This window comes from Candidatus Villigracilis saccharophilus (assembly GCF_016711665.1).
This window is the reverse complement of the sequence record NZ_JADJSO010000066.1, coordinates 1-57,671: the sequence shown is the minus strand read 5'-3', so window position 1 is coordinate 57,671 and position 57,671 is coordinate 1. Positions and strand designations below refer to the sequence as shown.

At 50.7% G+C, this 57,671-nt stretch carries 57 protein-coding genes and 1 riboswitch (1 of these 58 running past the window's edge); of the genes, 16 read left to right on the top strand and 41 right to left on the bottom strand.

The window, feature by feature from the left end:
* Positions 1-431, top strand: the end of a protein-coding gene (locus tag IPL17_RS21175; RefSeq protein ID WP_345309078.1) for a diguanylate cyclase. The gene continues 475 nt to the left of window position 1, outside the view; only the last 431 of its 906 coding nucleotides appear in the window; its start codon lies off the left edge, out of view; it ends in the stop codon at positions 429-431.
* A gap of 4 nt (positions 432-435) precedes the next feature.
* Here the strand turns inward: IPL17_RS21175 and IPL17_RS21170 are convergent, their stop codons facing one another.
* The 3 genes from IPL17_RS21170 to IPL17_RS21160 all read right to left on the bottom strand — a co-directional run bounded on the left by IPL17_RS21170 (position 436) and on the right by IPL17_RS21160 (position 3,697).
* A complete protein-coding gene (locus IPL17_RS21170; RefSeq protein WP_345309077.1) occupies positions 436-747 on the bottom strand; it encodes an AzlD domain-containing protein in 312 nt (103 codons plus the stop codon).
* Positions 744-1,445: an AzlC family ABC transporter permease gene (locus IPL17_RS21165; protein WP_345309076.1), complete on the bottom strand. Its 702-nt coding sequence runs from the start codon at positions 1,443-1,445 to the stop codon at positions 744-746. The genes IPL17_RS21170 and IPL17_RS21165 overlap by 4 nt, the downstream gene beginning before the upstream one ends.
* Positions 1,446-1,546: 101 nt before the next feature.
* Positions 1,547-3,697: a bi-domain-containing oxidoreductase gene (locus IPL17_RS21160; protein WP_345309075.1), complete on the bottom strand. Its 2,151-nt coding sequence runs from the start codon at positions 3,695-3,697 to the stop codon at positions 1,547-1,549.
* Positions 3,698-3,922: 225 nt separating this feature from the next.
* Here IPL17_RS21160 and IPL17_RS21155 point away from each other — a divergent pair, with 225 nt between their 5' ends.
* The gene (locus IPL17_RS21155; protein ID WP_345309074.1) at positions 3,923-5,749 is read left to right on the top strand and encodes an aldehyde ferredoxin oxidoreductase family protein; all 1,827 of its coding nucleotides are present in this window, start codon (positions 3,923-3,925) and stop codon (positions 5,747-5,749) included.
* 151 nt (positions 5,750-5,900) lie between these two features.
* On the opposite strand, the gene IPL17_RS21150 is transcribed toward IPL17_RS21155, so the two are convergent.
* The 3 genes from IPL17_RS21150 to IPL17_RS21140 form a co-directional block, all read right to left on the bottom strand.
* The gene (locus tag IPL17_RS21150; protein ID WP_345309073.1) at positions 5,901-6,158 is read right to left on the bottom strand and encodes a DUF1952 domain-containing protein; all 258 of its coding nucleotides are present in this window, start codon (positions 6,156-6,158) and stop codon (positions 5,901-5,903) included.
* A 3-nt stretch (positions 6,159-6,161) separates the two neighbouring features.
* The gene (locus tag IPL17_RS21145; protein ID WP_345309072.1) at positions 6,162-6,440 is read right to left on the bottom strand and encodes a ubiquitin-like small modifier protein 1; all 279 of its coding nucleotides are present in this window, start codon (positions 6,438-6,440) and stop codon (positions 6,162-6,164) included.
* A 251-nt stretch (positions 6,441-6,691) separates the two neighbouring features.
* Positions 6,692-7,960 (bottom strand): radical SAM protein, encoded by a 1,269-nt coding sequence (locus IPL17_RS21140; RefSeq protein ID WP_345309071.1) that lies wholly within the window; start codon positions 7,958-7,960, stop codon positions 6,692-6,694.
* Positions 7,961-8,113: 153 nt separating this feature from the next.
* Here IPL17_RS21140 and IPL17_RS21135 point away from each other — a divergent pair, with 153 nt between their 5' ends.
* Positions 8,114-9,232: an aminopeptidase gene (locus IPL17_RS21135; protein WP_345309070.1), complete on the top strand. Its 1,119-nt coding sequence runs from the start codon at positions 8,114-8,116 to the stop codon at positions 9,230-9,232.
* A gap of 40 nt (positions 9,233-9,272) precedes the next feature.
* Here IPL17_RS21135 and IPL17_RS21130 read toward each other — a convergent pair whose 3' ends face one another.
* Positions 9,273-10,382 (bottom strand): ATP-dependent 6-phosphofructokinase, encoded by a 1,110-nt coding sequence (locus tag IPL17_RS21130; RefSeq protein WP_345309069.1) that lies wholly within the window; start codon positions 10,380-10,382, stop codon positions 9,273-9,275.
* Positions 10,383-10,490: 108 nt separating this feature from the next.
* Here IPL17_RS21130 and IPL17_RS21125 point away from each other — a divergent pair, with 108 nt between their 5' ends.
* Genes IPL17_RS21125 through IPL17_RS21115 form a run of 3 tightly spaced genes read left to right on the top strand, consistent with a single transcriptional unit; the run spans position 10,491 to position 12,124 of the window.
* Positions 10,491-11,330, top strand: a complete 840-nt coding sequence (locus IPL17_RS21125; protein WP_345309068.1) for a DUF2085 domain-containing protein — start codon at positions 10,491-10,493, stop codon at positions 11,328-11,330.
* A gap of 19 nt (positions 11,331-11,349) precedes the next feature.
* Positions 11,350-11,925: a DUF4126 domain-containing protein gene (locus tag IPL17_RS21120; protein ID WP_345309067.1), complete on the top strand. Its 576-nt coding sequence runs from the start codon at positions 11,350-11,352 to the stop codon at positions 11,923-11,925.
* A gap of 43 nt (positions 11,926-11,968) precedes the next feature.
* The gene (locus tag IPL17_RS21115; RefSeq protein ID WP_345309066.1) at positions 11,969-12,124 is read left to right on the top strand and encodes a hypothetical protein; all 156 of its coding nucleotides are present in this window, start codon (positions 11,969-11,971) and stop codon (positions 12,122-12,124) included.
* 24 nt (positions 12,125-12,148) lie between these two features.
* Here IPL17_RS21115 and IPL17_RS21110 read toward each other — a convergent pair whose 3' ends face one another.
* The 24 genes from IPL17_RS21110 to IPL17_RS20995 form a co-directional block, all read right to left on the bottom strand.
* Entirely contained in the window at positions 12,149-12,598 is a 450-nt protein-coding gene (locus tag IPL17_RS21110; protein WP_345309065.1) for a DUF402 domain-containing protein, read from the bottom strand.
* Positions 12,595-13,620, bottom strand: coding sequence for an ABC transporter ATP-binding protein (locus IPL17_RS21105; RefSeq protein WP_345309064.1), 1,026 nt, complete (start codon positions 13,618-13,620; stop codon positions 12,595-12,597). Before IPL17_RS21105 ends, IPL17_RS21110 begins: the two co-directional genes overlap by 4 nt.
* A 1-nt stretch (position 13,621) precedes the next feature.
* On the bottom strand, positions 13,622-15,331 hold the full coding sequence (locus IPL17_RS21100; protein WP_345309063.1) for an iron ABC transporter permease: 1,710 nt from the start codon (positions 15,329-15,331) through the stop codon (positions 13,622-13,624).
* Positions 15,332-15,339: 8 nt separating this feature from the next.
* The gene (locus IPL17_RS21095; RefSeq protein ID WP_345309081.1) at positions 15,340-16,422 is read right to left on the bottom strand and encodes a thiamine ABC transporter substrate-binding protein; all 1,083 of its coding nucleotides are present in this window, start codon (positions 16,420-16,422) and stop codon (positions 15,340-15,342) included.
* Positions 16,394-17,068 (bottom strand): thiamine diphosphokinase, encoded by a 675-nt coding sequence (locus IPL17_RS21090; protein ID WP_345309062.1) that lies wholly within the window; start codon positions 17,066-17,068, stop codon positions 16,394-16,396. Before IPL17_RS21090 ends, IPL17_RS21095 begins: the two co-directional genes overlap by 29 nt.
* Positions 17,069-17,094: 26 nt before the next feature.
* A riboswitch (TPP riboswitch) is annotated at positions 17,095-17,202 on the bottom strand.
* A gap of 81 nt (positions 17,203-17,283) precedes the next feature.
* A complete protein-coding gene (locus IPL17_RS21085) occupies positions 17,284-18,072 on the bottom strand; it encodes an alpha/beta hydrolase (protein ID WP_345309061.1) in 789 nt (262 codons plus the stop codon).
* A 6-nt stretch (positions 18,073-18,078) separates the two neighbouring features.
* Positions 18,079-18,453, bottom strand: a complete 375-nt coding sequence (locus IPL17_RS21080) for a response regulator (protein WP_345309060.1) — start codon at positions 18,451-18,453, stop codon at positions 18,079-18,081.
* Positions 18,454-18,463: 10 nt separating this feature from the next.
* Positions 18,464-25,873: a GAF domain-containing protein gene (locus tag IPL17_RS21075; RefSeq protein WP_345309059.1), complete on the bottom strand. Its 7,410-nt coding sequence runs from the start codon at positions 25,871-25,873 to the stop codon at positions 18,464-18,466.
* A gap of 17 nt (positions 25,874-25,890) precedes the next feature.
* Complete coding sequence (locus IPL17_RS21070; protein WP_345309058.1) at positions 25,891-26,796, bottom strand: response regulator; 906 nt, start codon at positions 26,794-26,796, stop codon at positions 25,891-25,893.
* Positions 26,797-26,807: 11 nt separating this feature from the next.
* Positions 26,808-27,896, bottom strand: coding sequence for a KR domain-containing protein (locus tag IPL17_RS21065; protein WP_345309057.1), 1,089 nt, complete (start codon positions 27,894-27,896; stop codon positions 26,808-26,810).
* Positions 27,897-27,923: 27 nt separating this feature from the next.
* Positions 27,924-29,201: a DapH/DapD/GlmU-related protein gene (locus IPL17_RS21060; protein ID WP_345309056.1), complete on the bottom strand. Its 1,278-nt coding sequence runs from the start codon at positions 29,199-29,201 to the stop codon at positions 27,924-27,926.
* A gap of 126 nt (positions 29,202-29,327) precedes the next feature.
* Entirely contained in the window at positions 29,328-29,951 is a 624-nt protein-coding gene (locus IPL17_RS21055) for a V4R domain-containing protein (protein WP_345309055.1), read from the bottom strand.
* Entirely contained in the window at positions 29,948-30,745 is a 798-nt protein-coding gene (locus IPL17_RS21050) for an alpha/beta hydrolase (RefSeq protein ID WP_345309054.1), read from the bottom strand. The genes IPL17_RS21055 and IPL17_RS21050 overlap by 4 nt, the downstream gene beginning before the upstream one ends.
* 21 nt (positions 30,746-30,766) lie before the next feature.
* Entirely contained in the window at positions 30,767-31,306 is a 540-nt protein-coding gene (locus IPL17_RS21045; protein ID WP_345309053.1) for an ATP/GTP-binding protein, read from the bottom strand.
* A 25-nt stretch (positions 31,307-31,331) separates the two neighbouring features.
* Positions 31,332-32,138: a DUF4388 domain-containing protein gene (locus IPL17_RS21040; protein ID WP_345309052.1), complete on the bottom strand. Its 807-nt coding sequence runs from the start codon at positions 32,136-32,138 to the stop codon at positions 31,332-31,334.
* A gap of 134 nt (positions 32,139-32,272) precedes the next feature.
* The gene (locus IPL17_RS21035) at positions 32,273-33,535 is read right to left on the bottom strand and encodes an MFS transporter (RefSeq protein WP_345309051.1); all 1,263 of its coding nucleotides are present in this window, start codon (positions 33,533-33,535) and stop codon (positions 32,273-32,275) included.
* 38 nt (positions 33,536-33,573) lie between these two features.
* Positions 33,574-34,182, bottom strand: a complete 609-nt coding sequence (locus tag IPL17_RS21030) for an HAD family phosphatase (RefSeq protein ID WP_345309050.1) — start codon at positions 34,180-34,182, stop codon at positions 33,574-33,576.
* 76 nt (positions 34,183-34,258) lie between these two features.
* Entirely contained in the window at positions 34,259-34,645 is a 387-nt protein-coding gene (locus IPL17_RS21025; RefSeq protein ID WP_345309049.1) for a hypothetical protein, read from the bottom strand.
* A gap of 71 nt (positions 34,646-34,716) precedes the next feature.
* Complete coding sequence (locus tag IPL17_RS21020; protein WP_345309048.1) at positions 34,717-35,697, bottom strand: GNAT family N-acetyltransferase; 981 nt, start codon at positions 35,695-35,697, stop codon at positions 34,717-34,719.
* Positions 35,698-35,704: 7 nt separating this feature from the next.
* Entirely contained in the window at positions 35,705-36,607 is a 903-nt protein-coding gene (locus tag IPL17_RS21015) for a GNAT family N-acetyltransferase (RefSeq protein WP_345309047.1), read from the bottom strand.
* 92 nt (positions 36,608-36,699) lie between these two features.
* Positions 36,700-37,260: a GNAT family protein gene (locus IPL17_RS21010; protein WP_345309046.1), complete on the bottom strand. Its 561-nt coding sequence runs from the start codon at positions 37,258-37,260 to the stop codon at positions 36,700-36,702.
* Entirely contained in the window at positions 37,257-37,817 is a 561-nt protein-coding gene (locus IPL17_RS21005) for a GNAT family protein (RefSeq protein WP_345309045.1), read from the bottom strand. The genes IPL17_RS21010 and IPL17_RS21005 overlap by 4 nt, the downstream gene beginning before the upstream one ends.
* Before the next feature lie 9 nt (positions 37,818-37,826).
* Positions 37,827-38,405, bottom strand: a complete 579-nt coding sequence (locus IPL17_RS21000; protein WP_345309044.1) for a GNAT family protein — start codon at positions 38,403-38,405, stop codon at positions 37,827-37,829.
* A gap of 283 nt (positions 38,406-38,688) precedes the next feature.
* Complete coding sequence (locus IPL17_RS20995; RefSeq protein WP_345309043.1) at positions 38,689-39,708, bottom strand: hypothetical protein; 1,020 nt, start codon at positions 39,706-39,708, stop codon at positions 38,689-38,691.
* Between the two features lie 136 nt (positions 39,709-39,844).
* On the opposite strand from IPL17_RS20995, the gene IPL17_RS20990 reads away from it, so the two are divergent.
* Positions 39,845-40,342 (top strand): hypothetical protein, encoded by a 498-nt coding sequence (locus IPL17_RS20990; RefSeq protein WP_345309042.1) that lies wholly within the window; start codon positions 39,845-39,847, stop codon positions 40,340-40,342.
* An 89-nt stretch (positions 40,343-40,431) separates the two neighbouring features.
* On the opposite strand, the gene IPL17_RS20985 is transcribed toward IPL17_RS20990, so the two are convergent.
* Positions 40,432-43,398, bottom strand: coding sequence for a S8 family serine peptidase (locus tag IPL17_RS20985; protein WP_345309041.1), 2,967 nt, complete (start codon positions 43,396-43,398; stop codon positions 40,432-40,434).
* Positions 43,399-43,642: 244 nt separating this feature from the next.
* Between IPL17_RS20985 and IPL17_RS20980 the strand changes: the two genes are divergently transcribed.
* The 5 genes from IPL17_RS20980 (at position 43,643) to IPL17_RS20960 (ending at position 46,817) form a co-directional block, all read left to right on the top strand.
* Positions 43,643-44,338 carry a hypothetical protein gene (locus IPL17_RS20980; RefSeq protein ID WP_345309040.1) on the top strand — a complete coding sequence of 232 codons (696 nt, stop codon included), beginning with the start codon at positions 43,643-43,645 and terminating at the stop codon, positions 44,336-44,338.
* Positions 44,339-44,382: 44 nt separating this feature from the next.
* Positions 44,383-44,961, top strand: coding sequence for an SDR family NAD(P)-dependent oxidoreductase (locus IPL17_RS20975; protein ID WP_345309039.1), 579 nt, complete (start codon positions 44,383-44,385; stop codon positions 44,959-44,961).
* Positions 44,958-45,428, top strand: a complete 471-nt coding sequence (locus IPL17_RS20970) for a DinB family protein (RefSeq protein ID WP_345309038.1) — start codon at positions 44,958-44,960, stop codon at positions 45,426-45,428. The genes IPL17_RS20975 and IPL17_RS20970 overlap by 4 nt, the downstream gene beginning before the upstream one ends.
* Before the next feature lie 40 nt (positions 45,429-45,468).
* Positions 45,469-46,128, top strand: coding sequence for a response regulator transcription factor (locus IPL17_RS20965; RefSeq protein ID WP_345309037.1), 660 nt, complete (start codon positions 45,469-45,471; stop codon positions 46,126-46,128).
* A gap of 119 nt (positions 46,129-46,247) precedes the next feature.
* On the top strand, positions 46,248-46,817 hold the full coding sequence (locus IPL17_RS20960) for a GNAT family protein (protein ID WP_345309036.1): 570 nt from the start codon (positions 46,248-46,250) through the stop codon (positions 46,815-46,817).
* 79 nt (positions 46,818-46,896) lie between these two features.
* Here the strand turns inward: IPL17_RS20960 and IPL17_RS20955 are convergent, their stop codons facing one another.
* Positions 46,897-47,286, bottom strand: coding sequence for a bacteriohemerythrin (locus IPL17_RS20955; RefSeq protein WP_345309035.1), 390 nt, complete (start codon positions 47,284-47,286; stop codon positions 46,897-46,899).
* Between the two features lie 171 nt (positions 47,287-47,457).
* Here IPL17_RS20955 and IPL17_RS20950 point away from each other — a divergent pair, with 171 nt between their 5' ends.
* From IPL17_RS20950 to IPL17_RS20940, 3 genes are read left to right on the top strand one after another with little or no spacing between them, the layout of a single operon-like run.
* Positions 47,458-48,324, top strand: a complete 867-nt coding sequence (locus tag IPL17_RS20950) for a PrsW family glutamic-type intramembrane protease (protein ID WP_345309034.1) — start codon at positions 47,458-47,460, stop codon at positions 48,322-48,324.
* 9 nt (positions 48,325-48,333) lie between these two features.
* Entirely contained in the window at positions 48,334-48,906 is a 573-nt protein-coding gene (locus IPL17_RS20945) for a hypothetical protein (RefSeq protein ID WP_345309033.1), read from the top strand.
* An 11-nt stretch (positions 48,907-48,917) separates the two neighbouring features.
* The gene (locus IPL17_RS20940) at positions 48,918-50,576 is read left to right on the top strand and encodes a trypsin-like peptidase domain-containing protein (protein WP_345309032.1); all 1,659 of its coding nucleotides are present in this window, start codon (positions 48,918-48,920) and stop codon (positions 50,574-50,576) included.
* A gap of 59 nt (positions 50,577-50,635) precedes the next feature.
* Here IPL17_RS20940 and IPL17_RS20935 read toward each other — a convergent pair whose 3' ends face one another.
* The 7 genes from IPL17_RS20935 to IPL17_RS20905 all read right to left on the bottom strand — a co-directional run bounded on the left by IPL17_RS20935 (position 50,636) and on the right by IPL17_RS20905 (position 55,643).
* Positions 50,636-51,499: a TIM barrel protein gene (locus IPL17_RS20935; protein ID WP_345309031.1), complete on the bottom strand. Its 864-nt coding sequence runs from the start codon at positions 51,497-51,499 to the stop codon at positions 50,636-50,638.
* Between the two features lie 21 nt (positions 51,500-51,520).
* Complete coding sequence (locus IPL17_RS20930) at positions 51,521-51,895, bottom strand: diacylglycerol kinase family protein (protein WP_345309030.1); 375 nt, start codon at positions 51,893-51,895, stop codon at positions 51,521-51,523.
* Positions 51,895-52,344, bottom strand: coding sequence for an rRNA maturation RNase YbeY (ybeY, locus tag IPL17_RS20925; RefSeq protein ID WP_345309029.1), 450 nt, complete (start codon positions 52,342-52,344; stop codon positions 51,895-51,897). The genes IPL17_RS20930 and ybeY overlap by 1 nt, the downstream gene beginning before the upstream one ends.
* A gap of 1 nt (position 52,345) precedes the next feature.
* The gene (locus IPL17_RS20920; protein WP_345309028.1) at positions 52,346-54,454 is read right to left on the bottom strand and encodes an HDIG domain-containing metalloprotein; all 2,109 of its coding nucleotides are present in this window, start codon (positions 54,452-54,454) and stop codon (positions 52,346-52,348) included.
* Positions 54,455-54,498: 44 nt separating this feature from the next.
* A complete protein-coding gene (locus IPL17_RS20915) occupies positions 54,499-54,945 on the bottom strand; it encodes a GatB/YqeY domain-containing protein (RefSeq protein WP_345309027.1) in 447 nt (148 codons plus the stop codon).
* A 69-nt stretch (positions 54,946-55,014) separates the two neighbouring features.
* Positions 55,015-55,272: a hypothetical protein gene (locus IPL17_RS20910; RefSeq protein ID WP_345309026.1), complete on the bottom strand. Its 258-nt coding sequence runs from the start codon at positions 55,270-55,272 to the stop codon at positions 55,015-55,017.
* Complete coding sequence (locus tag IPL17_RS20905; RefSeq protein WP_345309025.1) at positions 55,269-55,643, bottom strand: hypothetical protein; 375 nt, start codon at positions 55,641-55,643, stop codon at positions 55,269-55,271. The genes IPL17_RS20910 and IPL17_RS20905 overlap by 4 nt, the downstream gene beginning before the upstream one ends.
* Before the next feature lie 46 nt (positions 55,644-55,689).
* Here IPL17_RS20905 and IPL17_RS20900 point away from each other — a divergent pair, with 46 nt between their 5' ends.
* Positions 55,690-56,232: a cob(I)yrinic acid a,c-diamide adenosyltransferase gene (locus tag IPL17_RS20900; protein ID WP_345309024.1), complete on the top strand. Its 543-nt coding sequence runs from the start codon at positions 55,690-55,692 to the stop codon at positions 56,230-56,232.
* 1,167 nt (positions 56,233-57,399) lie between these two features.
* Here IPL17_RS20900 and IPL17_RS20895 read toward each other — a convergent pair.
* On the bottom strand, positions 57,400-57,671 hold a 272-nt coding region (locus IPL17_RS20895), incomplete at its 5' end, for a hypothetical protein (protein WP_345309023.1).

Below are 57,671 nucleotides of genomic sequence, written 5' to 3'. Positions count from 1 at the left end.
GTGCGCGGCGCGAATCGGAGCCGTTGAGTTTGATCGCATTTGATGTAGATAACTTCAAGATCATTAACGACTCCTTTGGAGTCGCGACCGGTGATGAAGTCCTGCGCGTTGTTGCGCAAGTCATCCGCGAGAAAAGCCGCCCTTATGATTGCATTGGCCGCTGGATGGGCGATGAGTTTGTGATCTTGCTTTCCGGCGTGATCGGCGCAGACGCGGAGAAAATTGCAGAGAGGGTCATTGCCGGAGTACGCGGCACCATGATCGAGGTAAAAAATGAGGCGCCGCTAATGGTCAAGATCAGCGCGGGCATCGCATCAGCTTCCCGCATTACAGCATCCACTGAGATCGAACCGCTGATCCAACAGGCGCGGCAGGCTATGGCGCATGCAAAACAAGCCGGGGGAAATCAGGTATTTTTGGTCTTCGTTTAATATTTTATATTAACTGAAGGATCACCAAGGCCGCCATCCCAGCCAGGATGGTAAGTAATGTATTCTTTGTGTACCATGCCACCAAGACCGCAACGACTCCAGCTAGCATACGTGTATTGCCCAAACCTAAATCAAAATTACCCGACGAATAAAGTAACTCAGGAAAGATGATGGCAGATAGCACTGCGGGCGGAACATAATGCAGCGCTTTGCGCATCGTTTCCGGGACCTCGAACCTGCCGAACAAATAAATGAGAGAGAATCTCATCCCGAAGGTAAGCAACCCACCGATCAGCATAACCAGCCAGATATTCACAGCGCCCTCCTTGGGGATTTGGCATTCTCCAAAACAGTCCCGACAATGATCCCTGTTAGAGCGGCGAAAATGATACCCAATTTATAAGGCAGACCAAAAGTCAGTAATGCGACTACACCCGCTGAAACTGCCGCAGCAACCATAGGCCGATTCTTAAGAATGGGGACAACCATGGCTATAAATGTGAGTGGCAGCGCAAAATCAAGCGGCCATTCTTTTGGAATTGCCGCGCCAAGAAAGATCCCAAGCGCAGTACTGATCTGCCAGATAAACCATAATGAAAATCCCGCGCCTAATAAAAACCAATGGCCCACAGGTGTAATGCCTTCTTTTTCATAATTGAGAATGCTCGGCGCGTACGCTTCATCTGTAAGCAGATATGAAAGTAGTGCTTTCCACTTGAGTGAAAGGTTTTTCAAATACGGCGCAAGCGATGCACTGTATAACATGTGACGCAGATTCACAACTGCAATGGTCAGGATGATCACGAAACCGGGGGCGCTGTCATGCACAAGCTGCGCCGTGACAAACTGGGCTGACCCCGCAAAAACAATGGATGACATCAATTGGGATGCCAGAGTTGACAACCCCGCGTCAAGTGCGAGCGCGCCGTAGATCATACCAAAAGGAAATACGCTGATCAAAAGCGGCAATTCAGCGCGGACTCCATTTAAAAATGCTTTTCGTGATTCACTCATAAGATCTCCGTGATATTTTCGGCCTATTGTACTGCTTACATAAATAAAAAGAGCGAACCGTGATCGAATTCGCTCTTTTTGCACATTGATTTTGCTTGAGATTAAATTTCAATCAACTTAGTGTTTTGGATTGATTCGACTGCCGCAAATGTGGATTGGGTCACGCCCATGATTTGGTCATACGGAATGGGAGGAGCCCCCCCCTCGCGGATCGCGCGCGCGAAAGCCTGCATCTCGTTTCTCCAGCCTTTATCCTGCGCTGATAATTTTTCCACACTCCGCTTACCGTCTTTTACGATCGTCAACGACCTGTAATCATCCAGCACAGCGATCTGTCCTGCGCAGAAAACTTCCACACGTTCTTTCTGGAAGGATTTATCTCCGCTGGCAAGATAATCCACCACGCCAATTGAGCCATCGGGAAATGTAAAAGTCATGGATACATTATCCATGCGATATTTGCCATTATCGGGCAGAGCGTGCGCGGTCACTGAGACTGGCGCAGCGCCAACAAGGAATGTGATCAGGTCAATGAAATGACAGCCTTCACCAATGATCCGCCCGCCACCAAGATTTGCATCTTGTGTCCAATGATTAAGAGGAATATAACCCGCATTGACACGATAGTGAGCATGAAGAGGTTCGCTGCGATGTGAAAGGGAGGCAAAAAGTTTTAGTGCGAGAGGAGAGAAGCGACGATTGAAACCCACCGTTAATAGTGATTGGCTGTTAGCTTTTAGCTGTTTGTTAATTGCCAAAAGCTGGACGCTATTAATTGCCAATGGCTTCTCAACAAAGACATGTTTACCCGCTTTGAGCGCTTTGATGACCAGATCCGCATGTGTGTCGTGGCGGGTGAGGATCGCAACTGTATTGACGTTCGGGTCGTTGATGATCTCATCGTCACTGGAGGTGGCATATTGAAAGCCGTATTTCTTTCCCGAATGCTGGGCGTGAAGTCCGCCTGATGAGGCGATACCTATTAATTCGAAATCTTTATTGTTCTTGATAACAGGAAGCAAAGTTGAGTTGGCATATAGACCCGCGCCCAATACGCCAAGTTTTACATTATTTGAAGGATTGAAGGTTTGAGCGTTAAACCTGACGACCTTTGAACTTTCCAATTTTTCAACTGTTTCTGAATATGTAAGCAAAACTCCGAGGAAGGTTTCTTTCTTCTTTCCTGTGATCACATCATATGCTGTCGCGGCTTGTTCAATGGGGAAACGATGTGAAATAAGCGGAGCCACTTTCAACTTACCGCCTGCCATCAAATCCACTACAGATTGCAGGTTTCTGCCTTCCGTCCAGCGGACATAGCCAATGGGATAATCATTTCCATTTTCTTCGTAACTGGGGTCATAACGGCCAGGTCCATAGGAACGGGAATTGATCAATGAGATTTCTTTTTCGAAATAGATTTTTCTTGGAATGGTTAACCCGACCGCACCAGTGGCAACAACTTTAGCGCGGTCTCTGGCAATGACGCCCGCTAGTTCGATCGGGTCATTGGAGGATGTATCCGCGCAAATGATGATCGAGTCAAAGCCGCGATTGGCAGTGAATGCAACAGATGCTGATTCTGCATTTTGGCGTGTAACAGCTTCAAATCCAAGCGATGAAGCGAGCTTGATCCTCTTTGGGTCAAGGTCAATGCCGAGGACGTTGCATCCAGCCGCTGCCGCCAATTGAATCGTCAATAATCCCAACAGACCCAAGCCGATGATAGCTACATTTTCGCCAAGCTGAGGCTCTGCCAGACGAAATCCCTGCATTGCGATCGCACCCAAGGTTGTGAATGCGGCGGACTCAAAATCCACATTCTTTGGCAGCGGCGTGATCAGATTGCGCGGCACGATATTGTATTCTGCATGGACAGCATAGCCCGCACCCGCACACGCCACACGCTGACCAACTTTGAAGCCTTGCATATTTTTGCCAAGCGCAACAATGGTTCCCGCAGATGAATAGCCAAGGGTCATTGGTTGATCGAGGCGATTAAACGCAGCCTGCAACGTGGGCACAATCCCCTCACGGCGGGCTTTGTCAATAACCTGCTTGACAAGGTCCGGACGCGAGCGCGCCTTGCCGACCAAATTCTTTTCAGCGAATTCAACGATCATGCGTTCAGTGCCTGCGGAGACCAGAGAGGCCGCTATTTTAACGAGGGCCATACCTTCACGCGGTGTCGGCATGGGTACTTCTTCGATAGTTGTATTTCCGTTTTTAACGTTTTGGAGGAGTTGTTTCATTATGATGTACGACCTTCAAGCATGCTTAGTGCATGCTTTGGATTTTTTGATTGAGAAAGTATAACCCATATCAAGTATCGGGTTGAAAATAAAAGCAGGATGATAAAAGTCACCTTTACGGTTAAGTTTTTCCTTAATTATTGACTTCAAGAACTCCAAATGCTATTCTGAGTTACTGAAACAGCGTGTGGCTGTTTATTTTCGTTTGCAAAAAGGAGAAACATCATGGAACTTGGCGGTTATGCAAATCGGATCGGCTGGGTTGACCTCAGCGCAGGCAATGTGGAAGTAAAGCCTATCGCAGAGAGCGATGCCCGAAAATATATTGGTGGACGTGGGTTGGGTGTTAAATATGTTTACGACAATGGCCCCAAGGTAGACCCGCTCTCCCCCGAAAATATCCTCTGCTTTATGAACGGTCCGCTGACTGGCTCTGAAGCCAACATGAGCGGACGCATGGCGGTTGTAACCAAATCGCCTCTGACTGGAACGGTAACTGATTCTCACCATGGTGGCTGGTCTGCCGCCCGATTACGCTGGTCTGGCTTTGACGGACTCGTTTTTAAAGGCAAAGCCGCAAAACCGACCTATGCCTACATCCATGATGACAAGATCGAATTGATGGACGCCTCCGAAGTTTGGGGAAAGAACGTCCACGACACCATTAAACATTTCAAGGAAAAATACGGCGAGAAAGACCTCACCGTCATCACCATCGGCACCGCAGGCGAGAACCTCGTCAAGTTTGCGTGCTGGATGAACGAAAATGACCGCGCCTCTGGCCGCGGCGGTACCGGCGCAGTTGGCGGCTCCAAGAATCTCAAGGCTATTGTCATCAAGGCTGAGAAGAAGATCGTCAAAGCCGCGAACCGTGAAGAGTGGAAACCCGCTCACGACCGCGCTCTCAAGAACATCATGGCCGAAGAGAACATCACCAGCCCGCGTAAGGGTGGTCTCTCGGTCTATGGCACCAACGTTTTGATGAACATCACCAACAGCATTGGCGCCTTGCCCACCAAGAACAGTATGGTCACATCCTACGGCGAAAATGCCGAAAAGATCAGCGGTGAATACATCAACGCGAACCTGCTCGTTGACAACCCCACCTGTCACGCCTGCCCTGTGGCTTGCAAGAAGGAAGTGGAAGTCAAAGACGGCCCATACAAGGGTCTGCGCATGGAATCGGTGGAATACGAACCGGCTTGGTCAGTCGGCGCGAACGTCGGCAATAACGACGCCCGTCTCGTCGCCAAGATGATCGACCTCGCCAACGACTTCGGCTTTGATGCCATCGAAATCGGTCACCCGCTTTCGATCTGGATGGAAGCCAGCGAAAAGGGTTACACCAACGGCGACGGCAAACTCGCTTGGGGCGACCCCGATGGCATGACCAAAGCCGCTGAAATGATCGCCAAGCGCGAAGGCCTCGGCAACGTTATGGCTGATGGCGCAGAAGCTACCGCCAAACATTTCGGTCACCCCGAACTCGCCATGACCGTCAAGGGTCAGGGCATCCCCGCCTACGATCCGCGCGGTATGAAGGGCATGGGCCTCGGCTATGCCACATCCAACCGTGGCGCCTGCCATCTGCGCGCCTACGTTGCCGCCGCTGAATTGGGCGTTATGCCTTTCGGCTCACTCAAGGTCGATCCGCTGGCTTGGAAAGATAAGGGCGGACTCGTGAAAGTCTTCCAGGACATTCACGCCTTCTCCGACAGCATGGATCTGTGCAAATTCAGCGCCTTCGCCATGGGCACCGATGAATACGCCCAGCAATACTCTGCCATGGTCGGCGTGCCCTTCACTTCTGACGATGTCTTGAAGACTGGCGAGCGCATCTACAACCTCGAACGCCATTACAACAACCTCGCTGGTTTCGGCGCAGGCTCCGATATTCTTCCTGATCGCTTCACCAAGGAAGCCTCCACACAACCCGGCTCAGTCGGCCACGTTTGCGAGTTGGATGACATGCTCAAAGAGTACTACACCGCCCGCGGTTGGGATAACGGTGTCGTCAGCGAAGCCAAGCTGAAGGAATTGGAAATCGCGTAAGTTTGGTGATTGGTAATTAGTAATTGGTAAATAAAAGCGACGTGTCCAATTGGGCGCGTCGCTTTTGATTTAATTTCCGCTTCTCTCTTAATCTCGAAACTGATTCTATTTTCTCAAGCATTCCCCCGCCTCTGCCTTCCGCTTTCTGCACTTACCCTCCCGCCCTTAGAGTCTTTTTCGTGAACCGCTCCAGAAAATCATCAGCGACACGCTCTTCCAACTCCATCGTCAAACGAGATTGGCCGACAGATAATGAAAACAGGCGAAACGGTTCCATTTTTTCGATCTTCACACTCCAGCCATCCCCCTGGATCAAATCCTCGCCATGCAGGGTACCGCCAAGTTCCTGCAAGTATTCCTTGAGCAAATAATAAGGAATCCCTCGCATCTCGTGGATAATGGTCCGCATGGACTAACCGCCGCCCACAGGCGGGAAGATATCCACCTTGTCATCGGGTTGAATGATGGTGTCGAATTTATCAGGCAGGTACACCGCCTCACGCCCATTGATAAAAAACTTCATGTGCGGAAAGAATTGATCGTTCTCATCCAGCAATTCCTTGCGCATGGCCGGGTAATCCTTCACGAACATCAGCACCAGTTGAATGGCAGTCGTGTTCGGCGGGAGTTTCAACTCCACAGTCTTCTGTCCCACGATCGGGCGCAACGTAGCATAGAAATTAACTTTCATGATCGTCTCTTCCATCTTCTACACCTCCAATCCTCTAAAGAAATCCTTTGGCTCATATATTTTACCTTTAAGGTCATTCTTTAGAAGCTATTTCGTCAACTTACCTTACGCAATTTTTTTTCTACAAGGTAGGGGCGACCCGCCCAGCGAGAGCAATGTATCTTGACAAACCTTGAAGGGTCGCCCCTACTATGTAAATTAAAACAAAAAGCTCGGATCGTCAAATCCGAGCTTTTAAAACACAAACTATTTCATGGGCATTGAATAATGCCCTGCGCCCACAGACATCCGCCGCAGACAGGGGCGATGTCATTGCCGAGGCAATCCTCCACATTGGTTTCGGAGAGGTCGCATCCTCCGCAGAAAGTGCAGGGGGCGAAGCCGAAGTTGTGAAGGCGTTCGCGATATGCCAGGTAATCGGGATCAAGCCACAGGTCAGAAAGGAGGCGTTGGTTTACATTCCCAATGATGTGCTTTTGAGAGAGTCGCGGTTTGTTGTGCAGGTAGCTCATGTGGGTGTGCATCAACGGCCAGCACGGACTGACATCCCCCGTCCACGCAACGGACATGGTGCCGTTCTCCACGAAGTTGCAAACATCATTTGCGCCACCCCAGTTATTGCCTGCGTAGCTGATATTCAGTCCGCTATTGAAAACTTCAAAGAGCGCGTCTTTTGTGGTTTCGTCAAAATCCATTTTGGGCAGGCTGAGGCTTGGAAGATGCGGCGCCTGCAAATATGCGATGTCGCGCGTGGTGCGGTTATACAGGCGGTCGGCTTGCATATCTTCGGTGGCAGGTTGAAGATTGCTGACGGAGAAATATTTGGCACGCAGGGATTTTCCAATTTTGATGACTTGGGGCAGATCTGAAATATTGCGCTTCATCGCCACAAATGCAATGCCGATCTCCGGCGAGGGATAATGACCGGCGGCGCGCATTTTCACAAAACGCTCAAGGTTTTTGATAATGGTGGGAAGTTCCGCGCCGAGGCGTACATCCGCGTAGGTTTCTGGTGTTGCGCCATCGAGAGAAACCCAGAGCACATCCAGTCCTGTGTCAATTAATTCACGTGATTTCTTTTCAGTGAGGATCGTGCCATTGGTGATGAGTTCAACTTTTACACCGAGTTGTTTGATGCGTCGAATCCATTCGATGGTTTTGGGATGAAAGAGCGGCTCGCCAATTCCGCCGAAATATACATTGGGGATCGGATCCATTTGCTTGAGGCCGTTGAAGATGTTTTCGAAGGTTTCATCGCTCATGCGTCCCATGGGTTGATCCCATGCGTTGCGGAAACAGGTAATGCAATCGAGGTTGCAATCCACGGTCGGCTCGATATAGACCTTTGTGAGATGAGTGACCGGGCGGTGCATGCGGACAAAGTTGTGGCCTTCGTCGAGGCGCACCTTCGAGCCAGGATTCAGCCCATATTGGCGGGCAACTTCGGGCGGAAGAATGAGGCGCCCCTGTTCATCCACTTCCGCCCAGGCTGTTGTCGGTTTTTGAGATAAGACTTCCATGCATACTCCTTGCTTTTTCCATCAACAAATAATACTTATCATATCCACATTCCCTGATAAAGGATATGACAAAAGTTACATTTCCAAGCGGACAAAAAGCCCCAAAGCGATGGTGATATAATTTTTTAAAATTATCTTTTAAGGAGTTTTGCAGTGGCTGATTCTCGTATTTCTAAATTTGCCGATATTTTGGTACAACATTCCGCCCGCGTAGTCCCCGGTGACCGAGTTTTGATCGAAGCGACAACCGCAGCAGAACCGCTTGTGCGCGAACTCTATATCAAGATATTGGAAAAAGGCGGCAACCCCGTTCCTTTACTTCAATTGCCAGATACGTTTTTTCCCGGACATGAAGACCTGCTCGTTATGAAGGGCAGTGATGCGCAATTGGATTTTGTGCCGCCCTTCCAGAAGCTGGCGTACGATAATTTCGAATCGCGCATTCGTATTCACTCCTCGACCAATACCCGCTCGCAAACTAAAATGGATTCATCACGTTCACAGCGGCGCGGAAAAGCCACCAGCGTGATCACGGCCGCGCAGATGCAGCGCGGAGCAACAGGCGCATTCAAATGGGTCACGACCCTCTACCCCACCGAAGCATACGCGCAGGAAGCCGGTATGAGTTTGCAGCAATACGAGGATTTCGTTTTCAACTCAGTTCACGCCCATGAAGAAGACCCGATCAAATTCTGGAAGCAGGTGGAACAGGATCAACAAAAAGCCGTGGATTTCATGAAAGGAAAGAATCAGGTCATCCTGCGCGGGCCGAATGTTGACCTGACTTTATCGGTCAAAGGCCGCACCTTCATGAATTCGTTTGGAACATTCAACATGCCCGACGGCGAAATTTACACCGGTCCCGTTGAAGACTCTGTGAACGGCTGGGTGAAATTCACCTATCCCGCCATTTATGGCAGCGTCGCGGTCGAAGGCGCCGAGTTGACCTTCAGCAACGGGCGCGTGGAACAAGCCAAGGCTGACAAGAATCAAGACTACCTGCTCAAGATGCTTGAATCAGATGCCGGGTCACGCTATCTGGGTGAGTTCGCCATCGGCACGAACTTCGATATTGACACATTCAGTGGTCAAATTTTATTCGATGAAAAGATCGGCGGTTCCTTCCACATGGCGCTCGGAGCGGGCTACCCGGAAACTGGTTCTAAAAACAAGAGTGCGATCCACTGGGATATGATCTGCGACATGCGCAAAGATTCCGAGATCCTTGTTGATGGAGAATTGCTGTATAAGAACGGAAAGTTTGTGATCTAAATCGTTTAAGGTTGACAAGTTTAAAAGTTGGAAGGTTGGGCTAAAACTCAACCTTCTTTTTTGCCTTTGACTCATCGCCGAAAGAAATACCAATATTCCGCGCGGTGATGACAGCATCATCATCCATTTTCACACGTTTGGGAATTGAAGTAGCTTCCTCAAGAGGGATATCGGCAATTCTTCCACATCGCAAAGCAACCATGCGGTCAAACCCACCCTGCGCCGCAAGGCGGACAGCCGCCGCACCATACCGAGTTGCGAGTGAGCGATCAAACGAGGTCGGTGTTCCGCCTCTCTGCAGATGCCCCAAAACGGTCACGCGTGATTCGAAACCTTGATTCTCAATATATTCCCCAACCACCTGCCCGATCCCGCCCAGACGCGGCACGTATATTTCATCCCCTTTGCGGGAAAAGACCTGCCTACCTTCCAGCGATTTTGCGCCTTCTGATACTGCGAGGATGCTGAACTTGCGTCCCATCTCTGCACGCGCGCGGATCTTGTTCATGATGCTCTCAAATTTAAAGGGAATCTCCGGGATAAGAATCACATCCGCCCCGCCGGAGAGACCGGCCTGCAAAGCGATAAAGCCTGCATCACGTCCCATCAATTCAAGCACCATCGCGCGGTGATGCGACTCGGCCGTAGTATGCAAACGATCCAATGCCTCGGTGGCAATATTGAGCGCGGTATCAAAACCAAAGGTGACCTCCGTGCCGCCGATGTCATTGTCGATCGTCTTCGGGACACCGATCACAGGTGCTCCTTTTTGCCAAAGTTCATGCGCAATGCGCAGGGTTCCATCACCGCCGAGAACGAGCAAGGCATCCAGCTTTAATTTCTCGATCCCTTTTACGATCTCATTCGAAACATCAATGGTCACTTCCAGCCCATCCCGCATCACCTTACGCGCATACGGGTTGCCGCGATTGGCGGAACCAAGGATTGTTCCACCGCGCGGCAATATTCCGCGCACTTCTTCCAACCCCAAAGGCACAATACCGTCTGCATCGAGGAAGCCGTCGTAGCCGTTCCTGATGCCAAAAACTTCGCAATCGTACACACTGATAGCAGTCTTAACCGCTGCACGGATCACTGCATTCAACCCGGGCGCATCGCCTCCGCCTGTCAGGATCCCAAGTCGCTTCATCACGCACCTCCTGTGTATGGATTCATGTTTATGATACTCCATTCTCTTAACCAAAACATAATCCTACCTTTCTTGCAATTCAGACTCATCCCCCATATAATGTTAGCGATGAATACAAATCAGACATCGCATTTTCAGTTCATTATTAAATGGTTCGTACCCATTGCCGCGATCATTGCCTTTGCCGCATGGATGTATATTTCACCAGAAGGCGCGCTCGGCAAACTGGATGCGGTCGGTTACGCAGTCTGTCACCGCATTGATGAACGCTCCTTTCAAATTGGAGACCGCCAGCTTCCCTTGTGCGCGCGCTGCACAGGCGAATTCTACGCGGCGGGACTGGCACTCCTCTTTCAGGGGTTCGTCAGCGGGAAACGCAGTAAATTACCATCACGAGGCATCATCGCAGTCTTTGTACTATTCTTGCTCGCCTTTGGCATTGACGGCAGCAACTCCTATCTATATCTGCTCAAACAAACATCCCCCGGCAGACTGGATCAAATTCCCAATCTTTATATACCCAACCATATCTTGCGTCTTTTTACCGGCAGCGGAATGGGCATCGCGCTGGCGGCCGTGTTATATCCGATCGTCAACCAGACCCTATGGAAAGTACAGGATGACCGCCCTGCACTCGAATGGAAATCTTTCGGCATCCTGACCATCCTGATTGTCTGTATTAATCTATTAATCCTTGCAGATAGTCACATCGTTTTATATCCGATCGCTTATCTCAGCGCATTGGGGACCCTATCCCTGCTTGCGATCGTCTTTTCCATTTTGTGGATCATGATCATGCGGCAGGATAATACATTCGAATATCCAAAGCAACTTTGGCTTCCCCTTCTGGCTGGTTTTACTTTGGCGATGCTGATGATCCTCAGCATCGACCTGCTCCGCCTGCAGTTCACAGGAACGTGGAGCGGTTTCCCCGGATTAACTGGATAAAATAGTAAAGGAGAAAAAAATGGATTTGTTACTCGGCGTATTTTCTGCATTTGGTCTATCCGCCAGCGCAGGATTAAATGCTTATATCCCATTACTGGTCGTGGGAGTGATCGGGCATTACTTCCCTGATACCCTCACGCTCAATCAACCCTGGGACCTGATCGCCAATCCGTGGATACTCATCTTGCTTGGCGTATTAGTCATCATTGAAATGCTTGCAGATAAAGTGCCCGCGGTCAATCACATCAATGACCTCATCCAAACGATCATCCGCCCAGTGGCTGGGGCGATCGCATTCGCGGCAAGCGCGAAAGTGGTCACCGATATAAACCCTGTGTTTGCCCTTGCCTGTGGGCTGCTTGTGGCAGGCAGCGTACACGCCGTCAAGTCTGTGGCAGTACGCCCAATGGTCACAGCCACTACAGGCGGCGCGGGCAATATCCCTGTCAGCATCGCAGAAGATGTCGCCGCAACCGGCGTCTCGATCCTCGCCTTGATGCTGCCAATCATCATGGCCGTTTTACTGGTCATCTTTTTTATACTATTGGCGTGGTGGCTCGCGCAACGCGCGCGCCGCGCAAAACGAACTGCCTGATATAATCAGGAATTAATTTCAAAATTCACAAGGAGAAGAAATCATGAACGAAATGCCTGTAACCCCGGAAGCCCCGAAAAAGAATAACACCGCCCTTATCATTGGCATTGTTGTTGCAGTATTGCTCTGCTGTTGCTGCGTTTTTGTTGCGGGCGGCTGGTTCTTCGGCGACCAGATCATGCAGTCACTAAATTTCTAATTGACCCAACAAAAAATCCTCCAATCAACATGGAGGATTTTTTGTTTTAAGGAATATCTGCAATTCCTTCAAGCCATCATAAACTCTTCGTTTTAGTTCATCGTCTAGATTTAACTCGTCCAATTCATCTTCATCCAAAACAGTTTGGGTTCCATCCGCAGAAACCCAAAGATCCAGAGCAAGATCAACATACGAAACAAAGTCATCTTCAATGATGGCGGGCTTGCCGATATTGCAATACCAGCCTTTGAAATGATCATCGTCGCGGTCGTAAATTTCAAAGATGTTATACCAGCGGTCTGAATAAAATGTTTCCACGAAGCGGTCATTGCGTTTCAGCGTGATGTCCATAAACGGCATATCATCACGATTGAACAAGGCTTCCAATGTAATGGCATTTTCTTCGCGGCTCAAAACCACGCCTTCATATTGCCATGTCACTTCATCTGCAAGATTTTTCTTCAAAACTTTCATGCCAGACATTCTACCTTAATCTTTACTTTGACAATCTCACCAACCTTCGGTGCATTCTTCATGTGGATGACAAGCCCGCTTCCCGTCTTAACTTGAAACTGGTCCCGATCAAAGAGCACATCCTCAACTTTGAGTTGAATCTCGTCATCGCCATCTTCTGATTGTTTCAGTAGCAAAGAAATTGATTCTCCCATTGAGTGTCTGTGCTTGCAATTCAAAGTAAATATGCCAACCTCTGTTTTGACTTTATGCACCGAAGCAAATACGCCTTCGATGACATTGCCCATGCCCAACATCCGCGCCGCCTGAACAGAGTTTGGGCTGTTCCACACTTCATCAGGCGCGCCATCGCGGATGATCTCACCGTCGTGCAAAAGCAAAATGCGGTCTGCGACGGTGAAGGCTTCATCCTGGTCGTGGGTGACATAGATGGCAGGGATTTTTGTCTTATGCAAAATGGCGCGTATTTGATTCAGCAGATCTTCCTTCAAAGATTTATCCAATGCGCCGAGGGGTTCATCAAACATCAACAGGCGCGGACTCGGCGCAAGGGCGCGGGCGAGTGCAACACGCTGCTGCTCGCCGCCTGAGAGGTCGGTCACTTTGCGGTTTTCGAAGCCTGTCAAATTGACTAAGTCCAGCATTTCAGCCACACGACTCTGAAGTCCGACAGCTTGCTGTCGGGATATGCCAAACAGCGAGCTGTTTGATTCCAGAATTTTCATCTTCAACCCGAACGCCACGTTGTCAAAAATGTTCAGGTGAGGAAAAAGCCCATAGTCTTGAAAGACCAAGCCAAAGTCGCGGAGGTGAGGCGGTGTTTGGGCAAGGTCAATCTGATTAAACAGGATCTGCCCGCTTTCAGGAAACTCCAGACCAGCAATCATCCGCAAGAGAGTGGACTTTCCGCTGCCCGATGCGCCAAGCAAGCAAATGGTTTCGCCCTGCGCCACGGAAAATGAAATGCCGCGCAGGAGCGGTTTGCCTTCGTAGGCTTTGACGATGTTTCGAACTTCGAGCATTTTAGAATTCTCCAGAGTCGGAAAGGCGCAGTTTTTCGATGGCAAGAATCGCAAGCGTGGTGAGCAGCATGAGCAGAGTCGCCATCGCCATCGCCTGACCAAAGTTGAGACCGCCAGGCTGGGAAAGAAAACGTTGAATGGCAATCGGGATGGTCGGGTACTCGGGGCGAGTGAGCAGAAGGGTGGCGCCGAATTCGCCAAGCGAAACTGTGAAAGCAAAAGTGGCGGCGCTCAGTGTAGCGCGGGAGAGAATCGGAAAATCAACAGTCTGCCAAACGCGGAAAGGCGACGCGCCCAAAGTGGATGCGGCTTGACGCAACCGCTCAGGAATCGATGCGAGCGCTGGTTGCAGCGTGCGAATCACAAATGGCAGCGCAACCAGCGTGTGCGCGATGGGGACAAACCACGGCGAAGCAAGCGAACGTCCGAAAGAAATGATGAAGCCAAGTCCCAGCATGACCGCTGACGAACCAAGCGGAAGCATGATGAGCGGGTCGAGAAATTTTTCAAGACGGGTCGGTTTGGCAAGCGCGTACGCAGCGGGATAACCGAGCGCGAGCGAAAGAAAAACGGTGACGCTGGCATATCCAAGCGAGTTGAAGGCGGCTTGAATCGGCGGGACGTAAAATAAGGAGCCGCGGCGATTGATGAAAAGTTCTTTGTAATAGTCGGTTGTAAATCCGTATTGGACTTCGCCGCGTTGCCCACGGTCTGCTTCGAGGCGGGTGAGCGAGCGGATGGGGAGGGAGAGCAAAGGCAGAAGGAAGAATGCAGAAAGCAGAATGCAGAGCATGGCGACAAAGATTTTTTCTTTTATGTTTTTTGGTTTGTTCGCAAGTGAAAATCTTGGCGCAGTTTGGGTGGTGACTTGGTTGATGGTGCGGGTGTAGAGGATGGAAAAGATGAGGGTGAAAATCAATTGAATTATTGAAAGCAGAGCGGCGAGCGGCAGGTTAGGAAGTTTGAGCACACGCAGGTAAATTTCCACTTCGAGGGTCGAGAAGTTCGAGCCGCCCAATAAAAGAATGACACCAAAACTGGTGAAATCAAACATGAAGACGAGCAACGCGGCGGCAAGCAAGGATGGGCGCAACAACGGAAGGGTGATATTTTTCCAAACGTGGAATGAGTCCGCGCCGAGGGAACGGGCGGCGGCTTCGAGTTTGGGGTCAAGGCGCGAGAGGGCATTGCCGACAATGCGGATAACGATGGTGGTGTTGTAAAAAATATGGGCGGTAAGAATAAGGATGAAAGGTGAAGGATGAGGGATGAAGAAAGAGAACAAACCGTGATTCCCGAAGAGCGCATTGAAACTTGATGCAACGACAACGGTAGGAAGCATGAAGGGAACGGCAGTGAGGGCACGAAGCAGGGATTTGCCGTGAAAATTAAAACGCGAAAAGAGAATGGCGGAGGGTAGGCCAAGGGCGAACGTTAATACGGTGGAGAGAATCGCCTGATAAAAAGTAAATCCAGCAACAGAGCGGATGACTTCAAAATTCTTTTGCGTGAACGCAGAAGAATCAAACACAAGTGTGATGATCCGCGCGAGAGGTTGGAAGAAGAAAAAGAGCAGGAAGAGGATCGGTGCGAGCCAGAGCGAAATACGAACAAACCACGGAGACACAAAGACACGGAGAATTTTATCTCTACACTTTTGTGCACGTGTCAGTGTCTCAGTGCCTTCGTGGTTTAAATCTTTATTTTGCATTTAATTGTTTATTTCATTGCCGCTGCCCATGCTTCGATCCATTCATCGCGGTTGGATGCGATCTCTGAATACGAAAGCACAGCAGGACTTTCTGCGACCTGTGCAAAGTTTGTAAAGACTTCTGGAAGTTTTGCGTTTTTATTGACTGGATAAACGAACATATTAAGCGGCATGTCTTCCTGAAATTTCTGGTTCAGCATGAAGTCTACAAACTTTTGGGCGAGGACTTGATTGGGCGTGTTCTTGAGAATGCCTACGAATTCGATCTGACGAAAGCACATATCTGATGCAACAATGGAAGCGGTCGGAGATTCGGGCAACGGCTCGGAGGCGAAGAATACTTCTGCGGCGGGACTGGATGCGTATGAGACAACCATTGGCTGCGGTCCTTTGCCAGATGAGGCGGAGAAGTTGGTGTAGTAGGCAGTTTCCCAGCCATCTACAACGACGGTTCCATTGGCTTTCAGGCTCTGCCAGTAGGCAAGATAGTCATCGCCAAAGTGGGCTCGGGTGGCAAGCAGGAAGGCAAGACCAGGGGAGGACGTGGCAGGGTTTTCCACGACCAGTAAATCCTTGTACTCAGGTTTCGCGAGGTCTTCAAAAGAGTGGGGAACAGCGAGATTATTTTCAGTGAAATAGGCTTTATCGTAATTGATGCACACATCGCCATAGTCCACGGGCAGGGCGCGGTTGGACGGGTCGAGTTTGAATTCGTCATCAATGTCACTTAATGCGGGTGATTGATACGTTTCGAAAAAATCCGCTTCGAGTGCGCGGGAGAGGAAGGTATTGTCCACGCCGAAGATGACATCCGCGATGGGAGCATCTTTGGTCAGGATGGCTTGATTGAGCATGGAACCTGCGTCACCGCTTTGGATGAAAGAGACCTTGGCGTTACTGTCCGTTTCGAAGGCTTTGACCACGTCCTCGCCAATGGCGAATGAGTCGTGGGTCATGACGGTAATGGTTTGGGGTCTTGTTGGGGTGGGGGCAGGCGCGCAGGAGGCGAGGAATAAAGTAAAAAGTAAAAAGCAAAGTCCTGAGGCTAAAAAGCAGGGCGTTTCATTTCGTAGTCTCCAGTAATTGGTAATTAGAGTTATTGATTCGACGATGGACGATGAGCAGCAAGCCAGATTTGATCTGGACCGTTGCCGCCTCGCCTATCATTTCGTTGCTGATGCCGCGTGTTTTGTTTGGATATAAAGTTTCATTTTGCAAGGGCCACTTCAGACCTGTGGTGACGATGCCTAAAACTTCACCCTGCCAGGGAATAAGCGAAATAAGGTCGTTGAGTGTTCCGTTAATTCCGCAGGTATCACGGCAGAAGAAAATTTCTTCGATGCCGTCGTCGAGGTGAATGTCAAAGGTTGAAGGTCGAAGGTTGCTGATGAGGGCGATATTGCCGAGGGTTTGGTCAAGGCGTCCGCCGAGGGCGGCGAGGATGATGACCTGTTCGGGGTTCAAGGTCAGCGCATGTTGAATGGCGAGTTCGAGGTCAGTTTCGTTTTTATCACGGGGGTAAAGAATCACTTCATTTTCAAATTTTGAAATCTCGAAATTGGCAGGTAATGAGTCAAGATCACCTACGATTACGTTGGGTGTAAGCCCAAGTGCGAGCGCGTGACGTGTACCGCCATCTGCGGCGATAATGAGGTCATCTTCATGCAGAAGAGCTCGGGCTTTTTCCAAATCGGGCAGGTCGCCGTTGGCGAAGATGATGATGCGTTTTGGGAACAAAAAATCCTCCGAGGACGGAGGATGGCTGTGAGTGAATCAAGAGTCCCTCCGCTGGTATTAACCAGATCAGGTAATGCGGGTCGAGCGGCTTGCGCTCCTCTCAGCCTGTCGAGCAGGCTCCCCGTTCAATTGTTAAAAAGAGTATATGACCGTGAAGGGGGAATGTCAAGGCAAAAATTGGCAAACAAAAAGACCGCCAGTGTTTGACGGTCTCTCTAGCGAACTCTGCGCTTCCATTCTTCCTTCAACTGCAGTTCCCGCGGACTTGCGCCTGAGTCAAGTGCAAGGAAATCTGTCATCAGGCGGTTGAATTGATTTGGATTATCCACCATTGGGAAATGCCCCGTCCCATCAAGGGTGATCTGATGCATGTGATTCGGAAAGTGATCGATCTTTTCCTGTGAAGGCGGCGCAACCGCAGGGTCGTTCGCACCATTGGCAAACAGGCAGGGAATTCCAAGGTTGCGGATCTCAGGAAACAACGGGGTCGACTCGAATCCCTTTATCGAAGCAGAAACAGCCAGCAGGTCGGCCTTGGATGCGTCTGCCAGAGCGGAAGCGCCATCGGGAGTCCGAACAGCCAGCCATTCGGCAAGCTCTGCCATGGAGGCAGTCCGCGTACGGATGTTGATCGCTTCATAATCAAGCGGGCAGTTAACTGCCATCATTCGGTCAATACTCTGCGGCCATTTCTTGATAAAGGATAAACCAACCAGCGCGCCAAGGTTATGGCCAACGATCGCGACCTTGCCAATGCCCATTTCTTCAAGGAAGCGGTTGATCATGTCTGCCTGGCTGTCAATGGAATAGTGCTGCGGGTCGCGCGCGGTATCCCCAAAGCCGTAAAGATCAACCGCGTAAGCGCGGAACGATGTGGAGGCAATCTGCATGGCGTTGATCCAGTAACGCCATGAGCCGACCCAGCCGTGCAGAAAGACAATGGGACGGCCGCGTCCCAAAGCCTCGTAATGCACTATCGAACCATCAAGAATGATCGCGCTCATTAAAAACTATTTTCCAAATTTTGCGAGAATGGCCTTTACCCGTTCAGTAAGTTGCGTGGGGGCGAAGGGCTTGAGCATGTAATCCTCCGCGCCTACATCCATACCGGTTTGGATCTCAGAGTCTTGTCCCTTGGCGGATAAAAAGACCACTGGAATATCCCTTAAGATCGGGTCGGCTTTCATTAAACGGCAGGCTTCATAGCCGGTCATTTTGGGCATACGCACATCCATGAGGATCAGGTCGGGGATAACCTGCACGGCTTGTTGGACCGCCTCTTCTCCATTGGCGGTGGCGGTGACCTCGTGCCCGGCAAACCGCAAAGTAAATGCCACAAGTTCGCGAATATCTGGTTCGTCTTCTGCTATGAGTATCCTTGCCATACAAACTCCATTATTTATAGATTGGAAGGGTGAAAGAAAAAACACTGCCTTCACCCGGCACACCCGCACTGGACATCCAAATGCGGCCATTATGCATTTCAACCAACTGGCGTACGATCGGAAGGCCGAGACCGGTGCCCGGGGTTGCAAGGACCAGCGGATGCTCGCCGCGGAAGAACCGTTCAAAAATACGCGGTTGTTCCTCAAGTGCGATCCCCACGCCGTTATCCTGTACATCCACCTGGATATCATCATTCTGTTGGCGCATATTCACGGTAATCGTTCCATTTTGAGGCGTGTAATTATAGGCATTGTCGACGAGACTCCCCAGAATCTGGCGGACACGTTCACGATCGCCCTTGATGGCGGGTAATTTTTTTGAAGCATCCAACGATAACGCGATCGGTTTATTTTCTATCCGTGAACGGCGAAGCACTTCTTCGATCACCTCTTCGGCGATCTCGTAGAGGTTTACGGATTCTGGATTAAGGGTGACGCGTCCCGCTTCGATGCGCGAAATATCCAGCAGATCGCCCACAAGGGTATTGAGACGGTCTATGTTATTGCGGACGACATCGAGGAAGTGCATTTGATTCTCATTCAAAGCGCCCGCCGCGCCCATGGTAAGGATGTCCACGTAGCCTTTGATGGCTGTCATGGGAGTGCGCAATTCATGGCTGACGGTCGCGACAAACTCGGATTTCAAGCGGTCCACCTCCACCTCATGCGTAATATCGCGGAAAATAGACACGGTTCCAAGAAAATCGTTTTGTAATATGACTGGCGCAAGGTGGACCAACGCAATGCGGTCATCCTCGAGTTCCAGTTGTTCGGCATACGTATCACCAGCGCGATAAGAGGCTGTGTTTGCAGACCAAAAGCGAATCGTATCCTTCCACGAAGTCGCGGCTTTCCCAAATAGACCGCCAAAAGCATCCATGGATCTGCCAAGCAGCTCGCTGCCAGTTACGCCAAGAATATTCTCTGCGGATGAATTGACAAAGGTGACGCGGTTCTCCTTGCCGGTGACCAGCACGCCATCGGCCACCGCTTCAAGGATGGCTTGTGAACGGCTGGCATCCTCTTGTTCCTTGCGCAGCATGACACCAAGGCGCTCCGCCTGGTCGCGGATCAATTCATAGAGATGCGCATTGTTAATAGCAACCGCCACCTGACTGGCAATTGCTTTAACGAGGATGAGCATTTCCGAATTGAAGAAATGAGCAGTGCGGTGAAAAACCATCAACACCCCGATCACGTCCGCGCCGACCATCATCGGCACCACAATGCTGCTGCGGTGATCCTGCCCATACATTTTCTTTTGCAGCCAGCGCGGGTCTTTATCCAGTTCATTGACCAGTACGGCTTCGCGATTCTGGACAACCCAGCCAGCTAAACTTTCACCGATCTTCAGTGTGAGATCCTGGTCAGCCGTGTCACCCTGGCCTGATACAAATCCATACCCAGCGCGGAAATGTAACAGATTATCATCCGCATTCAACAGCAGAATCGTGCCTTGTTCGGCGCCGGTGGCGTCGTTTAGCAATGACAAGGTACGACTTAAAGCACGGTCAAGGTCAAGGCTGGATGATACTTCAGTGAGAATATGAAGAAGGGTTTCTGTATTTTGTTGTTCGTGTTGTAACTGCGAAGTACGCTCGATAACACGCATTTCCAACATAGCCGCGAGGTTTTGTGTTTCCGCAAAGAGACGCCCGTTTTGAATAGCGACAATCGCCTGATTCGCGAGCGTGCCAAGGATCTGTACATCCTCTTCAAAATACACGCCTGCCTGATAGCTTTGAACAGAAAGCATACCGAGTGTTTTTCCGCCCAGCATCATTGGAACAGCCACAACAGATTGAGTATCATCGCCAGCACGGGTCTGGACTGTATCCATGGTATTGGCCTGTTCCAACGTTGAGATCAGCACCGGCTTGCCGCTCTTGATAACCTCGCTGCTTAATCCTTTGCCATACGGAACCCTTTCGCCAGGGATGCGTTTTCCGAGATCAAATAAATAGACCGGCTCGATCTCATTGTGTTCCTGGTCCAACAGGGTGATCACGACAGATTCTGCCGGCATTAGGCGTTCCGCCGCCTTATGCACAGAAGCATAGATTTCTTCCGGGACCAGACTCGCGCTGACCAATGAGCTGGTTTCGTTGAGGATTGCCAATCGCTCGGCGGTCCGAACCGTGGATTGGTACAGGCGGGCATTTTCAAGCGCAATGATGGATTGATTCGTAATGGTGCGCGCCACCTCCACATCACTCGAACCGAATTGTTCTCCGCCTGCCATTTGTGCGAAAACCAACCCCGCAAGAGTCTGCCCACTTATCAGCGGCAGGATGAGCAAAGCCGAAATATTTTCATCCAGCAGTTCCATCAGCGATGCAAGATCGGGTTCATGGCGGGGATCATTGGTGTTGAAAATTCCCAATGATTCGCTTAGGCGGCTAAATATAGGCGCATCAGGCAACCGGCGCGGGAATTTGATCTTCATACGGGGGGCAGTGACTCTCCAGTACGCCCGGCCCCGCTCAAAGGTCAGAATGGAGACGCGCTGAACGCCCAAGGCTTTGAGCAATTCATCAGCGGTCAAATTCAAGATCTGTTCAGCATCCAACATGCCGGTCAAACCAGATGTGAAGCGGTTGAGTGATGTGAGCCGCTGGGAGCGTTGATCCAGTTGTGTGGCACGACTGACGCTGTCTTCATACAAACGGGCATTATCCAACGAAACCGCAGATTGGCTCGCAAAGGTTAATGCCACCTGTAATTGTTCGCGGGTATAGAAATGCGCCTGCCATTTTTCGACAGCAAGCACGCCGATCAAATCACCTTTGGAAATTAACGGAATGCCAAGCCATGAAAGACGCGGAGCTTCCACCGGCATAAAGCGTGAATCCTCACGCACATCCCTGACCGAAATTGGTTGGCCGGTTCTGGTCATTTCCTTGAAAAGCACACTGTCTGAAACCGAAACAGACAGCCCAAGGCGGGGCTCTGAATCTGGAAATCCGCGCGCAGAGGCCACGGAAAGGCGGTCATTGTCGCGCAGCCAGAGTGTGGCCGTATCATACGGAATGATAGGGGCTAATTGATCGAGCAGGGTGTTGATCAATTGATCGCTGCGCAAACTGGAGGTGAGCGAAGCGGACGCGTTATTCAAAGCCTGCAATTGTCCGGCGCGCTCCTGTGTTGCCTGCACAAGGCGCAGGTTGTCAAGTGAAAGAGCGATCTGCTGGGCAAGCGACAACAGCAGAACTTCATCTTCATGACTGAAAGCCGAAGTGGTATTGAAATTATCCAGGACAAGCAGCCCCAGGTTTTGTTCTTTGGTAACAATCGGAATGAGTAAGCTTGAAACCGGCAAACGGCCGCCCGTGGCCTGACGATACAATGCCAGGTTTTCAGGACTCAAGTTGTAATCACGCGTAAATTTCACTTCATCCACACGGCGCGCCGCTTTATTGGCAAAGGTATTACCGGGCAATGCCTCCCCCATGCGGTAATGGATCTTTAGCATACTGTCGTTATCGGCGTATCCAGAAACCACATGCGGAACCAGCATTTCAGTTTTCGGATTCCAGATCAACACCATGCCCGCGTGTCCATGTTGGATGACCCTCCGCGAACTGTCGAGCAATGACTTGATCACCGCCTCAGGATCCATCCCCGAAAGCTGGTGACTAAAGTCAAGGAGCAGGTTGACTTCTTCGAGGCGGCGGCGCGTCTGATTCAACAGGGAGATATTTTGCAGGATCAGGGAAGTCTGTTGGGCGATCTGTAAATAGACCTGATTGTCTTCCACAGTGAAGGCAGGCATGGGTTCAGGGCTGACAGCAAGCATGGCTGCCACTGGTTTGTTATCGATCATAACAGGCAGACAAATGACGCCTTTTGCGCGCAACGCAGTCAACAGGGAGGCGTCGCGCCATTCATCGCTTTCATCCAGACTTGCTATCAAGATGGGCATGCCGTTTTGCAGACAGGCACGCAATGGATTGCGCTGACCAAATAAAGCCTCCACGTTCGTGGAACGCGGCAAACTGCCGAGAACATGCAAAAGACGCGGACCGTCCAGTGTATTCTCAGCCACCAACGCCACAGACATGCCAAGCTGGGTCAGCGTTTCACGCCCAAGCGCAGAAAGCGCGGAAGAAGCATCCAATTGGCGGCTGACCGATTCGGTAATAGCGAGACCTGCCCGCACCCGCTGGGTGCGCCGATCCAAATTATGCAGGGAAATGGTTAACTCAAGATCCTTATGAAGCAGTACCGGCAGATCATTCTGTGTGATATCAAGTAATTTTTGCTGGCGCAGCAAGCCGGAAGCCAGTGAATCAATGCGCGCGTGTAATTCCTGCTGACGCAGAGTCGTGCTGATCAACAAAGCAGCCTGGGCGGCGAAAACCTCAACAGTTTCGATCGCCGCCCGATCCGGGCGAAGTCCATTCAATGGATCGTCAAGGCTGATCAAACCCACGATCTCGCCATCGGTATTTTCAAGCGGAATGAGCAGGGCATCATCCGCGTCCCAGGTATTCGCAGCTTTGGAAGTAGCCGCGGATACATCCAATGTGATCATGTGCACATCTGAAGGCACCACGGGAGATCGGTCAATCGGAATAAAAAAGGAACGGCTGATCTTAAATTCTGGACGCATGATCTGCTGCATACCAGCCAGCGGTTGTTTTCGGGCAAATAGTTCAGACAGCGTTTCCTGTGGAATTCCAACGGCGGCAACACGACGCAGCAAGCCTTGTTCCGCCTCCATGATGCTGATCAAAACCACGCGGAAGGGAGTTGCATCACGAATGCCGCTTGCAATGGTCTGCAATGCCTGCTCCAACGGCTGTTCATTACTAATGCCATAACTTACATCTGCCAGCCGTACAAGCGTATCCGCGCGGCGGCGCATCAGCTCACCACGCTGTTTCTCGGTTTGATAATGCTGGGCATTGCTCAAGGCAATACCGGCCTGCACAGCCAGCGCTTGCACCAGCTCAGCCGCTTCCAGTTTAAAGAAATCGGGACGACTTGAATGCAGGGTGACCAAACCGATCACACGCGTCTGATAATTGATCGGAGCAATGATGGCAGAACGCACATTTTCGTGCGGCGCGGAAATATTTTCACGGGAGAAATCAGATATAACCTGAAGTTCATTTTTTTTCAGGATATCCCGCTCAATATCAAATAATTCACGCCCGCGTTCACAGCCAATGGATAATTCGATGCGCGGGTCAGACGCATCGCTGTCTGCTTCAAAAAGAATAATCGAAGAGCAATCCGCATGAGCCAAACGCAGCCCTTCATCGTGAATGATCTGGAGTAAATGCCTAAGATCAAGCGACGCGCCCAACTCGCGGTTGACGCGCATGATCGCGGAAAGCTGTTCCACGCGGCGGCGTAAAGATTCATCCGTCTGCGCGAGTAATGCGGCGGATTCAACCGCAGTCGCCAAATGACCAGCCGCTGTGGAGATGGTTTGAAGATCATAGGCATTGAAGAAATCCGCTTTGTAACTTCCCAACATCATTTCGCCGATACTTTGTTCACGCACCACCAATGGCACCACGACCGCTGATTCCATTCGAAGAGCATCAGCCAATGGACGGTAAGCGGGTAATACCCTTCTATCCGTGCTGAGATGTCCTGAGAGAAATGATCTTTGGCTTCCAGATACCGTATGGGAATAATTGGGATCATCCACAAAGATCTGAAGGAAGGATTTACTGATCGCATCTGTAACGCCAAACGTTGACTCACGGCGCAGACGAAGTTCACCGCGCGATTCATCCAACAGGAAGATCGCACCTGTATCAGCTTGAAACAGGTGCGCTAATTCCTGCACAGAATATTTTAAGATTTCTTCAAGTGTGGCGGATGACCCTGAAAGACTGGCGATCCGATGTAATGCGTCAGACCGTTGGGCACGCAAGCGCGTCTGCTGCACCAGCAACACATTTTCAATCACCGCCGCAGCCTGGTTTGCAACAATATTCATCAAGCGGATCTCTTGCGGGGTAAAGGAAAGCGTGCCGAGTGTATGATGACCGACCTGCAAATATCCAAGCATGCGCCCTGAAGACAACAAAGGCATAAGCGCCATGTCTCGTAAACTGGCGGCAGTTGCAATATCGGCAAGACCCAGGGCACGCCAGGTCTCATCGCCGGCCGCGCTTAATGTAAAGATCGATTGTTGGGATGCAATAACCTTTTCAGCAGAGCCGCCCACTGGAACCGCAACTCGATAGATCTCCACCAAATGCGGCGGCAACCCGCGAAACGGGATCCTGCCTTCGAGCACGCGCTTATCTTCATCATAAAGAAGAAATCCGACAACCTCTGCTGGAAATAACGGGGTGACGCTCTCCAACAACCGCGCAAAAATATCCTGAAAATCGTGTACAGAACCAAGCGCCTGATTCAAATTGGCAAGACCGGCAAGTTCTGTCCCGCGTTTTTGCTCCTCTTCATATAATTTTGCGTTGCGGATCGCGACCGCTGCCTGGGCTGATACCAAAGACAACAGATCAAGGTCATGCTGACCAAACGCGCCGCCTCCAACCTGACCCGCCTCCAGCGCGCCGACCAATTCGCCGCCCGCCATGAGGGGAATTCCCAAATAGGATTGGATCGGAAGCAGTTCCCCGTTCAAGGTGAGTTCCGGCTGTGACTGAGCATCTGAGATCAGGATGGGTGCATGACGCGCGGTTAACTGATTGGTCAAACTGCCAAATTGAGAAAAAGATTCAGGTGCGACGCGTTCTGCGCTGACCACAGCTTCCTGATAACGATACGGAACCAGGACCTGTCTTTCAGAACTCCACAATTTCAACTCAAGCACATCCGAAGGTACAAGGCGGATGACATTTTTCAGAATGGCTTGTACCGTAGTTTGCAGGTCAAGACTTTCCGCGATCCCCTGTCCAAAATCAGTGATCACTTGCAGGATCTCTTCCGAAGCGCCATGCCCATCATCCAGCACGGGGAGCATATCCTTACCGCGCAAAGAAACCAGCATCATTGGAAAAACGCCTGGTATTTCATAAGACGCGATTTCTACCAGTCTGCCGTCAAGCGAAACCCTCTTTTGTCCAGGGACAGCGCATATATCAAGAAAGTCACTGGAAGGACGAACCCGCCGCGCAAGACGCTCAAGGTCATAAGGCTCATTCTCGTGCAAGTTAAAATAGGAACGCGCAAACGCGCTGATATATTCCACCCGTCCGCCCGGTTGGAGGATGATCACCGCTTGATCTGATTGTGTCGATTCGGGGAATATAAGGGGGGTGGAATTAGATTGTGCATTGACCTGTGGACGCAAAAATATACGCAATACCACCCAGACCAGTATGATACATACCAGCCCGGCAATGAACAGGCTAACGCCAACTCCGGAAAACATGAAAAATGCCCGCCTTATCAGACGGAGGAATCGGACGCCGCATCCTGACGGCGCGCTTCTGCCGCAAGCTCCGTGATCTCACGGATATCGGCAAAGGAATGCGAACTCGGCGAAACCAATCCCGCCGCAAAGGTCATGAAGGGAACTTTCTCCAAAACACCGTCCGTTCTGGGTGCTTGAATGAAACCCTGCTGACGATCGATAAAGTTATAGTGGGTCTGTATTTCTTCTGCAAAACGTTCCTTTAGCCTTTTGCGAATATTCGGCGCTGCCTCGTTCGTCGTAATAATAATAAAATTATCACCGCCCGCGTGGCCGATGAAGTCACTCATTGTACCGAGTTCGTCCACCACTTCTCCGATCACCATCGCAGCAAAACGGACAACATCATCGCCCGCAACAAATCCATACACATCCTTGAAAGGTTCGAAATGATTCAGGCGCACATCCAGCAGCGCCCACTCTTTCTCGCGGATGATACGGCGCAGCTGCTCTTCGATCAAGCGGCCCGCAGGCAGGCCGGAACGCGGATCAGTGAGACTCTCCCGCTCTGAACGGCGAATGGCTCCCTGCACACGCAGTTTTAATTCTTCGATATCAAAAGGCTTGGTGATGTAATCATCCGCGCCCAGCTCCAGCCCCTGCAGTTTGTCGCTGCGTTCATCTTTTTGTGTCAGGAATATCACAGGGATGTGGCTGGTGCGTGTGCTGACCCGCAAATTGCGGCAAACCTCATACCCGTCAATATCCGGCAGCATGATATCCAACACGATCAAGTGCGGCAGAGCGCGCTTAACCTTCTCCAAAGCGTCGCGTCCCCGATGCGCCACATCGACATCATATTTCATGCCTGAGAAATAGATCTTAAGCATGTTGGCGATATCTACATCATCTTCCACTACCAAAAGGCGAGCATTTCCCATATAAGCCTCCACTAGCCGTGCAGCGCGCCAATGCGCGCATTTTTCTTAACGGCTGCGATCTGTTCAGTTGTTACTTCACGTTCGAACGAACGAAATCCGCTCATGCGAAAGCCGTGCTTTTCAGCGATCGCGGTGATCTCTTTAACACGCTCAACTGTGATATCCCTGCCCACGGTGTAATCTTCAAAGCGGCCTTCCAAGGCCAGCGCAATGGTCTCAGCCATGCAAGCGTACACCTTTCCTTCGGGAAAACCAAAGTTAAAGTGAAAATCCACATCACCCGGCACATCCACCATTCCGCCGTCAATCACTAATATATCATCTCTCACTGCCGCCACCATTGCAGAAACGTCACGAGGGCGCGCCACGTCGCAAACCACGCTGCCTGGCTGCAAAAATTCAGGGCGGATGACATCGTGAATGGAACTGGTAACGGTCAATATCAATTGCGCTTCCTTTAAAATATCCATCTTCGTATTGATGACAATTTCGCCTCGGGACTTAAGCTGAAGCCTGTCTCGCAAGGCCTCGAGTTTTTTCTCATCCCGGGCGAGGAGCAAAGTCCGTGCCGCTTCACCAGCCAACAGTTCAGCACAGACGCGCCCGATCGCGCCCGTGGCGCCCACGATGGCCACCGTCGCCTCTTCCATTTTTATATCCATCACGCGCGCCGCTTCACGGATGGCTTGCACCGCCATTGCAACCGTGTACGAGTCGCCGGTGGTGACGGGAATATCCAGCGCGTTTGCGATGGTCACGCCCGCATCGCCGACCACGGAGGTAAATGCGCCGAGACCAAGAATGTTCGCGCCCAGTTTTTCAGCCATGCGTCCCGTTTGAATAATTTTACGATAGACCGTGCGCTCGGGCAATTGCAACATGCGGCGCGGAGTATATGGACAGGCAATGAACCAGCCTTTGACGGTCTTGCCCGTGGCTTGCGAGGTGATTCCTTCGATCTCTGAAATATAAACGGGCGGAAAGAAGGTGGAAAAAAAATCTATTTGTCTTTCGTTTAATATTTTTCCCAGCAACGGGAACTTGCGGCTTACATCCCGCTTGGGTTCAATGGGATGAATGATAAAGGCGAAGCTGTCCATTTTATCTCGACAAAACTCGATACCCATTTACCATGACTCAGCCTTATCTTTTACATTCTTGTGATACGGGGTCTGATGCAGGTGCGCGAGTTTTAAATTATGATGGTCGCTATCTTGAAATGAAATATCGCGGTCGATCACACGGCGTTTGTCAGAAGCCGCCAGCACAACATCCGATTCGATGGTGCGCGCGGGGTACACGATCATGCCGGAACCGATGCGGCAGTTATGCCCCACACAGCCGCCCAGCACGGGACGATTGGACAAGCTCAACCTGCCATTTCCATCACGGGCACGGATGGGCGCGGGAATGAGGTTGTAATCTGTCCAAGTGGACCCGGCGCCTATAAATGTATTCCTGCCGATAACGCACATTTGCAGACAGGTATTTTGCGCCAGCATGCTGTTTTCCATAAGGGTGGTCATGAACAATGCAGCGCGGAAAGGCAGAAAAGCGCCGTCTCCCACCACTGAAAGCATGACTTGCACATCTTGCGATATATTGACGTTATTGCCAATGTAACTGTTATCAATGACCGCGCCCGCATTGATGGTGACATTGTCGCCGATGATGGCAGGTCCCTTAATCACGGCGCTGGGGTCAATGACACAGTTCTTGCCAACTTTTACAGCCACAGAACTTTCCAACACCTGCCGTCCTTCATAGATGGCCCTGCCAAGGATATTAAGTTTAAATGAAAGCTCTTCATTGGCACGTTTTTCAAAACGCGCGCCGCGCGCAAATTGACCGAAGACCATATCCGCGACAAAGACATGTACCCATGAATCAATGGCGAGCATGGCGCGCAACGGCACCTGGAAAACAAGGTCGCCGCTTTGATCTCCCATATAGGTCGGAACATGATAATAGCCGATCTCACGCGCCTGCATGTCGATCACAAGCGGTTCAACGCTCGCTGTTGGGCCGTTGGGGTAATACCACAGGTCTGCCAGATACAAACTACCGGCGGGCGTAAAAGATGTAGAAAGCGGCAGGGCGTGTTCACGAAAGGCGGCGTCATTCGTGCTAAATGCTGCGCGCACAGGGCGGTTCTTTTTCTTCGCCGCTTCGATAAAGGCTTGAATATAGAATTCATCAAAAAACAGATTGTCACGATAAACGATGGTGGGTTCTTTTACAGGCAGAAGCGGTTCCCCCGGCTTCAATTCCAGCTCACGGGTGACGTACGGCGCGAGCAAATTACGCTGATGCAGCCAGAGCGGCGAATTTTGGATCCGCAGTTCACGCGCGGTTTCACAAAATGGCATGATCGGGTTCTGCGCGTGCAGGATGATCTTAAGCATGGGCAGAATTATAAATCAAAGTCTGTGATAAAACGCCTCAACAAAGTCGTGATAGAGTTTTTTAGAAGAATTTTATGAGCGATAAAACCGACCTCGGACGTCTTAAAGACCTGCAAGATCTTGAGATCATGAAAACGGAGTTGTATCTATCACGATCGTGCAATCCGCATCACCCTGGGCAACGCAGGTGGTCTCTTTTACATCGAATACCTTTCCGCCGCTTAGCCAATATAATGATTCCTGCAAGAGGCCGACAGCAAGATGGCAAACCGGCTCATCGGTGGTCCGCCCCCAGCATAATGGGCAGCGTTCTATATGCCAGAATATCTTGTTGCCCTTTTCTTCAACGCGTACTTTTTGATCGGTATGCTTGTTGAATAGGTCAGCAAAGGATTTGGTGCCGGCGCTTAATTTCGTGGGTAGTGAAAGCAGGCGGAAAGCCATTTCGGTCAAGCCAAGCATCGAGCCATATTCCTTAAGACCATACGAAAAACAAGCCCGCCCGATTCGCAGTGCCAGTCCACGCCCGCCGCGCGGACCGTAATTCTGCTCAAGCGTGCTTTGTAACAGGCTGATCGTCTCAAATGGGAAATCGCGCTCTGTACTTGCGGGCGGATAACCCTGGATATATTGCTCAAGCGAGGCAAGGCGCAGGATGGCGTCCACCCCGTGCGAACCCATTACCTCCTCCATACCGGTCAACATGATCCTCCCCATTTTTTGAGGATAGAAGAAGGAGTCTGAGCTCATAAAGTTGGGGTTTCCTGATCAAGAAATGCCTTCAGTTTTTGAGTGAACGCGGTCGGTTCTTCCAGCATGATGAAATGCCCCGCTGTCGGGAAGCGCTCAATGACTGCATGTGGAATGCCCTGAAGCATCGGCTGCCACTGCTTCGGATGAACGATCACATCCTTATCACCGTACATGCCCATCGCGGGGATCTTGACCTGCGAAAGCATGGGAGTTAAGTCGGTGCGTCGCAGGGAAGCGATAGATCGCAGGAAAGATTCAACGGTCGTACGCGAAAGATCGCGATCCATCATCTGCGGAAAACGCGGATCCCTGCAGATGAGCGGGGAATACAATTTCATCCCCGCGCGAAAGACAGGCATCATATTGAAAAGCATGAACGCGATCCCGCGATAGCCTGCCAGTTTAAGCAGCGGCGCGAGCGAGGAACCGATCATCGGCGACCCGACCACGACCGCTTTGCTGACCCTTTGCGGATATTTGATCGCGACAGACAGGCTGACCGTGCCGCCCATGCTGTGCCCCACCAGCGGCGCGTTGACGATCCCCAACTGCTCCATAAATTGATCTACAAGACTGACAAAATCCGAGACCGCGTAGGTCTCGCGTTTTTTTCCTGATTCCCCAAACCCCCAAAAATCCAGCGCGTACGTGCGATAGAACGCGCCCAAATACGCCATTGTTTCCTGCCAAAGTCCCCACGAACCAAGCCATCCATGCAAGAGAATAACCGGACGCCCGCGTCCGTACACTTCGTAATGAACTATTCCCTGATCAGTGGTGATGGATGACACAGAAAATCGTAAACCCGCCGCCTACTTGCCGGATTCCATTTCCTTTAGGATGCTGTACAACAGCTCAAGCAATACCGATTTGACGGTATCGCGATTGGTCGCTACACAGGGTAAAAGTTTTGTCTTGCTGTCCAGTCGCAGGGCATGACGCACGTCTTCAAGATCCCAGGCATCTTCCATATCCTGCTTGTTTGCAGCCACCACAAAAGGTGTCGGCGCATATGCTCGGAACGTCTCCAAGATCGAACGTGCCTCGCGGAATGTTTCCGGACGGGTGCTGTCCACCATCACGACAAATCCCAGCATGCCTTCCGAAAGGATTTCCCACATAAAGTCAAAACGCTTTTGGCCCGGTGTCCCGAACAGATACAGCACCAGATCCTCGTCCACTGTGATGCGTCCAAAATCCATCGCCACGGTTGTGGAAGATTTAACGGCACGTTCTTCTTCGGATGAGATCCTGCGTTCCGTGGCGACCACATCAATTTCACTGACAGACTGAATGAACTGAGTCTTGCCAGCGCTGAAGGGACCTGTCACTACCATTTTGACCGTTTGCATAATTTCTATCCTCTAAAACAGATAACTACATTGCCCGAATACGTCCGATCAATTTATTGATCAACGACCTTTGTTCCTGTTTATTCGGCGTTGGGAACATCTTCGGGTTTTGGACAACCGCCAGACCTGCGGGGCGCGCCAGTTCAACCAGCCCGGCCTGTAATAGACCATATACGATCCTACGGATCTCGATCTCGCTCAATTTATTGGTACTGGCGATCTGGCGCATGGTATTCTTTGGGTCCACAAACTTGACCACTTTCCATTCATCCACGCTCAAATTCACATTCGTGCGCGGCCGATCCGTAAAGACAAGCGCCATGTCCAGACTGGGGATCTCATCCTGCAAATGTTCCAGTTCGCGAAACTGGCGCGAACCTTCCATAATAATATTCTCGAGGTCAAGGCGCACATTAATACGCCCATCCGGAGGCAGCATGTCAGTCTCAAAGCGGAAGATGCCTTCCACCCATGAGAACAGTTTCCGGACCACATCGGTAAAGTATCCCTGCAAATTCACGAGGATCTCTTCCTGAGAGACGTACCCCGCATTAATAAGAAGCAGTCCCAGTTCCTTATCGGTCATCTGTCCTGCGCGGTCTGCGATCGCCCGGTATTGATTGACATTGATCTTATTGGCTTTATGCAGGACCAACGCCAGACTGCCATCCTCCTTGCCCACACGCGCGTAGGCAAGTTTGCCGTCACGAAATGAAATATACGCCTGCTCCGAAACTCCATCCACCACCAACGTACCGGTCTTGCTGGCAAGGTTGATCAAATTTAGAAGTTGTGTAATTGTAAAATCACGTAAATTTCCACGCAGGGCCATTGATCCTCTACTAACCATCCCATAGGAACAGTTTTCAAAATTATACATGCTAGCAGATAATGCGTCAATTAAACCACTTAACCGTCTTGCAAAGAAAAGGAAAAATGGATGAAATACACGGCAGTTTTCCGAGCCTACTCTGAAACCGACTCAAATTCTCCGGCATCCGCCTCTTGCATGGACTGAGAGTTGGCTCTGCCTACGAGCAGCATGGCCGGTAAAAGCAACAGACCCGAAGTCGTGATGGCCGCGACAACCGACAGGAATTTTGCGATCAGACCAACGCTTGGCCCACCCGCGATCTGTCCAAAAGCATCTACCTGCCCCGCCATTGAATGGACGGTCGCCCGAGTCTGCGGATCAAGTTTTTGATTTACCCACCCTGAGTAGAGCGGATTGCTCACGCTGCGAAAAATATTGATGACGAGATACAGTCCCAAAGTCAAAGGAAGAAACGGTGAAATCGCAAAGCCAACCATCGCGAACGCGATCAACCCGGTCACGATCAGCATGGCGCGCCCTATCGCGAGCGGACTCCCCGAGTCCACGCGCTTCTCGACAAAACGGATCGCAAAGATTGTCAGCACGGAGGCTGTGATTCGAAGAACGGCAAAGAATGCGACCTGATTATTCCCAAAGATGACCGGGATTTCAAAATTATCAATTAAATGCTTCACCCACAGGCGGTCAAAACCTTCGCTGTACAAACCATAAAATAAACCAACACCGAGAATATTGATCAAGCGCGGGCGGGCACGGACCGATATCAGCCCCTGATTAAAAGTATGCCACATGTGCTGCCAGTTATTGCGATCTTCCCTGGATGCGGGTTGAAAACCAGTCTCAGGCATGATGAAGATAAGCACCAAACCGATCGCTAGCACACCTGCAGCGCCAAATTGAATAGGCAGCGCAACGTTGTTCGCGCCAATGAACATCGCCAATCCCATTCCGATCAAGGATGCGGTCAAGCCCACCCGCGTGGCGCGCAGAAAAAGCTGATTGGCAGGTTCTTCGCCGATCTCATCTGAGATCCACGCCTGCGTTGCGCCGCTGGTAAAGGTATATCCCAACCCCCAGACCACCTGCGCGAGAAGAATGGGAATGAAAGCAGGAAAGAATCCTTCAATGAGAAAACCAAGTCCCATCAGAAAATAACCGATGATGATGGACAAGCGCCGTGAATACACATCTGCGACCACGCCGGTCGGAATTTCAAAAACAAAAGCCGCAACTTCCAAAGTCGTTCCAACCAGTACAAGCTGCAGCGGGGTCAGCCCGGCAACCGTTGCTTCATACAATGATGTCGTGACGAACATCATCGAGAAGAATGCCGATGCTGTAAACTCAATGAATAAATAGACTTTTGTAGCATCTACCTTTAAGCTGGGAAACATTTTTACCTTTTTAAAAGAACTATTTTTATATCCCCAAACTATTTTTTGATCTTCAATAATCGGTTCAATTGACCCAGGCAATCCTGCGGATCCTTGAACAAAATTCCCTGCATCCCGACCTTTTCACAGGCCTCGATATTGGCGTTCATGTCATCCACAAAGACCGCTTCCTTCGCGTTGACCTTTGCCTGTTCCAGCGCGAGCTCATATATTTTAGCTGACGGCTTTACTACGCCAACCTCCGCCGAAATGATGACAGTATCGAAAATATCAATGACCTTCTCTTTAGTAATAAATTCGCGCAAACCGCTCCATGCGTTGGAGATCAAGCCTGTGTGGACCTTACCGCGCAGTGAGCGAATGGTCTCAACCAGGGTGCGGTCAATGACATCGCCGCCAAAGAACTCATCTACAAAGGCTTTCTTTTCAGAAACAGGGTGCCGCAATCGCTTCAGCACTTCCGCCCAATGTGCATCTTCGCTGATCTCTCCGATCGAAGCACGGCGCGCAGAGTCACTTCCAAAGACCGCCTTATCAATATCGTCATAATCCATCTTAAAGCGCTCAGCCAAATGCTGGCGCGGAGCCTGAAATTCGGTGCGCATGATCACACCGCCAAAGTCAAAAAAAACAGCACGGATCGTCATAGTGGTCTTATCCCATATTAAAAGACAAAGCCTAAAGACACTGGGTCTTTTCGGCTTTGTCATGAATTCAAAAGCTTTATTTCTTTTTGCCTTTTGCAGCCACCTTCTTTTCGGCAGGCTTGGCAGTTGATTTCTTCGCCGCAGGAGCCTTCGCTGTTTTTGCAGGGGTCTTCTTTTCAGCGGACTTGGCTTTAGCAACCTTGGGAAGCGGCTCTGTCTTGGCTACGGCAGAGGCTGGCATTGCCTCGGCTTTCGCTTCTGCTGCAGCCTGCTTGGCGGCTTCCTGCCAATTCGGGAAGAACAATTCCATCCGCTGGCGGGATATGGAATTGGCGCGGCGGCAGCGTGGACAATGAGCATCATAATGAGTCTGACTCTTCTCATTCATTGTAACGATGGCGCCCAGCATCTCGGCGCGAGCAAGGGTGAAGGGAGTCTGACAATAAATACAACGCAGGTTCATAATAGTATCCTTTCGTAAAACCTAGAATAACTTGATTCTACACGAAATTCCCCGCTTTGCGGGTCGGGTTTTCATTTTTCCAGATTTTGGCCCGCGCGCAGTTCTTTCTCATAGGTGACGAATTCACTCGCCACGTACATGCCCGCCCGTTGATACAAACGGGTCGCACCCGTCGGGTTGGAGGCATCCACGCCCAGTCCGATGGTGTTCATGCCGCGCTTGTGGAATTCGCCAAATGAATGTTGGAGCAAAGCCAGCCCTAATCCCTTTTTACGCCACGGACGGCGAACTCCCAAAGTGCCGATCCAACCGATGCCCATGCGGAAGCGATTTTGCGAATAGCCGGCAATCTGATCTCCGTTCCACGCGATCATCCACAAGGACGGGTCAAAATCAGATTTGCCAAATTTTCGATGCTGCCATTCTTCAAAAGTTGATTCATGACTTCCCCAGTGGTCGCGGAAGGCTTCGTTATCCGCCTCCCAAACCAAACGGTCATGTTGTTCGCGGATAAAGGGACGCAGTTCGATTCCCTCAGGCAGGATAGCCGCAAACGGCGCCTCATCCAGTTTGATCTCCATCCGCCAGTGGTGGCGAATGACAGAATACTCTTCGTGTACAAACATGGCGTTGCCTGTTTCATCCTTGCTATCTGTTGAAACGCGGATGAAAACGCGCAAGTCAGGCGCGGCCAGTGGAATATGTTCGCCGGCGCGGACCTCTGCCGCATGCAATAAAGATGTGCCCACACCAAGTCCTTTGAATTTCGGGTGAACATAACCATCGGCGTTTAAGTGGGCATGGGCGTTTTCGTTGAATAATTCTTCATAGCCAGCCAAACGCCCGTCCTGTGCCTCAACGACAAAGGCATCCGTTTCAATGTTGAATCCTTCCGTACTCCACCAATTCCTTAGTTCCTCGGGAGTATTCGCAACGGTCGTATCGCCATCCGCTTCGCAGACATCGTAGATGAGTTGAGCCACAGCCTCGAGGTCGGTCCAACCGGCGTGGCGCAGAATCAGATTTTTGGAAAGAGTTTTTATGGTTGTCATTTTGTTCTCAGCTTTTTCTCTTTGTATATGTCAATAATTTTTTACTTTTTTCAAAGCCGACAGATTCATACAAATGGATCGCGGCTGGATTCGTACTGACTGCGCAGACAGAGGCCTCGTTCATGCCCTCAACCTTGAGCCTGCGCAAGCCTTCGAAGAGCAGACTCTTCCCGAGTCCCATTCGCTGAAAATCCGGGTGCGTGCCTACAGGTTCGAACAGCCCGATCTTATTTAATTCATCCGTCCAAATGATGCAGAACGCAGCCGCGCGTTCATCTGGCGCAATGACAAAGATCTCGTGTTCCGGCTCATACACGGGTGACTGCATGAACCGCAATGTCCGCGGCCAATATTCTTCAAAAGGTTTTTTTGAGCCAAAAGCCGCGTGCGAAACAACTGACCGTAAACGCGCATCCGCTTCGCCGCGCGAACTACGCAGGCTGAATCCATCTGGTAATGCTGGACCAGCCAAAGGTCCAGATAAGACGCGCTTCAAAAGGACAAGATGCTCTTCATCAACTGAGAATCCATTTTCTTGCAGCCAGTGAATGCGGGAGGCGTCATTCTCTGCGATCCATACGGTTTGAACCTCATCGAAAGCAGACATTTGCCCCACAGCCCAGGCCAGGAGTTCATATTCACGAGGCGTACCTTGCAAGACTGGATCTACATACACATCGAACGCGCCAACGTCAAAAGACAGGAGCACCCATCCAAGCAGGCGCTCACCTTCTTTCAAAAGGCGGATATGCGTTTGCCAGGCCTCCTGCGGAACATCCGTATAAAAAAGCCACCATTGAAGATCACCGCGATGGACATAATATGTTGGAGATTCTGCTCTGCGCCCCTCTGCCAGCAAGTCCAGCATCGCATACAGATCCTGAAGTCCTTTATAAGGGAGTAATTCCATGAGTCATTTATCCGCAGGTCATTTGGATGTTCACAGATTTTCTCATGCGAAATTCCTCGGTCTGCAACATCTTTGGACAATTTCCGATATTGTTATGGATTCAGATCAATCCACTCTTCGCGCAGGATACCCATAAAAAACATATCCCAGCGTTTTCCGTCACGCAATAACGCGCCGCGGATCCGTCCTTCATGGCGGAAGCCCGCCTTTTCGTAGGAACGAACAGCACGCGGGTTATATTCAAAAACGGTGAGCGTTACGCGGTGCAGATTGATCTCGGTAAACGCAAAACGCAATATTAGTTTCATGGCATCCGTGCCATAGCCTTTGCTCCAGTCTTCGCGGTTACCAATGCTGATCCCAACAAAAGCGTTTCGTCCAAGCCAGTTATTGACCACGTCCAGGTTGATATCGCCAAGCAAGCGATTATCTTCAAGCGCGCGAATACTAAAAAAATGATGTTCGGGCGAATTTTTTTCAACCATCTTTTCAAAAAAATCCTTACCCGCTTTAGTAGAGTGTAAAACTGATGCGCCTGAATCCATCAGGCGCATAAGCTCAGAGTCTCGGTTCCAGGTCGCGTACACCCTGCCAAACTCTTCGTGATCCATTGCAGAAAGTCTGACCAGTTGGCCTTTGAAGATGTCCTTCATTTCGTCTCCGCCAAGGCAAGCCATTCTTCGCGCAGAATGCCCATCCACAAACTATCATAGCGGACGCCATCACGCAGCCCTTCGCCGCGCATCCGGCCTTCCAGTTTGAAACCAACTTTTTGGTAGGATTTCAAGGCACGCTCATTGTAGGCATGCAGTCCAAGTGAAACACGGCGGAGTCCAAGCTCAAGGAATGCATATTGGACCGCCAGGCGCATCGCATCTGTGCCGTAGCCCCTGCCCCAGTAATCACGCTCGCCGATCGAGATGCCCAGCCATGTTTCGGCATGGGTCCATGAACTGATCCACAGACCCACGCCGCCGATTAATTTATCTTCATCCAAGCTATGAATGGAAAATCGAAACGATTTCGAATTTGTTTCAGCACGCTTTTCCTGAAACTCCTTTATTTTCTTTTCAGACCACAATTGAGCCGGGTCGCTGTCAGCGAGACGGTGCTGCTCGGTGTCACGATCCCATCTGGCGAAGGCTTTTGCCAGAAGTTCCGGGGAATCATCCGACAGGCGAACAAGGGTTCCGCGATAGATGTCTTTCATCGCTTCACCCTACGCCTTAGCCTGCTCACGCCATTCAGTATTTAACAAGCCGAAAGAGATGAGGTCCCAAAATTGGCCGTCCCGATTCAGCGCCTGGCGTCTGCGGATCTCTTCCACAAAACCGAACTTCTGAAATAGACGCAGTCCGCCTTCGTTATAAGCAGGCACAACTGCGGTGACCCTATAGAGGTTCAATTCGCCAAAGGCATAACGCAGCAGCATACTCAAAGCCTGCGAGCCGTAGCCTTTACGGCGGTCTTCCCCGTCGCCAATGCCCAGGCGGACAAAGCCGTTCCCGTTCGTCCAATCCACCCATTCGATGAGGGCTTTTCCGATCAAACGGTCGTCTGCGCGGGCGCGAATGGTGAAGTAGAACAAATTCTTGTCCTCATCCATTTCCTTTTCGACGGCTTCGTACTGCTTCTTGACCATCGCAGGGGAAAGCGGACGGGCGGGTTTTAGATCCAGCAGACGCATAAATTCAGCGTCATGAGTCCATTTGGATTCGATCTCGGGATGCGCTTCGTGATCAATGGGACCAAAACGGACATCCTGCGCTTCGAACAATTGAGTTTGTATATCTAACATGGTATTCTCCAAAAATAAAAAAACGACTACAGGTTTATTCCCGCAGCCGTCCAAAAGATTAAATAAAAACGGCCACGGATCATACGCTGTGCGCTCCGCGGCCGTAAGACAACAATCAGTACTGTCTAACGGTGAACAGGCGCACTACGAAAACCAAATGCAGGTGCGGTGTAAAACTTATTCATTAACATTGGCGTGCGCCTCCTTTCCTAGATTTGCTTGTCTTTCAAGCAAGCGTGAGTTTATCATGCAAAAGAAAATAGAGTCAAGGATTTTGGAATCATTAGGGATTGGAGGTTAATATCCGACCAGCCAGCAACGCATCCAATGTCTCCTGAACAAGGCGGAGCTTTCCAGCGGATAGCAGGTCCGGGTCCACGTCCGCAAGCCCGAGCGGGGATTGAACGTTGAGTCCGCCCTGTCCGGAGACCAAACCAGGCCAGGCCGTCTCTATCGCCTTGACCGTATCCGGGCGAATGGTCATCACCCAGCCACCGGGGCGCGGCACAGGCATGGATGTCCCGATCAGCATGACACCCTGTGTGCCGATATAGGAAAGCAGGTCCGGGTTCGCCAGTGATGGATAAATGTAAAGTGTATATACCTTTCGGTCATTGATCAGGATGTTGGCGTACCCGCCATAAAGATCAGGGTTTTCATCGGCAGGAATCTCAATATATTGAGGATAGCCAAATGGGGAAATGTAGAACGTCCGGCATAATCCGCAGTAATAGGTCATGCCGTTCTTGTATGCAAGGAAAGCCCGTTGCGCGTCTGCGTTTCCCTGCGGGATAACCATGCCAATATGATATTCATCGGAAATCATGGCGGCGACATACCCGGCAAGAAAAGCGGGGAGCTCAACCTGTGAATCTCCCGCCAGCACGCTCAAGTTGCCGCCTGCGGTCAGGTCGGGGATATTGACCGCGAGAAACTGTACGCCAGGCGCTGTAGGAACAAGTGAAGCCAGCCCTGGGTCTGGAGGCAGTACGATCACGATTTTTAAGGTCGGGTCGGCGAGGTCGGTGGGAGTAAGCGCATTGCGAACTTGAAAACGAAACCCGGAGGCCTGCGCGAGATCGTAGACAGTCTTTTGATACAAGTCCGAGGAGGTCTTGTCCATGTCTGCGGGCACAACAAGCAAAGCCAGCGGTGTGGACAGGGTTGGGATCATGGTCGGAGGCGGCAGCGGAGTATGAGTCGGTACAACTGTGGGACCCGCCACAATCTCGGTCGCCGCGCCGCCACAGGCACTTAAGATAACAACGATAAGGATCGCAAAGAGGATATGTTTAACACGCACAGAAGATACTCCATAAGGTTAGTATGCTGGAATTATACTGCCTGATTTCATGGAAGAAGGCGGAAGCAAGGAACAAGGGAACCATTTGGGTACGATAACCGTCCATTAGGTTAAAATCAGACAGGAGATGATTACCATGAAAACCCTTTGGATCTCACTACTCGTTTTACTGGTGTTTACATTGACAGGCTGTGGTGCCGCTCAAGCCGACCCTCTTCTACCAGACTCACCCGATCTACCGTCGCCAAGCCCAAGCAAACAACCAATTTCAACCCTCATCCCCGCACAGCCACCTCAACAAGGAGATGCAACTCAAATGAATCCAGTCTTGCCAACGCCTTCAGTTCCCGGCATAGAAGGTTTGATCGAAACAGCAAAAAAGGATCTGGCGCAGCGCCTGTCCATCCCAGCGAGCGATATTGTTCTTTTGGACGCAAAAGAAGTTGTTTGGTCTGACTCAAGCCTCGGGTGTCCGCAGCCGAACATGATGTACACACAGGTTCTAACGCCAGGATACCTGGTAAAGCTGAAATATGATATCCGTGAATATGAATACCATGCCGGGCTGGGCGGAGCATTAACATATTGCAAAAACCCGCTTCCACCGTCCGAAGGTGTGCCGAGCAATACATAAAGATTGCTTTTGATCATTAAAAAAAGAAAACAGGCTGGCAAAAAATCTGCCAGCCTGTTTTCTAACTTATAAAACTAATACAAACTGTATTACGGATTAACACGTACAATGGTTTGGGCGGGCAAGCCGGCAACGCCGCTATAAGCAACACTACCGAGATATCGAACGCCAGGGGTAAGACCGCTAAACGTCAGGCCAATCGCGCCTACAGTGCCCACTGTCGCAGAAGTTGGAGCGGTGACGGTCATATTACCGGTCGCAGTATCACCCAATGTCCAAGTATACAGGGTATAAGTAGATGGATCTGCAGTTCCGAAGCCATCCACCATTACATAGTATGTACCAGCGGCAGGGTTGACCAAATTTACTTCTTCATCAGAGGTGCCGCCACCACTACCACCGATCTGAGCAAAAGCGCTATTGAATACATAAAGATCAAGATCGCTGCCAGGAGTGGTATCTGCATCAAACAGGGAGAAACGGGCATATGTGGAGTTGGCAGGAATATCAACAACATACACCTGTTGTTCACCAGTCATAATCGAACCGCCAAATGTCGCCGCTGGGACCAAGCCGCGAGCTGTAGCGGTGAACGCGCCAGTATAACCAAATTTAACACTGTAACTGCCTGAGACCGTGGCAGGGGCCGAGAACAACACAGGCCGGATCACAACCGGAATACGAACAACATGCCCTCTGCTACCAGTCCATGTGATATATCCAGCGGCATAACTATTAAGCGGTGCGCCGGCGTTGGTGAAGGTTACAGAGTAGGTCTTGCTTCTACCCTTTTCAACGGTGAAGGAGCTGATGCTGGGTGTTACTGTGATGCCAGCCAAGCCGCTATAAGAGAATGTGTATTTCTCTTTTTCGCCGCTAACGTTTGTAACTGTGCGTTTGACAGTCTGTGCACCCGGCATATCGCCAATGGCAATGGAGGGAACATTCAAGTCACTTGGGTCGAGCGAGTAACCTGCACCAGAGAGAGCGCTGCAGTAGGCGGGATTCACACCGGTTGTCGCTCCGCAAAGGAAGGCAAGCCATTCATTGAAACCTGAATCATAGACCAAACCGGGGTCAGCTGCGCTGTTCGGGCGGACATGACCAGCGCCCTGTCGGAAGACCACGAGAGGATTGGTATTGGGGCCATCCAAAACATCATAACCAGAAGTCATCAAAGCTGACTTGATCATCATCGGCGACCAATTGGGGTATTTATCCTTCAACAAAGCCGCAAGACCAGCAACATGCGGAGAAGACATGGATGTACCGCTCAGCAAGTCAAAGTCACGGCCGGCAATGGCAGGTGAAACCGCAGCCAAAATATCCTGTCCAGGAGCGATCAAGTCGGGCTTGAGCAAGTCACCGCCGCCAGCGCGCAATGGACCACGGGAGGAGAAGGAAGCAGTAAACGGTGCGGGATCAGTAAAGGTCAGAACAGCCGCATTGATGGTAGCCGTAGCACCCGGAGTAGCAGCATAAGCCTTAACCGCTGCGCGATCTGTGTTCTGCAAGTGAACACTCGGGACATAGTGGAAATCTGCATTCAGAGAATTGGCGCTGGGATTCAACAAAATCATACCCACGCCGCCAGCCTCTTGAACAGCCAGACTCTTATTCACACGGGCGCTTACACCGCGGTCACAGACCACGATCTTGCCCGCTACCAACGCAGGATCCAATACAGCACCGCCATCCGCGGCGCCAAAGCACAAAGCCAAGGACGTCGGGTCCGCACCGGGCAAGCCTGCTGCAGTTGAATCGATCAACGGAGCAGTCAAGGCAGCAGCAGCCAATGAAGCGCCACTATAAGTAACAGCATTCAAAGTCACAGAACCAGCGCTGTTGCGGTTATGTGTACCAGCCGCAACCGTTGTGATCCACGGGCTGGGGTGTGCCACTGTGCTGGTTGTAGGTCCGCTGTTACCAGCGGAAGCAGCAACGAACACACCGGCATCGGCGGCATTAAGGAACGCGATCTCAACGGGGTCAAGGAAGTTTGTGGATGTTCCGCTGATCGAGTAGTTGATCACATCGACACCATCAGCAACGGCCTGATCGATGGCTGCCACGAGGTCGGATGTAAAGCCACTGGCTGTATCGCCAGTCTCTGTTGACCACAAAGCTTTGTATACTGAAATATAAGCGTGAGGAGCCATACCACTAATGGAACCGAATACAGAGGCCGGACCAGTAGCTTGAACACCAAAGTTACCGCCAGCTGTGGAAGCAGTGTGTGTTCCATGAGCGTTGTAATCACGAGCAGAGAGATATTCCCAAGGTCGTGTGGCTGCGATGCCCGCATCGCCACCATGAGCCGCATTGAAGTATTGGGCACCGATCAACTTGTTGTTACAAGTTGCGTTATCCAATACACAAGCCGCAGTCCAATTCCTTGGAGCCTTGTATTCCAAGTCAATATGATTTCCACTCTCAAATGTCCATTGGTTAGTCTTCTCATTGAAACTATCGGCAAAACTCAGGCTCTCAGGCCAGATACCGGAATCGATGATACCGATCACTACGCCTTCACCAGCGTTTTCAGGGCCGCCGAGCTGCTTCCAAAGACCCTTCTTTGCATCAAGGCCAAGGAAGTTTGTAGTTGAAGAGGTATCAATGGTTTGAAGTGTATCAGGGGTAACCTGCATAACACCGTCAACTTTAACCAACTTATTGGCCTGTTCAACGGTCAGTTCAGCGGCAAAACCGTTAAAGGTATATCCATAGTCATAGAGTTTGTCGCCGCCAGATTGACGCAACGCATCAGTATGCTCATCTTCAAGGTGCTCGACATAATCCTGAACATCGGGATTACCGCGGTCAAGCTTCTCGCCCTCATTAGGTTTCGTTGTCGCCAAACCTGCAATATCCCCTTCATAGGAAACAGCAGGAGCGTGGATCATTTGGACGATATAAATTCCATTGGCGCTTTCTTCGACTTCCTGTTGACCATCAGAGCCATCGAGACGGGGTTGAGCGGCAACAGGGATAACCGTAGAGAACGCCACGGCGAGCACAACTAGAAGCGAAAGCATGTTAAAAACTTTTCGATACATTTTTGAGTCTCTCCTAATATAAAGTTGGGTGAAATATTCAAACAAGTAGCTGCTGGTGCTTTTATATTTGTGAATGCGCCTCCTCAGGCTAAAAACAATCTCACTTTTTGGTACCTTACATAAATGAAAGTATGCGAATTATCCTCCAGACTAAACAAATACACAAGTAATTTGGTCTTATTTGTCGAAAGTTTCACAAGAAAAGTCTGTAAACTCCTTTTTCAACGTGTGTATAATACATGGAATGTCAAGAAAACTACCCCTCCTGATCGCAATTGTCGTTATATTAACTGGCTCAGTATATTATTACTTTACCTTCAGACGCGGTTCCGCCCGCACCATACAGACCTTCGCCTATTTACGCGATCCCGCCTCCCGCCCAGAGTTAAGGATGAATGCATACACTCAATGCGGAACTGCTCCATTCATCTTTCCAACTGACGGGTTGGTTGGCTTTATATGGGACGATTCATTCCGCCCTGGCCATCGCCACCAGGGCATAGACATTTTCGCAGGGACGGATGTGGGCGTCACCCCAGTGATCGCGGCATATCCCGGTTACCTAACCCGCCAGCCGGATTGGAAATCCACAATTATCATGCGGGTACCGGATGACCCGCTTCAAGCGGGACGGCAGATCTGGGTCTACTACACTCACATGGCGGATGCGCAAGGGAATTCTTTCATCTCCCAGCAATTCCCTGCGGGGACTTCGGAAATATATGTAGAGGCCGGCACTTTCCTCGGCTATCAGGGAAATTACTCCGGTGACCCGAACAATCCAGTCGGCGTTCATTTACACGTCTCTGTCTTAAAAGACAATGGCTTCGGGAAGTTCACAAATGAACTTGAGATCGAGAATACCTACGACCCATCACCATATTTTGGCTTACCATTGAATGCCCGTGAAAATACAGATACGATCCCAGTCTGCAATTGAACACACAGTTAAAAAGGTAGAAAATGGAAATTAAAGGAAAAATTGTGCTAATCACCGGCGCAGGCAAAGGCTGCGGGCGCATGCTTGCGGAATCGCTTGCTGAAAAAGGGGCCGTGGTTGCATTAAATGACTTATCTCCCATCAATGTGGATGAGGTTGCGAAAAAAATCAACACGCGCGGCGGAAAGGCTCAATCCTATATTGAAGATGTTGCAAAAAAAATTGGCGCGCAGGTATTGGTAAAAAGTGTTTTGGACGACCTTGGCGGAATAGATATCTTGATTAATCACGCCGCAGTCGAGCCGCGCATTCCCCTGCTCGATATGGATGAATGGGACTGGCACCGCACCCTGGATGTGAACCTGACAGGAGCGTTTCTCATGATGCAAACTGCCGGGCGCGTGATGCGCACGCAAGGACACGGGACGATCATGAATATCGTCGCGGGAACAGGTGAGGGGTTAAAAAAAGACGCGGGAGCTTACCTTTCCAGCAAAGCCGGACTCGTGGAATTATCCCGTCAGGCGGGCATTGAATTCAACCCATATGGAATTCGAGTCTACCCGCTTGAGAATTCTGAAAATATAATCAGTGATGTTTTGGTTTTATTGGAGGCAATATGAAAGAGTTGATCGAGTATCGCATTAAGATGATCGCAAGACTGAGGGAAGCCGCGCAGGAATTTCGTTCTGCGTGTGAAGCACTCCAAGACCCATACGAGATCGCGGAAGGCAAATGGACTTTTCATCAGATCGCATCGCACACACGTGATGTGCAGAGCAACATTTATGGGGTGCGTATCTTTCGAACACTAAACGAAGATAATCCTGAATTCAAAAATTTCGACGCGGATAACTGGATGAAAACAAAGTACAACAAGGAAGAATCACTTTCGAAAATTCTGGACGAATTCTCGACGAGCGCAGAAGAATTGTGCAAAACATTGAGCAGCCTGCCGCGCGAAGCCTGGTCACGTGAAAGCCGTCACGAAACCATGGGCAATGAATTGCCGCTACAGCTATGGGTCGAGCGGAGTTTGGCTCATATCGAAGAGCACCTGTTGGCGCTGAAAAGCTCAAAAATCCAGTGAGTTTAGCTCATTTTCTGCATATTCCTGATAAAATAAGTCCATGAAAAAGCAACGAATTATTCTTGTAGATGATCACGAAGTGGTGCGGCTTGGCTTAAAATCCCTTTTGGAGCGGCACCCTCAATTCGATGTTGTAGGGGAAGCAGGTTCAGCACGTGAAGCGCTGGAACAAGTGGCTTCGCTGAAACCGGATGTGGTTGTGATGGATATTCGTCTGCCGGGTACTTCTGGCATCGAAGCCTGCGAGCAGATCGTCAATCAGTATCCCAATTCCAAAGTAATCATGCTCACCTCATATGCTGAGGATGAAATGTTGTTCTCCGCCATTCGTGCAGGTGCTTCAGGGTATATCCTCAAACAGATCGGCAGTGATGATCTGGTAAAGGCAATTGAATCTGTTGGGCGCGGTGAAGCATTGCTCGACCCGGCGGTCACACAGCGCGTTTTTCAAGAAGTGCGCCGTGCGGTCAAGGAGGAGGAAGCTTCCGCTTTTTCACACCTGAGTCAGCAGGAAAAGCACGTACTCCTGCTCGTTTCAGAAGGCAAGACCAACCGCGAGATCGCCAAGAACTTATTCCTCGGTGAAGGCACAGTGCGGAATTATGTATCGAGCATTCTTTCAAAACTCAGCGTAAACAACCGAGCCGAAGCCGCCGCGTATGCGGTGGAGCACAGCTTGAGAGAATATATTTCTTCCTGATACTCCCCGAATTCAAAAAAGGAGATACGGGTCACAGAGAATTCAAGCTCAGTGCAATGTGTCTCTTTTTTTATTTTAATAAGCAAGGTGCACAGTCCGTCAACTCCTTACGAGAAACCATGTATCCATTCATAAAACTTAGCGATAATGTGATCACACTGCGCCCCTTTGAATTCGGTGAAGCCAATGTACTTCATGAGGTTGTCCAGGAATCTCTGACCGAGCTTAAACCCTGGATGTCATGGGCCCGCCAAACATACACGCTCGAAACAGCGCAAAACTTCATTAACATCACGCGCGCTCAATGGGCAAGCGGCGACATGTATGCTTTTGCCGTGGTTAATTCAACAACCGGGGAATTCCTCGGCGGCTGCAGCCTGAGTCATTTTCATCCTGTATATCATCTCTGCAATCTGGGGTATTGGGTACGCACGTCAAAACAAGGACAGGGCATCGCCGGGCGCGCCGCGAAGCTGGCCGCGCGTTTCGCGTTTGAAAAAACAAACTTAATCCGCGCAGAGATCGTAATCGCCGTGGGGAATGATCCGAGCAAACGCGTTGCTGAAAAGATCAACGCGCACTATGAAGGAATATTATTAAATCGGATGGTGATCGAGACGGAGATCAGCGATGCCTATATGTTCTCACTTCTTCCCTCTGATTTTGGATTGTCCCCGCAGCTACGATAAGACAATCGCCGTGACAAGGTGTTGCGCAACAAGCCCAAAAGTTTTTTTTTATTGAACGATGTACTAACCACCAGCGTTTTTACACAAATGGCGCGTACTTTTTATCGTTCTTAAGAATATGGTTGACAAGCCAATCCTTAAGGAAATCCATCACCTCAAAGGTCAAAACCGCTTTTGAATTGTGGAATTCGGCTTGCAATTCGACAGCCTTTTTTACAAAGGCGACGTGCTCTACTTTATGCGCAGCCAGTTCCGCATAATTGACCTTCGCCATCAACTTCTCTTCTTCAACAAAGTGTGTCTGGGCATATGAGATCAAGCCATCAAGTGTAGCCCCAAGCACTTCCTTGCCTTTACCAGAGCTCATGGCATCATGCAAATTATTGATCATATTGATGAGCTGCTTATGCTGCGCATCCATTACAGGCGAATTGACAGAATACGAATCTGACCAGGAAAAAATAGGCATATGAATCTCCTTTTATCAATATAAATCTCATTATAGACATCTTGTCTTTCTTGACAATAAAAAATAACTAAATTTTTAGATTAGTGAGGGAAGACGCAAGTCCTATTGACTTATATTCTTGTATTACGATAAGATGAAGTTTGTTTTCATAATTTCCTGGAGGAGATGTTTATGACTGAACTAAAGGCAGTACATGAACGAAAGCACGTCTGGCGCAACGAATTCCTGCTCATCATCAGCCTGATCGTGTTTGTTGGGGTTGTCTACGCTCTGGATGCCGCATTTAAGCCGGTCTTCACAGCCACGGGTTTATTATTGATCGGCATCTTTCTAGCGCTCGTTCCAGCGGCGATCTGGCTGATATTCTTTTATTTGCAGGATCGCGCAGAACCGGAGCCCAAAGGATATGTACTGGGGGTATTCTTACTTGGCGCAATCCTGGCGGCTGCCGTTGGGGTTCCCCTCATTGAAAACGTGTTTCGCATTTCTCACTGGATCCATGCAAGCACCCTTGCAACAATCCTCGGCGGAATCCTTGTTGTAGGTTTCACCCAGGAATTTCTAAAGTATGCTGCAGTCCGCTACAGCATTTATCATTCCGATGAATTTGATGAACCCACTGATGGTGTCATCTACGCCACAGCGGCAGGACTTGGCTATGCCAGCGTACTCAACATTCAATTCGTAGTTTCTAATGGCGGCGTGGATCTCGGAACAGGCGTTATCACCATGGCAGTGGTCGCTCTGGCGCAAGCCTCTTTTTCGGGCATTACAGGGTATTTCCTCGGCCGCGCCAAGTTTGAATCTGAACAAATCTGGTGGATGCCGCTGGGCATAACGCTGGCAGCCGTCTTCAACGGACTATTCAATTGGACGCGCGGACTTGTAGTGCAAACGAGCATAAGCTTAAGCGGGGCAACCACAAGTCTCTGGCCGGGGTTGATACTTGCGGCGGTTGTTGCATTCATCACCAGCGGTATCGTGCTATGGCTTGTGCGCCGCAATATCCAATCAATATCCATGCAAACGGGGAAATAGGAGATAAAAATGGAAAACAAAACTGTATCCCTTGGTGACCGCTATGCAGAGATCACTGTAATTGTTGTGACGCTTGTCGCGCTGATCGCGGGCTGGTTTTACAAATCCAGCGTCGAGAACAGCAGTATCCCTTTTAATGTGGAAGGCATCACAGCACAGGTCCCGCAAGGATGGCTGCAATCCGAACCATCCGGCGACGAACTCCTGCGCGCCACAGATCGTTCCTCAAGCGGCTTTAGCACCACGTACATTCTTCGCAAAATTCCGCTTGCCCCCGCTACGACTGCCGCACAAGCAGCCAACCTGCTCACATTGGAGCGCGGACAGGAACTGCTCGCATTCCGCGTGCTGGAGCAACGCGAGGTAACGATATTCAACAAGACCGCCTATGAATTAAGCTATGTATTCGTAGAGTCCAACCCCAACCTCACGCATAAAAATATTCCCAGTGTGGTACGCGGCACAGATTACATCTTTGTGAACGACAGTTTCGCGGTCGTGGTCAGTTTTTGGGCTGACGAGAAAAATTACGATCTCGATCTGAATCGCTTCCATCGTTTTCTTGAATCGATCAGTTACTAATAGAGGCATACATGAAACCAACAATCCTTAATCGTTTCTGGGTGATGCTCATGGTGCTTGCGCTGGCAACACTCGCCTGCTATGGCGGAGGCAATCCACCCATCGTTTCACCAGTCACACCAGAACCGAACAATAATCCAATTGACACAGGTTCAGGGAACGGTCTTTCACAAACACAGCGCGCCAAATTAATATCCGCCACGGTGCAGATCTATGGACTGTTCAATAAGGACGGTCAATTGACACCGCTCTACACCGGATCAGGAACGATCCTATCCCCCTCAGGCATGATTCTGACCAATGCACATGTAGCCAGTCCTGCATCGCAAGGCGAACCGGACATGGAACCAGACGCTTTAGGCATTGCCATTGTTGAATCAGAAGATAAACCTCCTGTAGCATCCTACATCGCAGAAGTCCGCGCAGTGGATGGGTTCCTTGATCTCGCAGTGATTCAGATCGTGTCCACAGTAGATGGCGCAAGTATCGACCCTAATAGTTTGAATTTTCCATTCGTGGAACTTGGCGATTCCAACCAGACGCATGTTGGCGACCATGTCAGCATTTTTGGCTTTCCCGGCATCGGCGGAGATACGATCACTTTTACAGAAGGTAGTGTTTCAGGTTTTACCTCTGAAGATCAACTTGGCGACCGCGCCTGGATCAAGACGGACGCAACCATTGCGGGCGGCAACTCCGGCGGGCTTGGAGCCGATGATAATGCCCGTATCATAGGCGTCCCGACTCAGGCATCTTCAGGCGGCGCGGGAGACGTGACCGACTGCCGCCAGATTCAAGATACGAACAAGGACGGGACAGTAGATCAAAATGATAGCTGCATCCCCATCGGCGGTTTCATTAATGCATTGCGCCCGATCGAACTTGCCAAACCGCTCATTCAGGCTGCGCAGGCCGGCAGGGCGTATGTCAGCCCGTTTAGTGTATCGGGTGTTGTATCAGAAGCCGGGTCGGGCGGCGAATCGGCTGGTAATTTCGCATGGCTGGAAGCAACCTATGGCGCCGATGGCTGTGAATTGGGCAACGCAGTTACATCCTTCCCAGCTTCCACACTCTGCATCGGAGCAAGTTTTGATTATTCTGGAATGACCCCGGGGGAATTGGTACGCGAGCAATGGTATCTGAACGGTCAACCCGCAGGAGAATATTCGTACGCGTGGGATTTCAAAACCGATGGTACTTTTGGCACCTATTTGCCCAACAATGGCGACCCGCTTCCTGAAGGTGAATATTATCTGGAAATGTACGCGGGTAATAACAATAAGTTGATGGGCACATCTCCCGCAGTACAGGTTGGCAGCGGCGGAGGTGGAACAACCACTCCTCCGTCATCACAAGGCGATACCATTACAGTGTACGGCCGTGTCTATGATGCGAATACCAACAATCCTATATCGGGTGTGTCGGTATTTATTCTCACAGCAGGTACAACCTATGATCAATGGCAGAATAAAAATTATTCTGACAAATATATTGCCGCCAGTCTCAAGACAGAAGACAACGGTCTATATAAGATTACCGGTATTCCGCGTAACACTCAATTCACGATTGTCTTTTCAGTTGAGGGGTATTACGATCAATATGGAGACAATCTAACGGCTTCTTCAAGTGACCCATCTGAATTTGAAATGAATGTTGGCATGAACAAATAATATTTTTAATACAAAACACCCCGTTCAGATTTTCTGAACGGGGTGTTCGTTTTTAGTGATCAGGGCTTCTTTTCCTTCTCCCCGCTTGCCTTGACCCAGGCTTTCTTCATGTTTAGCGCATCTTCTTCCATGATGGGGCTTTCGCACATAATACGGCCTGCACACTCAAATTCGTTCAACGCTTTAAATAACGCCTTCATATTTAAATCTGCATCGGCAAGTGGAAGATGATTCTTTTCGCCTTTGGGTCCATACTCAATGCCGGAAAGATGAATGTGCAAATGCTTCAATGCCTGACCGCCCAGCTCTTTGCCATAGAACTCAAGCACCCGCGACCATTCGTCAAAGGTGTTCATCGTGCCGTCCCCGGGACGGGCATGCAGGTGAGCGAAATCCAAACAAGGCTGGACCATGTCCACTGCCTTGCTCATTGCAACGGCATCTTCAAATGATCCCAGCATCGCGGATTTCCCCATGGTCTCCGGGCGGAGCGTGACATGATCTCCATTTTTTTTCAATTCATCCACACAGCCCTGCAAACGTGGAATGGCGATCTTCAAGACTTCCGACGGGTCATTCATGAAGTATGAGCCGGGATGGAAAATAATATCCGTCGCGCCTGCAAGATATCCATAATGGGCAGCGTCCATTAATCGTTTGCGGGATTTCGGCCATTCCTCATCATTGGCATTCAGGTTGATGAAGTACGGCGCGTGCACGCTCAAGGCCACATCATGTTCTTCGCCCGCAGATTTGATCGCCGCGCAGGTCGCCTCGGTCACACGCACAGACTGGACCCAGCCAAGTTCGAGCGTATCCAACCCAATCGATCTGCTGAACTGAATCGCGCCCACGGAACCACCGGGCTTTTTAGGCGTGCCAGAAGGTGAACCAACAGTGCCAAATTTAAAAGATAAACTCATACTTGCTCCGATAAAAATGATTTAGGAAAACAGTTTGACCCATAATGGCGGGCCGAGAATCAACAGGCCGATCAGAATTGCAGCAAAGGCGGCGACCAGGACAGAAGCGGCGCCAACATCCTTGCCGATCTTGGCGAGCGGATGCTGATCCGGGCTGGCCAGATCTACCACAGCTTCAATGGCTGTATTTAAAAACTCCGCCGCAAACACCATGGCGCTTGTCAGGACAAGGACTGCCCAATCACGCGCCGGCAATTTGAGCCACAGGGCAAGAACAAAAACAATGACAGCAATGGCGGAATGAATCCACACATTCTGTTGCGTGCGCAGAACATGATGCCAACCCTGAAACGCGTAGCGAAAAGAAGCAAACCGCGAAATAAAAAAAGACCTCATCACGAGTCCTGAATCTTTATATACGACAGGCCAAGCCGGGCCAACACCCCAGCTTGTGCTTTCCACATGCGTTCTTTTTCTTCAGTCTCAGCATGATCATGTCCCATTAGATGCAGAGTTCCATGCACGACCAGAAGCTGCACTTCAGCTTCAACAGGATGCCCGGCGGCACGCGCCTGTTCCGTTGCGCGCGGGATCGAGATGAGGATATCTCCCAGATAAGGCGAACCAGTTTCAGGGTCCGCTTCGGAAGCGGGAAAGGAAAGTACATCCGTTGGCGCATCCACTCCAAGGAATTCACGATTGAGTTCATGCAGCTGCGCATCGTCGGTTAGAACGATGGTCATATCCGCATCAGCGGGGGCAGACTCCTGTTCAAGAGTGAACGAGGCAGCTCTTTGAAGCAGGGCTGATTCTAAAAAATCCTGTTGGTTGTCTATGTTGATCATTTTATTTTCTTGGCGAGGGAATGGTGGAATCCTTGCTGATTACGGCCGCATTGGGATATTGAATACGGGGATGATACTGCCCGCGCAGGGTTGTAACAAATGATTCGGTAATAAGGTTCAGGTCACGCAGCGTGAGCATCGTGTCATCCAATTGGTTGTATTTTTGCACATTCTCGATCACCTTATGGATCAGCCCACGCAGTTCGTCTTCGTTGGCCGGGCGTTCAGCGCGGGCGCGGGCTTCAGCCGCATCGGCAAGCATCAGTAAAGCGGTCTCACGCGAACGCGGGCGCGGGCCGGGATAGCGGAAATCTTCGATATCCACTTTAGTGACATCGCCCCCGGCCGCATCCATGGCCTGTGTGTACTGATAAAGCGTGATCAGCGTACCATGATGTTCAAGGATAAAGTCATGCAGGCGGCTGGGCAGGCGGTACTTCTTTGCCAACGTGACCCCATCTGTTACGTGACGGATAATAGTCGCAGCGGATTCCTCAGGCGGGATATCCTGGTGTGTATTTACGTTGCCAGGCACCTGATTTTCAATAAAGAAAGTGGGATTCATCGCCTTGCCAATATCATGGAACTGGGCGCCAACACGCGTGAGTAGCGGGTCTGCGCCGATCTTTTCCGCGGCTTGTTCGGCAAGGTTTGCGACCTGTAAACTATGTTGATACGTTCCGGGAGAGGCGCGCAAAAAGAATTGCAGAAGTGGAAAATCCGGGCGGGATATATCAAGCAGCTGCAGCGCGGTGGTGAGCCCAAGTGTTTGAGCAAGAAGATATTGAAACACCAATGCAACGCTGGCGGCGGCGAACCCGGATAATAAAACAATTCCTATAAATTGAATAATACCAAGCCAATCCGGCGGAAAATATGGCAGCCGATAGGCAACAAGGACAACCAGCCCTGATAGGGAAATAGCCAGCCCTGCGCGCAGGAAGCCCCAAAAGCGGCGGGCCGGCCCGAGTGCAAGCAATCCGATCAGCGACGAGAACAAATAATACGGCGCAAGATCGAGTGTATTCGGCACACCGTAGGCGGCCAGCAGGGAGAGCGGAATGACGATCACAAGCCCGGTTTCAAAGCCAAACAAGGTTGTGATCAACAATCCTGCGGCCTGCAAGGGATATCCATACGGCGCGAGCGTGCGATTTGTAAACAGGCGGGCACCGATCAAAAAAACAATGAAGATCAACGCGATCACCAGAATACTGCGCGGATCATTTACGACTGATGCGCGTTTATTACGGCGAAAAAAATAAAGAGGAACAAGAAATGCTGAAATGATGATAAGCGCACCCGCGCCGACCATATCCTCCCAACGTTGACCGGGGCTGATCATGCCAAGCCGCTGAAATGCTTCCATATCAGACGGAGTGATGACCTCGCCGACGGGCACGATGGTCTCGCCCGTTTTATAAGTCTGTACGATCGGTTTGACTGCATCCCGTGCGGCGCTGCGCGCGGCAGTGGTCAGCTCTTCGCTGTAAAAACTATTCGGAACAATGAAGGCGTTCACCAGCTCAGTCACGAGTTCAAACTGTTGTTCGTTCAATGTCAAGCTGATAAAAGACGGAACACTCGTATGCGCAAGCTCCACCTTATCTTCGTAGATGGCGCGGCGCATAATCTGCTCCAAAACCCGCAATGATTCAGCCTGTACACTTTCCCAACGCGGAACGCTTATTGCCAGCAGATAATCCACCGTTTCCAACTTCAAACGCACATCACTGAGAGCAACCAGATCTGCTTTCTTTTGCTCAAGACTTAATTCACTATTTTCCCGGACAGAGGTAACATACTGAATGGCAGTGTTCAGCCGTTCGATCTGTTGACGTGCAAGCGCGGAATCGGGCTGACTATAGACAGGCGCCACCGCGCTTTCTGCAACCTTTCTCGCTTCTTCTGTACGGACATCACTCACATATTCAATGTCACGGGGCGATTGCAGCGTGATTTGCGCCACCTCACCCTCATCCAATGCCTGCGTCACGGGACGCAGGCCGATCGGCAATGTAAGCGCGGCAAAAGAAATAATGCTGACCGCAATGATCAGGCTGAATTGTAAAAAACGAATACGAGAGGAAACCGGGGTGCGCACAGACATAAAGAAAAGTAAGCGACAGTCATCAAAATGACCGCCACTTAATATTATTTAGTAAGCAATTCTTTGACTGCGGCGCTGATCATATCGTTCGGCGCACGTCCTGCAACTTTTGGCATGACAATCTTCATCACTTTACCCATGTCACCAGGAGCAGCCGCGCCAGTCTCGGCGATGGCGGCTTGCACCAGCGCACGCAGTTCCTCGGCGGGCATGGCCTGGGGCAGAAATACCTCCAGTACTTTGATCTCGGTCTCATTCTCTTCAACCAGATCGGGGCGATTCGCTTTTTTGGCTTCTTCGATGGCTTCGCGGCGGTTCTTGATCTCCTTTTGGATCAATGCCGTCACAGCCATATCGTCAAGCGCAATGCGCTTATCCACTTCGACCTGTTTGACGGCGGCGAGCACCATGCGTAAAGTCCGCTTACGGACTTCGTCGCCGCTCTTCATGGCATCCTTGACTGATTCATTAAGTTTAGTTTTTATATCCATAAATTGATTATACCTTTTTTGATCTTGGAGTCTGTCTGCCTGCCGACGAGATCACAAACAGATCCAGGGTCATAAATCTGTAAATTTCGCGAACATTTCAGGCGTGAGAATTTTTTTCAACAGTTCAAATTCGTATTGCGTGCGTTTGACCGCGGCTGCACGCGCGTATTCAAAACGCGGACCTTGTTTGGGCGAGTCGAGATTCATTTTGCCGTGTGAATCTGCGGGTAAAAACTTGAGCGCGATATTCCGCATGAAAGGTACAAAGTACAAGACATCCAAAGGAAAATATATTTTGCCCGAATGCAGGTCCGGGCTTTGGATCAAACTCTTTTGAACAGGATCAATTTCGAGCGGACGCGGAGCGGAGGCGTGTCCTTGAACTGGTCAAGCCAGAGGGAGACGTAATTTGTATGGGAGTAGAAATCCTGCGCGGTGTGCGTTAATCTCCCAAAAGCGATCCACGCGGAAAGCACGCCGGGCGAAAGCAGAGAGGCCAGCACGAAGCCGCGCTGTTCGTTGATATAGCGCAGGCCCTTCTGGATGGCATTATTATCGAAATGAAATTCATCGTGGCCGATCTGACCGCTGAGCGCGTCCTGTTTGCGGTTGGCGGCGATGATGATCTCAAGCGCGCCCGCGCTAAAATGTGCGCCGAGAGCCTCGCGGGTCATTTCTTCATGAATTGGAATAAGCATCTTCAAATTATAAGCGGGCGCATGATTAAGTGGTTATAATGCGCGCATGACTTTTTATACCGCAAAAGGCGACGACGGCACGACGGGCTTGCTCGGCGAAGGCCGCGTCCCAAAATATCATGTCCGCATGGAAGCCATCGGCGCGCTGGATGAAGCATCCGCCGCACTGGGGCTGGCTCGCGCGCAATGCTCCGCACCGCAGACCGCGCCGATTTTGCTCGCAGCGCAGCGCGACCTGTACAAGTTGATGGCAGAAGTCGCCGCGACACCGGAGAACGCGCAGCATTTTCATTTCATTGACGAAGCGCGCGTGAACTGGCTGGAAAAACAAACCGATGAGTTGAGCACCGTGGTCGAGATGCCGAAGGAATTTATTTTACCCGGCGATACGCTCGGCGGCGCGACACTATCGATGGCGCGCGCCATTGTCCGCAGGGCGGAACGGTGCGTGGTCAATCTCTTCGATGATGAAGTGGTGGTCAACCCTGACCTGCAGCGCTATTTGAACCGGCTTTCATCATTGTGCTTTGTGCTTGAACTTCTTGAGAATCAATACGCGGGGAAGAAGACTTCACTGGCGAAATCATAGACCCTCGACGAAAACTCCTGCTTTAGCGTGGAGAGGAGTTGCCCCCGGCGATGTAATGCCAGTCTTTCCCCTAGATTGAAGATGCGGTCATAATCACGCCCTGAAATTGACCGCTCCAATAACCCCCCCCCCCCCCCCCCCCCCCCCCCCCCCCCCCCCCCCCCCCCCCCCCCCCCCCCCCCCCCCCCCCCCTAACTCCTGCCTGCGCCCGCCCCAACCCCGCCCCGCCCGCCCTTCGTCCCCCCCCCCCCCCCCCCCCCCCCCCCCCCCCCCCCCCGCGCCCCCCCCCCCTTTCCCTACGTTGAAAATGCGGTATAATCACGCCCAAGGAAATTGATCGCTCCAATAAAGCCCCCGCCCGCGCCTGCACAAGCGCCAGCCCTTCGAAAACTCTCTTGTGAGTTTCAACCGCCACCTGCTGCAATTACATCAGCGATGCGGGCTGGTCAGACATTCAAACAATTTCCAATCCTCACCTTACGTATTGCGCTGTCAAGGAAATGTTTGGCTTGACCGCACAAGGTGGTTGTTCGTTGCATCTCGGTTGCAGATGCTTATAAGCTGGATAGAAAAAGTCAAACGTACTTTCAAGCCGCATGGCGCGAATTGCTGATGACCGCATCTGACCTACAAACTGGACAGGATGGAGTTGAGCATCTGGACAGTAGCGGGGCAGACAAAGGTGTCCTTTGCCTGCGGAAAACGCCAGCTTGAATTGCTCAAAGGCCAGCATGGGGAAAGCGACATGCCTGGTCAAAGGTAAGTTTTACCTGATGGTTGTCTGCGAGTGGAACACCCAAGCCAATTGACGTGGAAGGGGTGTTGGGGGTGGATCACGGGTCTTGTCAGATCGTGCAACGTCGGACAGTGGCAGGTTCAGCGCGCGGCAATCGAAGATAACCGCCGAAAGTTTGGACATCGCAGAAACAATTTTCAAAAGAAACAGACCAAATCCGCCAGACGAAAACTCAAGAAAATATCCGGCGTTCAATCCGTTTTCAAAAAACAACCAACCATAGAATCAGCAAAATTCTCGTACAGATTGCGTTATGACACTCATCGAGCGATTGCGCTGAAGAATTGGGTGGTATCCGTGAGGCTCCGTAAAAGGACGCAAAGAGGCGAGACATGCGGGTGGTCGTTCTACCAACTGAGGCAGTACATCGTTTACAAAGCCGAACGCGTGGGGGTTCCTGTGATCAGTTTCGTTGGTCCGAGAAACACCTCCGCGCACCTGCCGAAGATGTGGTTGTGTTGATAAAAGCCAATCGTAAGTCTCAATCTGTTTTCCTTTGTACCGCTTGCAACTTCTCTGGCAATGCGGACAGAGTAGCGGCTGTAGAAATCGCAGTCAGGGCAGAAGTAAACCTGCCAATGGTCTCGAACCTTCGTGTTCAGGGACAAAGCCCCCTGCTTTAGCTGTGGGGTTCGTTTACAGA

Excerpts from the sequence above, each read along its gene's own strand:
- IPL17_RS21165 (WP_345309076.1), bottom strand. The coding sequence starts at position 1,445 with ATGAGTGAATCACGAAAAGCATTTTTAAATGGAGTCCGCGCTGAATTG.
- IPL17_RS21160 (WP_345309075.1), bottom strand. The coding sequence starts at position 3,697 with ATGAAACAACTCCTCCAAAACGTTAAAAACGGAAATACAACTATCGAA.
- IPL17_RS21155 (WP_345309074.1), top strand. The coding sequence starts at position 3,923 with ATGGAACTTGGCGGTTATGCAAATCGGATCGGCTGGGTTGACCTCAGC.
- IPL17_RS21150 (WP_345309073.1), bottom strand. The coding sequence starts at position 6,158 with ATGCGGACCATTATCCACGAGATGCGAGGGATTCCTTATTATTTGCTC.
- IPL17_RS21145 (WP_345309072.1), bottom strand. The coding sequence starts at position 6,440 with ATGAAAGTTAATTTCTATGCTACGTTGCGCCCGATCGTGGGACAGAAG.
- IPL17_RS21140 (WP_345309071.1), bottom strand. The coding sequence starts at position 7,960 with ATGGAAGTCTTATCTCAAAAACCGACAACAGCCTGGGCGGAAGTGGAT.
- IPL17_RS21130 (WP_345309069.1), bottom strand. The coding sequence starts at position 10,382 with ATGAAGCGACTTGGGATCCTGACAGGCGGAGGCGATGCGCCCGGGTTG.
- IPL17_RS21125 (WP_345309068.1), top strand. The coding sequence starts at position 10,491 with ATGAATACAAATCAGACATCGCATTTTCAGTTCATTATTAAATGGTTC.
- IPL17_RS21120 (WP_345309067.1), top strand. The coding sequence starts at position 11,350 with ATGGATTTGTTACTCGGCGTATTTTCTGCATTTGGTCTATCCGCCAGC.
- IPL17_RS21115 (WP_345309066.1), top strand. The coding sequence starts at position 11,969 with ATGAACGAAATGCCTGTAACCCCGGAAGCCCCGAAAAAGAATAACACC.
- IPL17_RS21110 (WP_345309065.1), bottom strand. The coding sequence starts at position 12,598 with ATGAAAGTTTTGAAGAAAAATCTTGCAGATGAAGTGACATGGCAATAT.
- IPL17_RS21105 (WP_345309064.1), bottom strand. The coding sequence starts at position 13,620 with ATGCTCGAAGTTCGAAACATCGTCAAAGCCTACGAAGGCAAACCGCTC.
- IPL17_RS21100 (WP_345309063.1), bottom strand. The coding sequence starts at position 15,331 with ATGCAAAATAAAGATTTAAACCACGAAGGCACTGAGACACTGACACGT.
- IPL17_RS21085 (WP_345309061.1), bottom strand. The coding sequence starts at position 18,072 with ATGAGCGCGATCATTCTTGATGGTTCGATAGTGCATTACGAGGCTTTG.
- IPL17_RS21080 (WP_345309060.1), bottom strand. The coding sequence starts at position 18,453 with ATGGCAAGGATACTCATAGCAGAAGACGAACCAGATATTCGCGAACTT.
- IPL17_RS21075 (WP_345309059.1), bottom strand. The coding sequence starts at position 25,873 with ATGTTTTCCGGAGTTGGCGTTAGCCTGTTCATTGCCGGGCTGGTATGT.
- IPL17_RS21070 (WP_345309058.1), bottom strand. The coding sequence starts at position 26,796 with ATGGGAAATGCTCGCCTTTTGGTAGTGGAAGATGATGTAGATATCGCC.
- IPL17_RS21065 (WP_345309057.1), bottom strand. The coding sequence starts at position 27,896 with ATGGACAGCTTCGCCTTTATCATTCATCCCATTGAACCCAAGCGGGAT.
- IPL17_RS21060 (WP_345309056.1), bottom strand. The coding sequence starts at position 29,201 with ATGCTTAAGATCATCCTGCACGCGCAGAACCCGATCATGCCATTTTGT.
- IPL17_RS21055 (WP_345309055.1), bottom strand. The coding sequence starts at position 29,951 with ATGAGCTCAGACTCCTTCTTCTATCCTCAAAAAATGGGGAGGATCATG.
- IPL17_RS21045 (WP_345309053.1), bottom strand. The coding sequence starts at position 31,306 with ATGCAAACGGTCAAAATGGTAGTGACAGGTCCCTTCAGCGCTGGCAAG.
- IPL17_RS21040 (WP_345309052.1), bottom strand. The coding sequence starts at position 32,138 with ATGGCCCTGCGTGGAAATTTACGTGATTTTACAATTACACAACTTCTA.
- IPL17_RS21035 (WP_345309051.1), bottom strand. The coding sequence starts at position 33,535 with ATGTTTCCCAGCTTAAAGGTAGATGCTACAAAAGTCTATTTATTCATT.
- IPL17_RS21030 (WP_345309050.1), bottom strand. The coding sequence starts at position 34,182 with ATGACGATCCGTGCTGTTTTTTTTGACTTTGGCGGTGTGATCATGCGC.
- IPL17_RS21025 (WP_345309049.1), bottom strand. The coding sequence starts at position 34,645 with ATGAACCTGCGTTGTATTTATTGTCAGACTCCCTTCACCCTTGCTCGC.
- IPL17_RS21020 (WP_345309048.1), bottom strand. The coding sequence starts at position 35,697 with ATGACAACCATAAAAACTCTTTCCAAAAATCTGATTCTGCGCCACGCC.
- IPL17_RS21015 (WP_345309047.1), bottom strand. The coding sequence starts at position 36,607 with ATGGAATTACTCCCTTATAAAGGACTTCAGGATCTGTATGCGATGCTG.
- IPL17_RS21010 (WP_345309046.1), bottom strand. The coding sequence starts at position 37,260 with ATGAAGGACATCTTCAAAGGCCAACTGGTCAGACTTTCTGCAATGGAT.
- IPL17_RS21005 (WP_345309045.1), bottom strand. The coding sequence starts at position 37,817 with ATGAAAGACATCTATCGCGGAACCCTTGTTCGCCTGTCGGATGATTCC.
- IPL17_RS21000 (WP_345309044.1), bottom strand. The coding sequence starts at position 38,405 with ATGTTAGATATACAAACTCAATTGTTCGAAGCGCAGGATGTCCGTTTT.
- IPL17_RS20990 (WP_345309042.1), top strand. The coding sequence starts at position 39,845 with ATGAAAACCCTTTGGATCTCACTACTCGTTTTACTGGTGTTTACATTG.
- IPL17_RS20985 (WP_345309041.1), bottom strand. The coding sequence starts at position 43,398 with ATGTATCGAAAAGTTTTTAACATGCTTTCGCTTCTAGTTGTGCTCGCC.
- IPL17_RS20980 (WP_345309040.1), top strand. The coding sequence starts at position 43,643 with ATGTCAAGAAAACTACCCCTCCTGATCGCAATTGTCGTTATATTAACT.
- IPL17_RS20970 (WP_345309038.1), top strand. The coding sequence starts at position 44,958 with ATGAAAGAGTTGATCGAGTATCGCATTAAGATGATCGCAAGACTGAGG.
- IPL17_RS20965 (WP_345309037.1), top strand. The coding sequence starts at position 45,469 with ATGAAAAAGCAACGAATTATTCTTGTAGATGATCACGAAGTGGTGCGG.
- IPL17_RS20960 (WP_345309036.1), top strand. The coding sequence starts at position 46,248 with ATGTATCCATTCATAAAACTTAGCGATAATGTGATCACACTGCGCCCC.
- IPL17_RS20955 (WP_345309035.1), bottom strand. The coding sequence starts at position 47,286 with ATGCCTATTTTTTCCTGGTCAGATTCGTATTCTGTCAATTCGCCTGTA.
- IPL17_RS20950 (WP_345309034.1), top strand. The coding sequence starts at position 47,458 with ATGACTGAACTAAAGGCAGTACATGAACGAAAGCACGTCTGGCGCAAC.
- IPL17_RS20945 (WP_345309033.1), top strand. The coding sequence starts at position 48,334 with ATGGAAAACAAAACTGTATCCCTTGGTGACCGCTATGCAGAGATCACT.
- IPL17_RS20940 (WP_345309032.1), top strand. The coding sequence starts at position 48,918 with ATGAAACCAACAATCCTTAATCGTTTCTGGGTGATGCTCATGGTGCTT.
- IPL17_RS20935 (WP_345309031.1), bottom strand. The coding sequence starts at position 51,499 with ATGAGTTTATCTTTTAAATTTGGCACTGTTGGTTCACCTTCTGGCACG.
- IPL17_RS20930 (WP_345309030.1), bottom strand. The coding sequence starts at position 51,895 with ATGAGGTCTTTTTTTATTTCGCGGTTTGCTTCTTTTCGCTACGCGTTT.
- ybeY (WP_345309029.1), bottom strand. The coding sequence starts at position 52,344 with ATGATCAACATAGACAACCAACAGGATTTTTTAGAATCAGCCCTGCTT.
- IPL17_RS20920 (WP_345309028.1), bottom strand. The coding sequence starts at position 54,454 with ATGTCTGTGCGCACCCCGGTTTCCTCTCGTATTCGTTTTTTACAATTC.
- IPL17_RS20915 (WP_345309027.1), bottom strand. The coding sequence starts at position 54,945 with ATGGATATAAAAACTAAACTTAATGAATCAGTCAAGGATGCCATGAAG.
- IPL17_RS20905 (WP_345309025.1), bottom strand. The coding sequence starts at position 55,643 with ATGCTTATTCCAATTCATGAAGAAATGACCCGCGAGGCTCTCGGCGCA.
- IPL17_RS20900 (WP_345309024.1), top strand. The coding sequence starts at position 55,690 with ATGACTTTTTATACCGCAAAAGGCGACGACGGCACGACGGGCTTGCTC.